This window comes from Sporosarcina sp. JAI121 (genome assembly GCF_013408665.1).
GTDB lineage: Bacteria > Bacillota > Bacilli > Bacillales_A > Planococcaceae > Sporosarcina.
On the sequence record NZ_JACCCL010000001.1, the window covers coordinates 2,081,248 to 2,138,918 of the forward strand.

The window sequence follows — 57,671 nt, forward strand, 5'->3', positions numbered from 1 at the left end:
CCGTAAATGCGGTTCTTCTTGCACAGTAATTTCAAGCGCTTCAATTTCTTCACGCTCTATGAATGTGAAAATCTTCATATACTTAATAACATCTGAATCCGCAGTATTAATCCAAAATTGGTAAAACTCGTATGGAGATGTTTTTTCTGCATCGAGCCATACTGAGCCGCCTGCACTTTTACCGAATTTCGTTCCATCCGCTTTCGTCACAAGCGGGATTGTGATACCGAACGCTTTCACTTCTTCTTCATGCGTCTTACGTATCACTTCAAGGCCCGTTGTAATATTTCCCCACTGATCCGATCCACCGACTTGGACACGGCAACCGTAATTATCGAATAGGTGGTTGAAGTCAATTCCCTGTATAAGCATATAAGAAAACTCCGTAAAGGAAATACCGCTTTCTAGACGAGAAGCGACATTATCTTTTGCCAGCATGTAGTTGACACCTAGCAATTTACCATAGTCACGGAAAAATTCGATTAGAGTCATTGAACCGATCCAGTCATTATTGTTCACCATTTGTGCACCGTTTTCAGAATTGAAATCGAAGATCTGTTCCATCTGTTTCTTAATTCCTGCAACGTTTTTCTCAATCTGTTCCGTCGTCTGAAGTTGCCTTTCTTCCGAGCGTCCTGAAGGATCTCCAATCATGCCCGTTGCTCCGCCGACAAGTAAAATCGGTCGATGCCCATGCATCTGGAAACGGCGTAATGTAAGTAATGGAACTATATGTCCTATATGCATGCTATCCGCGGTTGGATCTACGCCGCAATACAAAGAGATTTTTTCTTTGTTCAGCAATTCGTCAAGTCCCGCCTCATCCGTCTGCTGGTACAGTAATCCTCTCCATTTTAAGTCTTCCATTAGTTTCTCTTTCATCCTAATCCCTCCTGAAAATCTACTGTGAGTAAGCACCGAAAATAAGACAATAAAAAAGTCCCTGCACGATTTAAAAAAATCATGCAAGGACGCTAATTGTAGTATTAACGCGGTACCACCCGGCTTGAGAAAAATTCTCCACTCAAAACGCAATAACACTGCGCACGCGTCACATTCCAGAGCTGTAATTCATGGACGGTATTCCGGACAGCTTTCACCAGCCGCTGTCTCTCTAAACGGTTCCACCACCACTACTTCGACTCGTTCAACATGTGAAAGTATATATAGCATTCATTCTAAACGAAAATGAGAAGTTGTCAAACATTTTTAATTGGCAGTTATGTAAATGTGCTATAATAGGAAAGATTTCAGGAGGCGATTTACTTGAGTAAACATAAAAAAAACCGGATTAATCTAATAGAGGAAAAACTGGAAACGATGACTAAGACAAAATGGGCAAAAAGAATGCGTATTACTTCAGGGGTTACCTGGAACCTTCTACTGCTCCTTATCATCTCGGGTTTAACACTCTTTATCTTTGTCGGTTCAGTCGGAGCAGGCTATTTTGCATCACTGGTAGCCAAAGAACCCCTTCGCTCCAAACAGGAAATGCGGGATGCGATTTTCACCTATGAAGAAACATCAGAACTATATCTAGCAGGCGACGTATATATCGGTAAAGTGAATTCCGATATAGAACGAAGAGAAACAAAGCTTGATAGCGTATCACCTTTCGTCATTGACGCGGTATACGCTACAGAGGATGAATATTTTGAACAGCATAATGGCATTGTTCCCAAAGCGATATTCCGCGGACTTTTCCAGGATGTCACGAATTCCGATAGCCAGACTGGTGGTTCGACGTTGACCCAACAGCTTATCAAGAATCGGATTTTGACGAATGAAGTATCATATGAACGGAAAGCGAAAGAAATACTGCTCGCTATGAGAATTGAGCATTTCATGAAAAAAGATGAGATTCTCGAAGCCTATTTGAATATCATTCCATACGGACGTAATTCAAACGGACAAAATATCGCAGGCATCGAAACAGCAGCCGGTGGTATTTTTGCTACAAAGGCGGCGAAATTGAATTTACCGCAGGCTGCATTCATTGCGGGACTTCCTCAAGCTCCTTTCGCATATACCCCTTTTAAAAGTGGCGGCGGCGTAAAGGAAAAAGAATTTTTACAGCCGGGAATTGATCGGATGAAAACCGTTCTTTTTAGAATGAAAGAAACTGGTTATATCACCAAACAGCAGTATGACGAAGCGATCGCCTATGATATTACGAAAGACTTTCGTCAGCCTGTACTTCGTGCGAACGAAAGATATCCTTATTTAACACAAGAAATTCAAAATCGTACTGTAGATATTCTCTCAAAAATCATCGCTAAAAAAGACGGTGTCGATCCAGGTCGCCTGGACAAGGAAGTAAAATTAAAGGAAAAGTATGCAATACTTGCGACCCGTTCGATGAAAAATGATGGCTATCGAATTTATTCCACTGTTAATAAAGATATATATGACAAGATGAATGATATCGGTAATTCTTTTGAGCATTACGGCTTCACATATTCACGGGAGGTAAAAGATTCTGATTCCGGCGAGGTTCAATTGGTAGAAGATCCTGTTCAGGTCGGTGCAATCATGATTGAGAATAGCACTGGTAAAATCTTATCCTTCATCGGTGGACGCGGGCATGAACACGAAGCGCTCAATCACGCGACGCAAGCATACAGACAAAACGGGTCTGCCATGAAACCACTTCTTGTTTATGCACCAGCTATCGAATATGGCATTATCGGTGCGGGCAGTCCTGTCGTCGATGTTAAATTCAATGTGAGACAATCAAATGGCTCAACGTGGTCTCCGAGTAACTACACAAGTTCTATGGAAGCTGGAATCATTCCGGCTAGAGAGGCACTTTCCAAGTCGCTGAACTTAGCGACGGCAAGGTTATATCGGGATATCATCGATAGACGGCCTGCCGAGTTCCTTGCTAAAATGGGCATCTCGAAACTTGTGCCCGGTGACTACGTCAACTATTCTACGTCATACGGTGGAATGGATATCGGAATGAGCGTCGAAGAGAACACTAATGCATTTGCAACATTTGCGAATGGAGGAAAATTCCTTGATGCTTATATTATTGAGAAAATCGAGGACACGGACGGCAATATCGTCTTTCAACATGAAGCCAAGCCCGTCGATGTATTCAGTCCTGAAACGAGTTATATCATCACCGATATGTTACGCGATGTGGTGAAAACGGGCGGAACAGGCTCCCAAGTTTCACAGAACATGAACTTCTCTACAGAACTTGCGGCCAAAACTGGAACAACCCAAGGCTATGGCGATGCTTGGCTTGTCGGGTATAATCCGAATGTATCCCTAGGGGTTTGGCTTGGTTATAAGGATCGGACACGCAGTCTCTTTTACGGGCTCGAAAGACAAACATTGCATCCAACTGCACGGACAAGTATGCTTTTCGCCCGAATTATGAATGCCGCAAACGATGTGACTCCTGAAATTATCGGAGCCAATTCAAGATTCGAACGTCCCGCGGGTGTTGTGAGCAGATCCTTCTGCGGTATATCCGGTCTTGCCCCTTCAGCTGCATGTTCATCAGCTGGTCTGGTGAAAACTGATTTATTCAATTCAAAAGCGATGCTGCCTACAAGACCGGATGACAGTATTACCTCTTCATCTTATGTGTCTGTTAAAGGCAAAAGGTACCTTGCACTGCCATCGACCCCTGGTGAATTCATAACAACCGGTGGTACAGGTGTAAATCAGGCGTTCATCGATCGGATGCTTGGACCTTGGAAAGGCGACGCTTCAAAACTGTTTCCTGCAAATTCGGCTTTCGCATCGCATGTTGTCTCGGGAGCGGTATTTAATGCGGATGACAGTGCACCGGCATCGGTAAGCGTTTCATTGAATGGTTCTACACTGACTTGGAGTAACTCGCCTTCCAATGACGTAATCGGTTATTATGTTTATAATAACGGTGCAAAAATTGGAACAATAAAAGATTCTTCTTCGAATACTTTTTCAGTGGGATCCGGCTCTTACTCAGTAAGAGCTGTTGATATTACCGGAAAACTTTCAAATGCCTCCAATGTTGTTACCAAGGAGGCCGATAAACCAGTGGAGGAAAAAGCAGAAACCCCTCCCCCAACTGAAAACATACCGCCACCTGTCACAACTCCTCCTGGAGACAATGAAGGTGTAACTCCTCCAACCGATGAAAAAAATGACGAAGACGACAAAACTGGGGATGAATAAAAAAAGCTTGTCCGGCTAGCCTAGCCGGACAAGCTTTTTTAGTTATTAGTCTTCCATTGTCGACAAATCGCCTGTCGGCAAATTCAGTTCCCATGCTTTTAACACACGACGCATAATTTTTCCGCTTCGTGTCTTCGGTAATTTATCCTTAAATTCAATCTCTCGTGGAGCTGCGTGTGCTGCGAGCCCTTTTTTAACAAATTGGCGGATATCTTCTTTCAATTCATCAGTAGGTTCATAGCCTTCATGAAGTGCCACGAACGCTTTGATGATTTCTCCGCGAACCGGGTCTGGTTTACCGATTACGCCAGCTTCGACAATTGCAGGATGCTCCAGCAGTTTGCTTTCCACTTCAAATGGTCCCACTCGTTCCCCGCTTGTCATGATTACATCGTCGACGCGTCCTTGGAAAAAGAAATAACCATCTTCATCGATATATGCTGAATCACCGGAAACGTACCATTCTCCATTGACAAAATAAGAATCGTACTTTTCAGGGTTGTTCCATATTTGGCGCATCATTGCAGGCCATCCTTTTTTAATGGCCAAGTTCCCCATATGGTTCGGAGGAAGTATATTTCCTTGATCATCAATGATAGCCGCTTCAACACCTGGAACCGCTTTGCCCATAGATCCCGGTTTAATCGGCAGGCATCCGAAATTACAAATCGTTTGAGCTCCCGTTTCCGTCATCCACCACGTATCATGAATGCGTAATTTAAACGCTTCCGACCCCCAGCGGATCACTTCTGGGTTAAGCGGTTCTCCTACGGAAAGGATGTGGCGCAATGATGAAAGATCGAATCTGCCTAGAGGACCTTCCCCCACTCCCATGAGCATACGGAACGCTGTAGGAGCACTGTACCAAACCGTGACGCCATATTCCTCAATTGCCCCATACCAGCCTTCTGCAGAAAATCTGCCGCCAAGAATCAGACTTGTTGCCCCGGCAAGCATTGGTCCGAAAATACCATATGCGGTGCCTGTCACCCATCCTGGATCGGCCGTACACCAGAAAATATCCTCGTCTGTCAGATCAATGACCCAGCGTGTCGTCTGCAGCTGCTGAACCATCGCTTCCTGAACATGCAGGACGCCTTTCGGTTTTCCGGTCGAACCCGACGTGTAATGCAGTAGTGTCGGATCTTCTCTTTCCATCCATTCGACTTGGAAATACTGCGATGCATCTTTCATATGCTTGTTGAAATCGATAATAAGCCCTTCTTCTTCAACATTTTCCCCCACAATGAATATCGTTTTCAGATGAGGCAATTTAGCCACCGGCACCCGTTCCAACAATTCCGGAGTCGTGATGATTGCCGTTGCTTCACTGTCGAAGAGCCGATCATAAACGGCGCCTTCCATGAATGCTTCAAAAAGAGGTCCCACGATTGCACCCAGCTTCAACGCACCCAATAGCGAAAAATACAATTCAGGCGAACGCGGCATGAAAATGAAAATACGATCCCCTTTTTCAAGCGGTGATTGATTGCGCAATACGTTTGCCGCCTTATTGGACATTTTTTTCATTTCGTTATACGTATATGTTTCTTTTCGATTCGCATCTTTATAATAGAGAGCCACTTTATTTTTCCGATAAGAATCCGCGTGGCGGTCTACTGCTTCATGAGCAATATTCATGAGACCGCTTTCAAACCAACTGAATTCTTTTTCTACGTCCGTCCAATTGAATTGCTCGACGGTACGATCATAATCTTTTAACTGATAATCCCCTTGAACTACAGGCAACGTTTTCATTACCATCCATCTCACCCTTTCAAAAACATTTATAAAATCCATTCTACCCCACTTCAATCCTAGTTGTCTAATTAATTTAATTTTTATGATAGTTTTCATTTTGTAAGAATCAACGGTCTTCTCCAGATCCATTTTGTTGTATACTAGGAATATGTGTGTATCAAATGAGGAGGTGATCATATTGGAACATATCAAAACGTACAACGCGATGGAAATCAAACATAAAAACGGCAATATTGTCGTTGAAGGGCCTATCACTGCAGCTTATCTTGCATGTCTCGACTTTCACGAAGATCTTGTTGCATTCAGACCTCCTGCCCAGCAGCATAAAGCACTCGTTGAAATCGCCAGCCTACCCGAAGGTCGTATTTTAATCGTTCGGGATGCCAATCAAGTTGTCGGTTATGTCACGTATTTGTATCCCGATCCCCTGGAACGATGGTCTCAAGGGAAAATAGAAAACCTGATTGAGCTTGGAGCAATTGAAGTCATTCCAAAATTCCGAGGTGGCGGGGTTGGTAAATCACTATTGCTCGTTTCAATGATGGACGATGCAATGGAGGATTACATCATTCTGACGACCGAATATTACTGGCATTGGGATTTGAAAGGTACGAAGCTCAATGTATGGGAGTATCGGAAAGTGATGGAGAAAATGATGAATGCCGGGGGATTGGAGTACTATGCAACCGACGACCCTGAAATCAGTTCCCACCCGGCAAATTGCCTGATGGCACGTATAGGTAAAAGGATTGACCAGGAATCCGTCCAGAAGTTCGACAGTTTACGGTTCATGAACCGATTCATGTATTAGGAGCGGGGGTAATCGAATGCTAATTGAAGAATTAATGATAAAAGACGTCATTACACTATCGCCGGAAAACTCAGTGAAAGATGCTCTTACCGTCATGCGGGATAGGAAAATACGCCACCTGCCCATTCTGTCCGCAGATGGCACAGTAGTCGGTATTGTGACCGACCGTAATCTGAAAGATGTTGTTCCACCTTCAATTTCTGTACTAAAAGACAGCAGTCCTTACGAAACCCCGCTGGCAGAAGTGATGACGAGAAATCCTATTACAGGACATCCAATGGATTTTGTCGAAGAAGCGGCAGTTATTTTTTATGACAATAAAATCGGTTGCCTGCCCATCATTTCCAACAACAAACTGGTCGGTATCATCACGGAAACAGATTTGCTTTATAAATATATTGAGTTGACAGGCGCACATCAGCCCGGTTCGCAAATAGAAGTGAAAGTTCCAAATACACCCGGAATTCTTTTTGAAGTATCCAAAGTTTTCCACGAGCAAAAATCAAATGTTTTAAGTGTACTCGTCTATCCCGACAAAGAGAACGATGCGAATAAAATTCTGGTCATCCGGATCAATTCTATGAATCCGCTAAAGGTTATTCAAGGATTGAAGGACAGCGGATTCGATGTCCTATGGCCAAATGTGCCAGGCATCCATATATGAAGAAAGATGCCGTTTTCATCTTTTCCGAAGAACAACTTGGATACTCCTTTTCAGATTCGCATCCGTTCAACCAGAAAAGAATTTTGTTGACACTAGATCTTTTAAAGAAGTCAGGGGCCATTGTGGACGATGATATAATCGCTCCTCGTATGGCAACTGACGAAGAATTGTTACTTGCTCATGATAATAAATTTATTGATATTGTCAAAAAGGCGGGGAAAGGTGAACTTCAGGAGGATGCAGGAATCGTTTTTGGCATCGGTACAGAGGATACACCGATTTTTAAGAACATGCATGAAGCCAGTGCCATGCTGGTCGGCGGTACACTGACGGCTGTTGATGAAGTGATGCAAGGCCGCGCTACCTACGCATTGAATCTTGGCGGCGGGCTGCATCATGGCTTCCATGGACGAGCTTCCGGTTTTTGCGTCTATAATGACAGCTCAGTTGCCATTAAATACTTACAAAAGAAATATGGAGCGCGAGTACTTTATATTGACACGGACGCACATCACGGTGACGGTGTTCAATGGAGCTTCTATGACGATCCGACAGTTTGCACACTATCCATCCATGAAACGGGCCGTTATCTGTTTCCTGGGACAGGAGCTATCACCGAACGTGGGAATGGAACCGGCTACGGTACATCCTTCAACTTCCCAATAGACGCTTTTACAGAGGACGATTCATTTCTTAGCATTTATAAGACTGCCATCAAAGAGGTGACGGAATATTTCAAACCGGATGTCATTCTGACACAAAATGGGGCTGATGCGCATTACTTCGACCCCTTGACCCATTTGTACGGTACGATGGATATTTATAAAGAAATTCCTAGAATTGCACGTGAAATCGCGGAAGAATATTGTGAAGGGCGATGGATAGCCGTCGGCGGCGGCGGTTATGATATTTGGCGCGTCGTACCTCGAGCTTGGGCACATATTTGGTTGGCGATGAAAAAGATTCCAGCCCCTACTGGTCCCCTCCCACAGGACTGGCTGTCCAAGTGGCAGGAACAGTCTCCAGTCAAGCTTATTTCGACGTGGGAAGACCCTGTACCGCTTTATGAACCTATTCCGAGAAAAGAAGAAATAAATGACAAAAATGCACAGATGCTCAGTAAGGCTTTACATATAATTCGCCATCAACAACTGAATTAAGATAAGGGATCTGTGAATAAAAAGAGCAAGCTTCATCATCCGGATTCAACCGTTTGAGAAGTTTGCCCTTTTTTCATTTCATTGAATTTCGGTCTTCCAGTCTGAATGGCAGTATAACCTGTTGCTCCTCAACTTCTTCTCCGTTCATCAATTTAGTCAACAGACGCATTGAGACTGCACCTAAATCATAAAGAGGAACGACAATCGAGGTGAGTTGAGGTCTAACTATTCTGGCTAAGATAGAGTGTTCGAAACAAATCAGTTCATAATCATCAGGGACGGACAGACCTTCATCCCGGATACCATTTAACAGACCGACAGCCAGCGCATCAGTACCTGCAATGATCGCTGATGGTTTCCCAGGCAATTCACGGATCTGTTCCCATCCTTCATATGCTCCGTCGTAGGTATCGCCCAATTCTACAATCAGCTGTTCATCCACCGGAATATTCGCGTCTTGAAGAGCTCTTATATATCCTGCTTTTTTACTGATTCGATTGATATCTCTAGTGAATGGACCGGAAACAAATATAATTTTTTTATGACCGTTTGCCAGTAGCTTATTGACCGCCGTGTAAGCGGCTTCTTCATAGTCGATGTTCACTGTCGCCAACTGTTTTTCCACGTCCAGCGTTCCAGCCAACACAATCGGTACGTTTGCAGTTGACATTTCCGCACGTACCTCGTCCGAAATCGAATCACTCATGAAAATGAGCCCGTCCACCTGTTTGCCAAGATGGTCTTCGATCAATTCCACTTCCCTGTCTGTACTCTCATCCGAGTTTGAAAGGATAATATTGTATTCATACATTGTCGCTACATCCGCTATTCCACGTGAGAGTTCGGAATAGAAGCTTTTTGAAATATCGGGTACAATGACTCCGATCGTAGTTGTTTTCTTACTGGCAAGACCCCTCGCAACAGCATTCGGCCGATAGCCGAGTCTTTCAATGACATCGAGAACTTTCTTCCTCGTTGCGGGTTTTACATTTTGATTGCCGTTAACGACTCGGGAGACTGTCGCCATTGAAACGTTTGCCTCCCTGGCTACGTCGTAAATCGTTATAGCCATTAGCCTTTCCCCTTCCATTGATAATTCATTTTTATGTAATCAAAACGCCGGAACCATTATAGGTCCGGCGTCTACTCATGAGATCGTTGTGTGCGTGTTCATGAACTGTTGAATTGCTTCGTAGAATTCATCGAACTGTTGCAGATCCATCTGCTGAGCAGAATCGGATAAAGCTACAGCCGGATCTGGATGTACTTCAGCCATAACGCCATCCGCACCGACTGCAATTGCAGCTTTCGCTGTCGGCAGCAACAAATCTTTTCTGCCTGTTGAGTGAGTTACGTCAACGAAGACCGGCAGATGCGTTTCCTGTTTCAAAATCGGGACAGCAGAAATATCTAAAGTATTGCGAGTTGCCCGTTCGTATGTACGGATACCGCGCTCACAAAGAATGATCTGGCTATTACCTTTTGAAATTATATATTCAGCTGCATGGATGAATTCGTCAATCGTTGCTGCAAGCCCTCGTTTCAGGAGAACCGGTTTATCAATCATACCCGCTTCTTTCAACAATTCGAAGTTTTGCATATTACGTGCACCAATTTGAACAACATCGATATATTCAAGTGCCTCTTCGAGATGTGACGGTGTAATGATCTCCGTAACAACTGAAAGACCTGTTTCATCAGCAACACGTTTTAATATTTTAAGTCCTTCAAGGCCAAGTCCTTGGAAATCATACGGCGATGTACGGGGTTTATAAGCGCCGCCTCTAATCATCGTTAGTCCTTTAGCTTTGATGGATTTTGCAACTGCCAAAACTTGTTCATACGATTCAACCGCACAAGGACCGTAAATGAATGATGGGGATCCATCACCTATTTTATGGCCATTAATGTCAACAATCGTATCCTCCGCTTTTCGTTTACGGGATACAAGTAATGCATTGCGTTGATCATCTTCCTGAATTTCAAGGGCGGACATGAAAATGCCTTTGAATATCTGTTCGAGAACTCCGTTGGGTAACGGACCATTATTGGATTCTTTAAGGAAATTAAGCATTTCGCGTTCGCGAATAGGGTCATATCTATTGACACCTTGCTTTTCTTTTACTTTACCGATTTCTTGAACAACAGCTGTTCTTTCGTTAATCAAATCCAAAACTTTTACGTTCAGCTCATTTACACGGCCGCGTAATTCATCCAAATCATTTTGTCTCATTAGTCCATCTCCTCCCCGCACATATAATTCCCTTTCAGAAGAGAAGAATATATGTTACATTTTTTGATAATAGACCTAGTATAAAGAAGAATATTTGAAAAGTCACGTTATTTCTACTTATTCTTCTAAAAACTGCACATTTTGCAAATGGAAGGATGAAAAGTGCTAGCTACTACTTTATTTGCTCTCAATATCGGAACGCGTTCTGTTGTCAGAATCATCCTGACGGAAGAAATAGGTATTTTCAATGTTGCCGATTTAGTTCCAATAGAACATAAAGAACGTTCAATGATTGACGGACAAATACATAATATAATAAGTGTGGCTGCTGTCCGACCATCATACATACTTAATGATTGTGACGAAATTACTTTACAAATAGAATCATCATCTACTGTGGAAGAAGGTATTTACGATATAAAAACAAGGATATTTGATACAATCTCTGCTAAATGACAAAGTTGGTACAATTCATAAACCGAGACTTGGAATCACATTGAATGGACAGTCCACAAAAAGTTTCGAGATTATAAATTCCAGTGATAGACTTAACTAAGTTTCACTGAGTGAAGAACCCATTCGATTCGCCGATATCTTAGTATGTAACGGATACTCAATCAAGTAATTATCAGTTGCTTCGTAACGCGACACCAGTTGGATGCAATGATTACATTATCAAGGGAGATGTACTAAAAATCACTTTCACTTAAAAAAGTCCTTCTACCCGAAAACGGATAGAAGGACTTTTCCATATTATTTTTTTTGTTTTCCGAGCGAATCGGACACATAATTCTGGTTTGTTATTTTGTCTTTGCCAAAGTTTTCGCTGTTATCGTATTTCTCGTTTTTATTTCCAGCTACAGCCTTTTCAGCGGTTTCTACTTTTCCTGAAACTGCTTTTTGGATTGCCTCAGCAGTGGCTGTCATTTTTTCATCCCCTGCTTCATAAACATCTTCAACTTTTGATTTAGCTACATCGATAAAATCAATTGCTTCTTCCCCTTCGGAAGAGGTAGTTCCATCATCCATCGGCACGGACGTTTTCGATGTCATCGATTTAACTTTATCAACCAGTTGTCCGGATTGCTCTTGGATAGACTTGGACAATACGCCGGTCTTTTCTTTGGCGGCTGAAGACAACTCTGTCGCTTTGCCTTTCGCAACAGAACTGATTTCTATACTTTTATCCTTCAGTTGAGATGCTTGTGATGTAAAGTCTCCACGCATTTCACTTCCCGATTTCGGTGCCAGGAAAAGTGCCGCAGCCGCTCCGATAACTCCTCCTACAAGTGCACCTGCTAAAAAGCTGCCGGCTCCTGAACTTTCGTTTTCGTCGTAGAAAGAATCCGTATAAGTTTTATTATAATTTGCAGGAACGTAAGATGGTTGGCCGTATGAGTTTTCAAACTCATCATTTCTAGAATAGTATTCATGGTTATACTTCGGGTCATTGTAATTAGGCTTCACATTTCGGTCTTCATTCATAACTGATTCCTCCTATTTTATAAAACTAAATCTTATTTTCGAACATCCTTACAGATGCTGATTCGGACTAGGCAGTCTTTTTTGTCCGGGAACCGGTTTATAAGCCGTCCAGCCCGTACTATCTGTCCTTCGTTCTTTTAGTTTGTCCATGATTCCTATTACGACATTGCTCCACTGGACAATCTGTACAATCTTCTCGCTGTTCCGTTCCGCTTCAGTAGCAATGTTATCAGAAACCCTCCGGACGGATGAGTTAAGGCCTGTTACAGAATCCCCGACTCCCTTCACAGCATCAACGACTGTGTTCAATTTCTCTGCTTTCTGCTGGATGTCATCTGCAAGATTGTTTGTTTTATGAAGTAGTTCAGTCGTTTCCGTCGTCACTCCTTCCAGCTGCTTCGTTAGCCCTTCCATCGTTTCTGAAACCCCCTGCATCGTGTTCTTCAACGCGAACAGAGTCTTCGCTAAGCTGACGCATAAAATCAGAAAGGCGATTGCAGCGACAATTGCCGCTATGTACAGTAGATTCTCCATGGCACAGCCTCCTTCAAATACTCATATAACATTGTCTTCCCTCTTCAAGGGCAAAATAAACGTTCTGCCTCTTCAATAATCTTCGACAAAAATCTTCATGTTCCTGCACAAAACTAAAAATCATTTCATCGTTAACGGAATCTTTTTTGTATTGATTAAAAAAAAACAGCAAAATCCCGAAGGATTAAGCTGTTTCTCTTTTTTCAAGACGGGATTTGAACTCATTCATATACTTTTGAACATCGCCGGCACCCATGAATAGGTAAACTGCATTACCGTGTTCTTCAAGAGCCTTCATATCATCGAGTTCCAGGTGTTTGGCACCCGGAATTTTATCGATTAAATCACTAATGGTTAAGTTTCCGGCTTTTTCACGCGCCGAGCCGAAAATATCGCATAAGTAAATATGATTAGCAGATGCAAGACTTTCTGCAAATTCTTTCAAAAGCGCCGCGGTTCTCGTAAATGTATGTGGTTGGAATACCGCAACAATTTCGCGGTCTGGGTATTTTTGTTTAGCTGTTTGTAAAGTCGCTTGAATTTCAGTAGGATGATGGGCATAGTCGTCAACAATAATCCGATCATTTTTTTCGGTTACCGTGAAACGCCTTTTCACACCATGGAAAGTGGTCAGCCTATCTTGGATGACCGACGCTTTTACCCCCTCATAATGACAGAGTGCAATAACACCAAGTGAATTCAAGATTGCGTGATCTCCAGCCAACGGTATCGTGAATGTGTGATAGAATTCGTTGCGCACGAAAACATCGAACGTCGACCCTTCTACCGTCTTCGAAATATTTTTCGCGGCGAAATCATTCGAATCATCGAAACCGTAATAGACGACGGGTACGTTTGCTTGGATCTTTTGTAAGTGCTTATCATCACCGCAAGCAATCAGCCCTTTTTTCACCCGAAGAGCCATTTCTCCAAATGCATCCATTACATCCGCTAAATCCTTAAAGTAGTCGGGATGATCAAAATCTATATTCGTCATGATGGCATAATCGGGTTCATACGCTAGGAAATGGCGTTTATATTCGCAAGCTTCGAAAACGAAATACTCGCTATCCTCAGGGCCGCTGCCAGTACCATCCCCTATTAAGTAGGAAGTCGGCGAATGGCCGGATAATACATGCGCGAGCAAGCCTGTAGTAGACGTTTTACCATGTGAACCCGTCACGGCAACCGAAACGAATTGCTCCATATACTTTCCTAAGAAGTCATGGTAGCGGATAACTTCAAGTCCAAGCTCTTTTGCTCTTACAAGCTCCGGATGACTATCGGGAAATGCATTCCCAGCAATGATAGTCATACCCGGTTTAATATTATTTTCGTCAAATAGTAATATAGGTATTTTTCTATCGTGAAGCGGATCTTCTGTAAAGAACCATTTCTCCACATCTGAACCTTGTACTTCATTGACAGAATCATGAAGAATTTGGGCGAGGGAACTCATTCCAGCTCCCTTAATGCCGGTAAAATGGAACAACGTCATATTGAAACCTCCCGGGAGCATTTCTGCTCCCCTTAATTAAATCGATATATAGGTTGAAATAAAGAATTCCGTTGAACCGCTACGGCGCTAGGCCGGTAGCTTCGCTCAGTTTATACACAGGATTCAATATTTCAACTTAGTTATTTTCCTTATTTCCTCTTATGCTTACTGATCAATGATTAAGTATGTTGATCGGCTGCTATATTTCAAGTAGCTTCCTATTCCAAACGGTCCGCTAGCCGATCAAGATCGCTTTCCGTCAAATAGACATCGCGTGCTTTACTTCCGCGAGGACCTGAGATAAAACCGTTTTTTTCCATCCTGTCAATCAGTTTGGCTGCCCGGTTATATCCAATACTGAAATTACGTTGCAATAATGATGTAGATGCACTGCCTGTTTCATGGATGAAGAGACAAGCCTCTTCGAACAGTGAATCTGCACCTTCTTCCTCAATGCTACTTGCCAAAAGGTCATCCTGGCCAAATAAGTACTCAGGTGACGCCTCGTTTTGTACGTGTTCTATTATACGTTCTATTTCCTCATCCGTGACAAATGTCCCCTGTAAGCGCGCATTCGAAGATTGTCCATTGCCGATATAAAGCATATCGCCTTTCCCAAGCAACCTTTCAGCTCCTGGTGAATCAATGATTGTTCTGGAATCAATTTGGGATGAAACTGAAAACGCGATTCGTGTGGGGATATTCGCTTTAATCGTACCCGTAATGACATCGACAGAAGGACGCTGTGTTGCGATTATCAAATGGATTCCGCAAGCCCGTGCCTTCTGTGCGATTCTGCTGATCGACACTTCCACATCTGCCGGCGCCATCATCATCAAATCGGCCAATTCATCAATCACGATCAAAAGATAGGGCATTTTCATAGAGAAGCGGCGACTTTCAACAGCCGCTTTATTATACCGTTCTATATCCCTTACGCCTGCATGAGCAAGCAGCTCATAGCGCCGTTCCATTTCAGCCACCGCCCATTTCAGAGCGGCAGTTGCCGCTTTGACATCTGTTATCACCGGGCTGATCAGATGCGGAATCCCGTTAAATGGTGCAAGCTCCACCATTTTAGGATCAATCAGCATCATTTTCAAGTCGGTCGGAGATGCCTTGTAGAGCAAGCTGACCAAAATCGAATTTATGCAGACGGATTTACCCGAACCTGTAGCCCCTGCAATCATACCATGCGGCATTTTTCGTAAATCCAAGGTCACTGGTTTTCCTGTCAGACTGAGGCCCAGGACAGCCTCCAAAGGTGATGTGGAGGCTTTGAACTGCTCAGTCGCAATCACTTCGGATATCCGAACAGCTCGCGTTTTCCGATTCGGGATTTCAATTCCGATAGAACTTCTTCCCGGGATTGGCGCCTCGATCCGAATGTCTTTTGCCGCCAAGGCAAGTTTTAAGTCATCCGTTAAATTCCGTACCTTGCTCACCTTTGTACCGACCCCGACCGTCAGTTCAAATCGTGTGACTGTCGGACCTTGAACCGCCTCGATGACGGTCGCCTTGACCGCAAAGTGCGACAACGCTTCTTCAAGTTTGTCCGATTGCGACTCCAGCCAATCTGTATCCTCGATCTGCGATTCCGGCGGTATTAGATAGTCAAGCGACGGAAATGCATAATACATTTCCTCTTCTAGGGTTTCTTCAACTGCTGCTATTTTGTTTTCTGAACTATTTTGCTGAAAATTATCCATCTGTACTGGCTCAGCGGTTTTCAATGTTCTATTTCCAATTGCCAATTGAGGTATTGAAGATTTGTCAAATTTCATTTTTTCTTTATCGGACTTCAACATCAATACATTGAATGGCACAATTCGCTCCGATTTTTTTTGCGGAACCTGCTTCACCGCTGTCTCGCCGGTATCGGAATAAGTCATCGTTCCCAGTTCAGTAAACTCTTTTTCAGTATGTTCCTCAACGTCTGATATGATTCCCGGGAAGCGGTTTTCCGCCTCTACTACTTCCATTTCGGATAATTCATCCCTGGAATGGATTTCAACTTCAGGCGTCGATTCTTTTAAACACACTTCTTCGGTATAAACATCGGCATCAGGAGCTGCTTCCCGAATTCCTGTCTCCGCTTCCGATTCCAGTTCAGGAACTTTCCCGGCATGAACATTTACTTCAAGTGCTGTTTCTCGAATTTCAATCTCCGCCGCCGCTTCCATTATAGGAACTTCCTCGACATGAACATTTACTTCAGGCGCTGTTTCTCGAATTTCAACCTCCGCTGCCGATTCCAGTTCAGGAACTTCCTCGGCATGAACATTTACTTCAGGCGCTGTTTCTCGAATTTCAACCTCCGCTGCCGATTCCAGTTCAGGAACTTTTTCGGCATGAACATTAACTTCAGGCGCTGTTTCTCGAATTTCAACTTCCGCTGCCGATTCCAGTTCAGGAACTTCCTCGGCATGAGCATTAACTTCAGGCGCTGTTTTCCGAATTTCAATATCCTCTGTCGATTCCAGTTCAGGAACTTCTATTTCGGCATGATTAGCAAGTTCGGGAATTACTTCTCTGTCAGTATCCTTGACGAATGTCAATGTCGACGGTTGAACAATTGTCGATCTTTCGACTTTATGAAGAAGATCATCTCTCTGTTTCAACGATTGCAGCTTTGCTCCTATTGCGTCACTCGTTCCCGTCGTACCCCTCTTTGTGGTATAGCCATAAATAGGCGAAGGTACTGCGGTCGGTGTGAATGGTTTGCTCGAACGCTTTTGGACTGTCTTATCGGGTTTAGGTGGAATTTCTTCCTGCTGATTTTTTTTTACCGGGGAGAAGGAACTTTTTTTGTCCTTTGTCGCCGTCCCATACTTCAATGGGGTTTCTGCCCTATAGACATTAACCGGTCTTGTGTCACTCGGCCATTTATCGTTTTCATAAAGCGGTCTCGTTTCATAATGTTCTTCCTCGTCCTCAACACGCACAGAGGGCTTCGAAAAATCACGTTCTTTCGTCGGTTCATCATCCCAACCGTATATTTCCGCATCCGAGATAATCGGAAAACGGAAAGATGCACTATTCTTTCTGTCCGGTTTAGTTAATGGCACATCAATTTCAATTACAATATCAGTTTCGTTTTCAGGGTTTTCATACTTCACATATTCTTGGTCTTCATCATCCGGTCCAAATAACCGATTAGTAATCTTTTTTAACCAACTCAAGACTATCACTCTTTTCATGTCAATCACTCTATTTTAACAGTACAGACATGACTAAATCAAATCAATATATGAAATAAGAAAAACGTACCATAGCGGTACGCTTTTTACTCTCCTACTTATTGAATGTTTCACCAGCAACAGCGCTATTGTCCAATACTAATATCCCTTTTTCCTCAGGAGCATCTGCCAAACCAAGTTCTTTGGCCGAACAGATCATCCCGGCTGAAGGGACACCGCGCAATTCTGCATCGCGTATTACCATTCCCGATGGCATAACGGCTCCCACTTTTGCGACAACAATCTTTTGCCCTGCATCCACATTTGGTGCACCGCAGACAATTTGAACCGTTTCACTGCCGACATCAACCGTACATACACTTAATTTATCTGCATTCGGATGTTTTTCTTTATTCAAAACATGTCCTACGACAAATTTCGGTGTGAGGTCAACATCGAGTTTAGTTTCAACTTTATTCTTATGAAGCGCTTGTTGTAGCCGGTCAACCAACTTTTCTGTCAACTCGACTTCCCCATTTGCATCGATTTCCATATAAGTGGATGCATTGGATAGATTGAATGCGGTTAACTCATTTGTAGCCTCGTCGAAAATCAATGTAACATCCTCTAGCGATTTCGTTGTTACAGTTACTGAACGGGTATGGGTAAGCTGCACAAGCAGCACATCTCCGACGCCATTCAAATTATAGAATACATTCATTTTTTCTTTCCATCCCTTCTTGCCAAACGATTTTTAGCCATGATGAAAATCGGCTCAAGTTTCCCGTCTTCGTATATGAATGACAGGGATGTTACGGGCACGGCACCGGTCGTAAAGAAATGCATTGCCATCTGTGCCAACACATCGTACCCGGTGTCGTTTCGTATATCACCGATAATAAGAACGTCCTGATGTGGGACTGATAGGGTCATATGACCTTCGATTTTCGCTTCCATCTCTTTCAGGAATCCACTGTTCAAGATTCTGCTCGCATCATAACCGTCATTGTTGTTGACGAAGTAATAGATATTACCGGAAACCTCGTCCTGTTTCATCGCCGTCGGTAACGCCCGTACCCGAAACAATGCAGATTCCATGATTTCCAATTCAGACAAACCAATGGAATCCAACATGCTCTCATCTATTAACCGATACGTTGTGCCTAGGTCAAGTGCGTAATAAATAAGAGTTTCAGCTGTATGTTCCTTCACGACAAAACGGTGACCGGCTGAAGATTCCTTTGGAAAAGATGTGGATCTGATTACGGGATAAATAACAGTGTCAGCAGAGAATCCCACTGATTGCTCCTTTTCCATAGCCTTAAATGTTTCATTGATGGTATAGACGATTTCTTTAATGGCTGCATCTTTTTTCTGTTCATATTTCACAAGGATCTCTGGAAGGGAAATATCCATCCCTTTTTTCAGAACCGAATGTTCGAGTCGCACCTTATCCGTTTTCCGATCAAACCGCCACTGAAAATGTTCGGATGGAAGATGTTCTTTTAAAACGTCAACAAGCTGTGCAGAATTCATCTATCTGTCTCCTCCGATCATTAAATAGAAATGCCCTAATCCTGCTTGATGGAACGAATAATTTCCATCATTTTCGCCAGATTATCTTCTACTTGATTCTTTTTCGTCATTGTTGTCATTTTGGTTCCGCCAACGCTCGTAATCAGCTCGATATCATCCTCGCCGCTCTTCACTACTGCCGCAAAGCCGAATGTCCCTTCATCAGCGAACGTTGCTTGCTCGATGATTTCTTTCGTTTTATCTGCCAGGAGCAAATCATAAAACAATTTACTATCACTCTTTTCGTTTGGATTGATGAAAAGAATGAATGTTTCTTCGTTTTTTGTAAAAACGATATTTTGAGCGTCTGAATTCTCATTCATCGCAAAACCGGTGGGCTTGTATAATTTAACACCGTCTATTTCTTCATTACGATTTTTATCGTTCGAATGAAATGCTTCCCTCGCCGCCTCGACCCCCGCACTTGCGCTTTCATCTAGCGATTTTCCGCATGCTGCTAGCAACAACATGGATATCGTCAATAGGAATATGAATTTCCATTTCCGGAACATTCGATTTCCCCCAATCATTAAATTGAACTCCATAACCATTTTAAAGTCGTTGACACTTTGTTGCAACATAAAGACATTGTTACAACCTCTTGCAACATAATAGCGCTGTTGTTGTCGTTCATGACTGTGACTGCTGATAATATTTCAATTGTCCGATTAACAGTTGCATAATATGTGTAAAAAGATCATCGCGATTCACTGCATGCGCGGTGAACATACCAATGGCACCTTCTTTATTGCGGATTCCAATTGATTCAAAATAATTATCTACAACTGGACCAAGTTCATGACCGTCCGCTACCTTTGTTGCAATCTCATTCGGCAAGGGGATTTGTGCTCCGCCCGCTATGAACCTTTTTCCGTCGGGAAGTACCAGTGCACCCCAATTGCAAAGATACATCTGTTCCTCTAGAACTCGGACGCCGCCCTCCAGTCCGATTCCGATTGCCTCTTTCTTCATCCCAGACGAGCGCAATGCCCGATTGATAGCACCAAGCCTTGTTTCCTCATCCCCGAAGGGCTGTTTTGAAACTCCTGATTCCACTTCGTTCTCAATAAGAATTGCCTCTGGGAAATGAGCTTCCAGAACGTCCTTTGCGGCTTTCACTTTTGCGGGGTTTGTAGATCCAATTATATATTCCATATGTATTCCCTCTCTTCATTCATACGTTTACAAAAACGCAGGGCGCCAGAAAACCCGTCCTCTACACCATATAGGTGTCGAAGGACGGACTCCAACTTATACGTTGCGTTTGATTGTTTCCACTGTCGTTTTATCACACGCTTTAACGAGTTTCACAAGAAGCTCCTTCGCTGCCGCATAGTCATCCGTATGGATAATCGACCCTGATGTATGGATGTATCGTGAACAGATGCCGATGACGGCACTTGGAACACCTTCATTGGACGTATGAACCCGTCCGGCGTCCGTCCCGCCTTGTGAGAGGAAATATTGGTATGGAATATTATGTGTTTCCGCCATGTCAAGAATAAATTCGCGCATGCCTCGGTGAGTGACCATTGTTCGGTCAAAAATTCGTAGCAACGTTCCTTTTCCAAGTTGCCCGAACTCATTTTTATCGCCGGCAGCGTCATTCGCCGGACTTGCATCAAGAGCGAAAAACAGATCCGGATTAATCATCGTTGCAGCTGCTGCAGCTCCTCGAAGGCCGACTTCTTCAAGGACGTTTGCTCCCGAGTATAGATTATTCGGCAACTTTTCACCATGCACTTCTTTCAACAGTTCGATTGAAAGTCCGCAGCCATATCGGTTATCCCACGCTTTGGCAAGTATTTTCTTCTTATTCGCCAGCGGTGTGAACGGGCTTACTGGAACAATTTGCTGTCCCGGACGAATCCCGATATTCTTGACATCTTCTTTATCATCGGCACCGATATCGATGAGCATATTTTTTATATCCATCGGTTTGTTGCGCACTTCATTACTTAACAAATGCGGCGGAATTGAACCGATAACACCGATGACTGGTCCGTTATCGGTAATTATTTCAACACGCTGTGCAAGCAGCACCTGGCTCCACCATCCGCCAAGCGCTTGAAAACGGATCATTCCGTTATCCGTAATTTGACTCACCATAAAACCGACTTCATCCATGTGACCTGCAACCATAATGCGCGGACCATCCTCCTGCCCTTTTCTAACACCGAAAATACCGCCGAGGTTATCTTGAATCAATTCGTCGGAATACTTTCGAAGTTCTTCTCGCATATAATTCCTGACTGCGTGTTCATTGCCGGGAGCACCCGGAAGTTCGGTCAATGTCCTAAACATTTCTATTGTATCCTTGTGCATTGAATATAGCCTCCCGCTGTTTTATGTATGTACTGTAAACAGTGTAGTCGATTATTCTGAAACTTTCCATCGTTTAATTCGGAAAACGAACTACTATTTCTTCAGACTCGCTCTGCTATGATAAGTTAAATTGTGGTACACTAGTAAAAATACCGATATAGGGGGTAAATGAGTATGAAATTAAATGATTTCCTAGCAGGTGTATTGACGGGTGTTGCTGCCGGAATCGTTGTCAGCGAAACAATCGATCGTGTTAACCAGAATGTTTCAGCAGATTCCGTTTTAAACAATATTAAAGATGCTTTTAAAAATGAAGGTCCGATAGATGGTTCATGGATCGTCATGAAAACTGAGCCGTTCACGAATAATGTTATTACAATGGATGTTTACCGCGGTGGTATTTCACGTATTAAAGAAGGCGAACTGGAACAATTCGAATTTGCAGCTGATGCAAAAACAGGCACAGTCGTAGAATTAGTAAAAGCATAACTTAAAACCGTCACATTTCCGAGTTGTAAGTACGGAGATGTGACGTTTTTTTTTAACTATATAAGTTGAAATATTGAATTTCTTTAAATCCACTTCATCGCTTGAGGTCTCCTACGCTCTATTTATATATCATATTCGAAGCTACTGAAAAATTTACGTGTTAACTCCGTAAGTAATTTTGAATATAAATAGGCGACATTTCGGTGGAATCTGAACGAAATGTCGCCTCACTGTTTAATATTTTTCCCTGGTTCCTCATAAGCCTACGCTCAGTATACATACGGATTCATATGTTCAACTTATATGCTTACCATGACTGATTCGATGATTTCTTTTCCACTGGCATCCCATTTCACAAGTCTATAATAGGCATCATGATAAAAAATGAATTTATATCCGCCGGCAAGTGCTTCTTTCATCAACTTCTCCTTGGCAAATATCGACGTCATCGGATAATCGTCGAATGCCAGCACCCACAATGGATTACTATGTGCTTGGGTTGGCATAATATCCGCCATATGGAGAATCGTCTCGCCGTTTTGTGTCAACTTGATAATGCTATGCCCATCGCTATGACCGCCTGTATGGATCATTTCCATTCCCGGCATGATGGTGATGCTACCTTCGAATGTCTGGACCTGATTCTGAACGGGCTCCCAATTTTCTTTCAAATAGGTATTCCTGGAACGGATATTCGGGTCGCGCATTTCATCCCATTCTATTTTCGAAACGTGAATATCGGCATTCGGATAAACGGAGACAAGACTCCCCTCCCGCCATTCCGTTAAACCTGCTGCATGATCATTATGCAAATGGGTCATAAGGATTATATCGATATCTCTCGGCGACAAACCAAGCTCCGCAAGACTTTCTTCCACTTTTGCCTCATCATCGATCCCCAGGTTCTTTTTCATCTTCTCGGTAAGCTTCCCTTTTCCATGTCCCGTGTCTATCAATACGTTTTTCCCTTCAAATTGAATCAGGATTGGATCATTTCTCATTTTGATGCGATTTTGTTCATCCGCTTCATAACGCCTTGACCAAAGCGCTTTTGGAACAACTCCAAACATCGTTCCGCCGTCCAGATAATTCCCGCTGCCATCCAGCCACGTCAATGTCATATCATGAAATGTATATGTATCCATAGAAACATGCCCCCATTCCCTTATCTAGATCAATTACAACTTTTCAAATCGAGATTCAAGCCTGTAAATCGGATGCCCCTTTGCTGAAAACTTCTCTTCATATTCCGTCATAATATTATCCTCCGGCATTTCCGCGTGCAAATCAAGCGAGACGGAACCGAGCGTCATACCGTACTGGGACATTGAGACGAGCGAGTATTCGAAAAGAAGACGATTATCCGTTTTGAAGTGAATTTCTCCGCCTGGTGCAAGTACTTCTTCATAAAGCCTTAAAAATGTTTCATGTGTCAATCTTCTTTTGGCGTTTCTCGTTTTCGGCCAAGGATCAGAAAAGTTCAAGTATATCCTGTCAATTTCCCCTTTGTGAAAGATAGTGGAAAGATCCATTCCATTCGCTCGAAACAGCCGTAAATTGGAAGGCTTGTCCGCCTCAATGGCTTTTTCCAGCGCAGATACGATAACATTGTCAAAGTGTTCAATGCCAATATAATTCACGTCGGGATTGGCTAATGCCATGCCGATTATAAATTGCCCCATGCCCGTCCCAACTTCAATATGAATTGGATTTTCATTACCAAAAAGATTACTCCAGCCATTATTCATTTTCTCCGGTTCTGCTAACAGGATATCTGGATGTTCTGCCATGTAATCCCTTGCCCATGGTTTATTGCGAAGCCTCATTCTATACACTCTTTTCTTTTCTATTTATATGTTTTCATTCTTCCTCAGGTGGTACATCTTCTTCACTGAACAACCTGCTCATCGATGTCGTTTGCCCGACATTCAGTATTGACTTGGCCGCTTTAAATTGAATGGATTTCATTGGGACGGAGAGTTTCAGTAGCCCCGAAAACCATTCATCATAAAATCGTCTATCAATAATCTCCACATCAAACGCCGAACCCGGATGATCGATATAGCCGTTCCGTGATATCAAATACTTACGGATCGGGAAATCGATAGCTTCCGCCTTAAATATACTTGAAATGATTTTTTCCGTTCTATTAAGCGCGATGAGGGGACTAAGTATTTTGGATTCATTGTTCCCTGTTTTCTTTACCCAAAATCGGTCCCCGTTACCACTGTAAGCCGCTAGATTTTCTGACTCAAGCATAGTGATACACAAACATTCAACAGGCGTGACAATAATAATATCCAGCTCCACGGGCGCCTTTTTTAACAGCAATATCGGATAATAAAACAATAAGTAATTATCCGGAAGTTGCTGGGCGAAGCTGCGTAACAGGGAATCACGCAGAAAACGCGAATCCACCTTTGATTTCTCTCTTAACGTTGAACTTGCCCATTTAATTTGAAAATGAAAGAGCTGGTCCAAATAGAGCCTTCTTAATTGTTCAATACTTGAAGGGGTGTGAACCAAATTCGGTGTAAAACCGAAGTCGTCATTAATGTCATTTGTATCATCTTCACTTTTGCCGGGCTCCTGTTCGGCCAATGTAGTCCTTCGTTGGCCAAAGAGCCGTACCAATGGAGAAAACCATTTGCCCTCCTCCGGTTCTTCAACTGCTACTTCTTTCCCCTGTTGCCATTCCGATAGATCCGCTCCACTTTCCCATTGAATTCTCATGCGCTCCCACTGATATCTTTTTAAACGGATATACTGCGAAGGATAACGTGTAAGATCATGTTCGTAACGGGAGACATAGTCGAGCAATTTGACGAGTTGCGCCATGTCCATTCACTCCGATCACCTACTGTACACCATTATTCACCTGCTATGAAAGACGGAATCTGTAATGCGAACGCTTCTTGTAGTTTCTTGGTTATTATTCCGGGTACTCCCGAACCAATTGGACGGCCGTCGATAGAAATAACAGGCGTCACTTCTGAAGTTGTAGATGTCAAGATGAATTCATCCATTTCACAGGCTTCGTCGAGTGTAAATGATTGCTCAACGACTGGGATACAAAGATCCTTACACAGTCCAAGGACAACCTGGCGCGTAATCCCGTTTAAAATGAGGTTCGTCGCGGGATGCGTATAAACTGTCCCATTTTTTATGCCGAACATATTTGAAGCTGAACCTTCCGTAACGACTCCTTCACGATGAAGTAAAGCCTCAACACAACCTGCTTCATATGCCTCTTGCTTCGCCAAAACATTTCCCAGCAAGTTCAGACTCTTAATATCACAGCGCAGCCAGCGGACGTCCTCGACAGATTTAACCGGAACTCCGTTTTCCATGCCTTCCAAAGGTCTTGGATTGTTGACAGCGTATGCAGTAACTACCGGCTGTACCGATGGATCAGGGAATTGGTGAAGCCGCGGTGCGGATCCACGTGTTATTTGGAGATAAATATGACCTGTTAAAATGTTATTCGCTTTTACTAATTCACGTGCAATCTCCATTATCTGCACATCTGCATATGGGATTGTCATCTTTATTTTCGCAGCGCTTTGAAATAAACGATCGATATGTTCTTTCGCCGTGTACAATTCTCCGCCATACACTTTAATCACTTCATAGACACCATCACCGAAATAATAACCTCGGTCATCAATCGAAATAGTCAACTCTTCACGTTTTGTAAACTGCCCGTCGCTAAAATACACTGTCATTCTTATTCCCCTTCCGTTTCATCACATGCGAGACGGCTTATAGCGTCCGCGTAAATTGCGGTTGCCTTCATTAAGTCGTCTATATATACATATTCATCAGCCTGATGGGCCACATCTTCTCTACCTGGAAACAGCATGCCGAAAGCGACTCCTTTTTCAAGAACGCGTGCATATGTGCCACCGCCAATTGACAATAGCTCTGCATGTTCACCGGTATGATCAGTATACACTTCTTGTAACGTCCGTATGAGAGGATCGGCCGCATCGACATAGTGAGGTGCCGAGTTCGATAGTACATCAACTGAAAAAGGTGTTTCCGTTAATCGTTCCATGCATGTCGTCATTTTCTCTTCGAATTGATAAGAGACGGAATACCGCATGCTAATGGTAATTTCTCCGCTGTTTTCCTGGTCGTAAGTCACGATGCCTGCATTCAATGTCGTATCGCCTGACATTTCATCGTTGAATGCCAATCCGAGGAAAAGGCCGCGCGATTCGTTGGCAAATGCATTAAACATGAATTGAGTAAAATCTTTCGACGTCCCTTCCTGGAAAATACGATTCAAGAAGGAAGCTAATAGAACCGCTGCGTTCACGCCATTATCAGGTTCCATCGCGTGTGCAGATTTCCCGTTCAAATTAATAACGGTGTAATCCTTTTCCTTGGTAACTCCGCCTGTCACATTATGAATATTTAAAAACGTCGTGAATTGATCGTTGTCGATCCCGACTTCCTTGGCAATATGCGCTTCTGCATAATCAGGCACCATATTTGTCCTATTTCCTGATTTGAACCAAAGAAGTTGTCCATCTGCACCAATCGATTTTTGTTTAAAAAGGACGGATGCAATTCCTTTTTCAGCGTTAATTATCGGGAAATCTGCATCTGGAGCAAACCCGATTTGCGGCATCTCTTCTTTTTCAAAATAACGTTTTACACAGCGAAATCCACTTTCTTCATCTGTTCCGATGATGAGACGTACCCGTTTATTCAACGTGATTCCCGATTCCTTGACAAGCTTCATTGCGTGCCACGCCGCAATCGTCGGCCCTTTATCATCTATCGCTCCACGGCCGAACAACTTGCCGTCTACTATAGTTCCGTCATACGGTCCGTATGTCCAATTACTTCCCGCTGGTACGACATCAACATGACAAAGGATTCCGATAATATCATCACCGTTGCCCATTTCAATATGACCTGCCATGTTGTCTACGTTTTTAACGCTCATCTCCGCTTTGCGGCCTTCTTCCAATAGCCAGTCGAGTGCACGTTTGGGTTCTGGTCCGAATGGCAGATCTTTTGTAACTGCATTTTCATCCAAAACAGAAGGTATGGCGATTAATTGCTGTAAATCTTCTAGCAGGTTTTCTTGCCTCTTCAAGGCTTCCTTTTCCCAATCCGTCATTCAAGGCACCTTCTTTCCTAGTAACCCTATTTTCACACGTTAAACTAAGAAAATAAAGAAGAATCCTCTTTCACTAATTCTTCATATAAAATTCATGCAATCTTCATTGGAATACGTTATACTAGTATTGTCAGTATATTTAGTCTGACAATTTGAACTTTTCGAAAGGATGTGCGGTGTCAGGATAATTTCAACGTGCTCTAGGCAACATTCACAAGTCTCATGTCCAGTATTATTTGGAAAATGAAGATGGAGGGGTGATTCCACACTTGAAACCTGCAACTGATCGTATGCTTACACGGATTAAGGATGTGTATTTTTACATCCTTAATAACGGAACAGTAACTACAGAAAACCTGGTCGAAGAATTTGGCATCACTCACCGTACGGTCCAAAGGGACTTAAATGTCCTGGAATATAATGAACTCATTATGAGCCCTGTACGCGGTAAATGGACGACGACAGCAAAAAAGGTGAGATTATCTTCATGATCCGCACATAACCCTGAAAAGTGATAGGCGCCAGCTCCATACCTGCATTTGCAGGCAAGGAGCTGGCGCCTGCAGTCTGGTTAACTAAAAAAACATTTAGCGGGCTCCCGTCACATTTGGAGCCTAGATAACGATAAAGAGCTGAACCGTGTCAAACGGCTCAGCTCTTTTTATTTTTCGGAAAGCTGCATGAGAAGCTGCAATTCCTCTTCCGTCAACTCCCGGTACGACCCAAGCGATAAACTTTCATCCAGGGCTAACGGTCCCATCGATAAACGTTTCAAGTAAACCACTTTCTTATCAACAGCCTCGAACATCCGCTTCACTTGATGGAACTTCCCTTCCGTAATCGTCAATTCGATTTCGGAGACGTCAGCCGATTTCAAAATACGCAACTTGCCCGGCTTTGTTTCATAGCCATCATCCAGTATGACTCCCTCCAAAAATCGCTCCGTATCTTCTTCAGTAACAATACCTTCGATATGTGCATAATACGTTTTCGGCACTCCTTTTTTCGGGGACAACAAGTTATGAGCAAGCTTCCCGTCATTTGTCAGCAATAGGAAACCTTCTGTATCTTTATCCAACCTACCAACAGGAAACAGTTCAAAAATATCTTTTTCGGCATCCAGCAGATCGATGACTGTTTGATCCCTTTTATCTTCCGTTGCAGATAGCACACCTTGCGGCTTATTCATCATCAAATAAATGAATTCTTTATAGACAACACGTTCACCGAGAATAGTTACTTCATCCTTTACTGGGTCAACATGCTGTGCCGCATCTTTCACCGGTTCCGCATTAACCTGGACGCCCCCTTTTTTCATCAGCAACTTAATTTCTCTCCGGGTGCCGTATCCCATATTCGACAATAATTTATCCAACCGCATTTTCTTCCTCCTAAAAGCCTAATTTCTTCGTGATTCTAGTTAACCTATCTCCGAACAATTTTTGGGCGAGACCTGTTTTAAGTGACAAATAACCGTAAATGGCAGCGCCTACCACAGCGCATATTAAAATGTATAAGAAAGATTGTATTTTCCCATCAGCTGGACTGATTGCTGTCAGACCTTTCAGTGTAAATACGACAGCTATCAACATGACGACATTTAAAATAACGATGAGAATCAGTCTTCTGTATACCATTTCCGACCTATAATGAAGGGTTTTTGCAATGATGGCAATATTCATGACGACCGCTATTGCATAGCCGATCGAAGTCGCAAGAATGGCACCATTTGTTTCAAATAGTTTGATGAGCGGTATATTCAAGGCCAGTTTGAAGAACAGACCGAGTAATGACGTAAAGATTATCCACTTATGTCGGTCGATGCCTTGCAATATAGCAGCCGTCACTGTATATAATCCGAACAAAATTGCGACAGGAGCGTAGCTTGCCAATATTTCTGCACCCACAACGCTTTTACTATAGAGGAATTGATAAAACTCATTTGATAAGACAATCAATCCGATTACCATTGGAATCGTCAAATATAACATGATTTGAAATGTTTGATCGAGTGAACGCGTAATTCCTTTTTGATCATTTTTCGCATAATAACTTGTAATGACCGGAATCAAAGCCATCGAAAACCCTGTTGCAACCATGACTGGAATCATAACAAATTTATGTGTCAGCAAGTTCAACATACCTAAATACGTATCGGAGACTTTAGCCAATCCAATTGATTTCATGGCTTCATTGAATGTAATCATATCAACGAATTGATAAAGCGGATTGATGACTCCGACAAGAACGAACGGCAAAATGTAAGCAAATACTTCTGTATACATTTCTTTGAATGAAATATTACTCGCCGGAGGACTGTTCGCTAGGAGATGGTCCAGTTCAGGTTTGTAGGACTTCCAGTATTTATATAAGACTACAAGGCCAGCCAGCGCCCCGATAAATGCTGCAAAAACCGCAAAACTGATGGCTGTTCTTGGCGATTCATGTAAAACATTGACGACAACGAATGCGCCTACAAGTACGACGATAATCCTGACAATCTGTTCGACAAGTTGCGACACGGCTGTCGGCTCCATTTTCTGATTGCCCTGCAGGAAACCCCGCACAATGCTCATCAGTGGAACAGCAAGAAGCGCAAAGCTCACCCAACGGATCACGCCTGCAATTTCATCCACTGAGAAGATTTGTTCTTCATCCGCACGGACAAGATTTGCAATCGGTTCCGCCAGTAAGTACAGCGTGATAAATGAAACTAAGCCTGTAATTGCCATGACAAGCATTCCCGACTTCAGCAATTTCCGACCTGTTGCATAGTCACCAAGCGCATTGTATTTCGAAACATACTTTGATATCGCAAGCGGTGCTCCTGAAATAGCGATTGCTAACGCTATATTATAAGGTATATACGCATATTGATATAATCCGATATTTTCTTCCCCAACAATTGCATACAGAGGGATTAGATATAAAAGTCCAAGTGCTTTAGATAAAAATAGCCCAATCGTCAGTATAGCTGTACCTTTTACAAGATTCGATGACATGTTTGATCCTTCCATTCTTCCTAAATCTACTTTACAGTTTAACCCCAGACGACGCTTTTCACAATGTATATCCGTCATTTGTGTATAATGGAGAAAAACTGAAAGTGTGGTTTCCATTATGTATGACGTAATAGTCATCGGCGGGGGTCCATCAGGATTGATGGCTTCGATCGCCGCGGCTGAAAACGGAAGGAAAGTTCTCCTTCTCGAAAAAGGAAAGAAACTTGGTACTAAACTGGCCATTTCAGGCGGCGGACGATGTAATGTGACTAATCGTCTGCCTCAGGAAGAAATCGTTAAAAACATTCCCGGTAACGGACGTTTTTTATACGGTCCTTTTGCAGTATTCAATAATGAAGATATCATTAATTTTTTCGAAGGTCTCGGTGTTGCGCTTAAAGAAGAGGATCACGGCCGAATGTTCCCGGTCTCAAACAAAGCGAAGGACGTCGTGAATGCATTGCTTACTGAAATGGACCGTTTAAACGTTGAAGTGAAATTGGAGACACGCGTGAAAAAACTTTTGATGAATGAAGAACAGATCCTTGGTGTCAGATTGGACTCTGGCGAAGAAATCCGTTCACATGCCGTTGTCGTTGCTGTTGGTGGCAAAGCGGTCCCTCAAACCGGTTCGACCGGAGACGGTTATCCTTGGGCGGAGAAAGCCGGACACACAGTGACAGAACTTTATCCGACAGAAGTGCCCTTATTGTCAAATGAGCCTTTCATCGTCTCAAAGGATTTACAAGGACTTGCACTCCGTGACGTGGCAGTGTCCGTTTTGAATGCAAAAGGTAAAACGCTGATCACCCATCAGATGGACATGTTATTCACCCATTTCGGGCTGAGCGGTCCGGCAATATTACGATGCAGTCAGTTCGTTGTGAAAGAACGTATGAAAAATGGCAATCAACCCGTCGAAATGCGAATCGACTCACTTCCTTCCATGAATGAAGAAAAGGTGTTTCAACTGCTGAATACCACGTTAAAAGATGATTCGACAAAAGCGGTGAAGAATGTGTTAAAAGGAATTGCACCTGAAAGATGGCTGCTCTTTTTATTCGATCGGGCAGGAATTGCCCCCGCAGAAACCGGATCTCAGATGCAAGTAGAGAAAATCAGGACATTGGCTAAATTGTTGAAAGCTTTTTCTATGAGCGTCACTGGTACACAACCGATTGAAAAAGCTTTCGTCACGGGCGGCGGCGTTTCTGTGAAAGAAGTCATTCCGAAAACGATGGGATCCCGAAAGAAGGAAGGTCTCTATTTTTGCGGTGAAATTTTAGATATTCACGGCTATACAGGAGGTTATAATATAACGTCTGCGCTTGTTACCGGAAGGATTGCAGGGATGAATGCGGGAGAGTTCGCAACCGGTTCATAAACTTAGAAGATGAAACAAGCTGTACGACAGATGGAACATACTGTACGAGGGATTCCAGAATTTCTACGTCAACCAAAAAATCCGCGGAAAGAGTAATTACTCTTTCCGCGGATTTTTTTAACCTACTGCAACAATATTAATAAGTCTACCCGGAATCGCGATGACTTTCTTCACTTCTTTACCTTCAAGTAGTTCTTTTACATGTGTATCTTCCAGTGCAAGCTTCTCAAGTTCAACCTTCGTAACGTCTTTCGATACGACGATTTTCGCGCGCACTTTGCCGTTAATTTGAACAGCCATTTCAACTGTATCATCGACAAGTTTTGATTCGTCGTACGTTGGCCACGCCTCGTACGTCATCGTACCATCATGCCCCAATTTCTCCCATAGTTCTTCCGCAAGATGTGGGATAACCGGAGATATCATTTTAACGAAACCTTCAACATATTCTTTTGGAATCGATTCTGTTTTATACCCTTCGTTAATGAAAACCATTAGCTGGGAAATCGCCGTATTATTACGCATTCCTTCGAAGTCTTCCGTCACTTTTTTCACAGTTTGATGGTAAACTTTCTCAAGCGGCCCACCCGTTTTTCCGCTAATTTTCGTGCTAAGCGATCCATCTTCATTGACGAACAAGCGCCAAATACGGTCTAGGAAACGGCGGGCACCGTCAAGACCATTCGTCGTCCATGCTTTTGAACCTTCCAACGGTCCCATGAACATTTCATAAAGACGAAGTGAATCGGCTCCATGCGAATGGACGATATCATCAGGATTGACTACATTGCCTTTTGACTTCGACATTTTCTCATTGCCTTCACCGAGAATCATCCCTTGGTTGAACAGTTTCTGAAACGGTTCTTTCGTGTGAACAACGCCGATATCATAGAGCACTTTATGCCAGAAACGCGCGTATAGAAGATGAAGAACTGCGTGTTCTGCGCCGCCAACGTAAATGTCTACCGGCAACCAGCGTTTCGCAAGTTCGGGATCGATGATCATTTCATCATTGTCGGGATCTATATAGCGCAGATAATACCAGCAGCTGCCCGCCCATTGCGGCATAGTGTTCGTCTCGCGACGGCCCTTTAAGCCTGTTACCGGATGCGTCACATTCACCCACTCTTCGATGTTTGCAAGCGGGGATTCGCCTGTTCCACTCGGCTTGATATCGTCTGTTACAGGTAACTTCAATGGAAGTTCGGCTTCATCAACCGGCGTCATTGTGCCATCTTCCCAATGGATAATTGGAATCGGCTCGCCCCAGTAGCGTTGTCTTGAAAACAGCCAGTCGCGAAGTCGGAAAGTAATTTTCTTATCGCCTTTGCCTTTTTCAACAAACCAGGATATCGCTTTTTCAATCGCTTCATCCTTGCCTAGTCCGTCAAGAAAACCGGAATTGACATGTTTTCCATCTCCAATATACGCCTCTTTGGAAACGTCTCCGCCCGCCACTACTTCAATAATCGGCAAATCAAATTCTTTTGCGAACTCATAGTCGCGCTCGTCGTGTGCAGGAACCGCCATAATTGCACCCGTTCCGTATGTCGCAAGGACATAATCCGCAATCCAGATCGGCATCTTCTCGCCGCTTGCGGGGTTGATTGCATAAGCTCCCGTAAAGACACCAGTTTTTTCCTTCGCAAGATCCGTACGCTCAAGATCACTCTTCATTTTGACTTCATTCAAATATTTTTCAACTGCATCCTTCTGTTCTGGAGTCGTCACCTTTTCAACCAGTTTCAACTCAGGCGCAAGAACTGCATATGTCGCTCCGAAAATTGTATCTGGACGTGTCGTGAATGCTTCGAACGACAGATCAGTTCCGTCGATTTCGAACGTCAGCTGTGCCCCTTCCGACCGGCCGATCCAGTTGCGCTGCATATCTTTCAAACTTTCCGGCCAATCAAGTTCCTCAAGGTCTTCAAGAAGTCGATCTGCATAATTCGTAATACGAAGGACCCACTGGCGCATCGGGCGTCGCTCAACCGGATGACCGCCGCGTTCCGACTTGCCATCGATCACTTCTTCGTTGGCAAGGACCGTTCCAAGTGCCGGACACCAGTTGACAGCCACTTCGTCAACATAAGCCAATCCTTTATTGTAAAGTTGGATGAAAATCCATTGTGTCCACTTGTAATAAGACGGGTCCGTTGTATTGATTTCGCGATCCCAATCATAAGAAAAACCTAGATCTTTCATTTGACGTTTGAACGTGGCAATATTTTTCGCTGTGAATTCAGCCGGATCATTCCCCGTATCAAGTGCATATTGCTCCGCAGGAAGACCGAAAGCATCCCAGCCCATTGGATGAAGGACGTTATAGCCCTGCTTCCGTTTGAATGAACTTAAAATATCCGTTGCGATATAGCCAAGCGGATGCCCGACGTGAAGTCCGGCTCCAGATGGATATGGAAACATATCAAGCGCAAAAAACTTTGGTTTTGATGGATCATCCGTCATTTTGAATGTTTGATTCTCTTTCCAGTACTGTTGCCATTTCTTTTCAATTTGTCCGTGATTATAACTCATGTAAAATTCCTCCAATTCATTAAAAAAGCAATGGCTGCGTGACCCACATCCTGTCGGCCTCCGAGAGTCTGGCCGCCGGAGCTAGACATAAAAATAAAAAACTCCCGTCCCTTAAAAAAATAAGGGACGAGAGTACTATACATTCCCGCGGTGCCACCCAAATTGACGGCAAAGCCGCCCAACTTGACTCCTTAACGCGGAAAACGGCACGGGTTAGTAGTAAATAATTCACCAATGCAGGCTCCAAGGCGAGTTCATCTCCATCGTACAGGCTTTCACCATCCGCCTGCTCTCTATAAAACGATAGTAAAGATTACTACTCCTCTTCAACACCAAAGCTATTGCTACTAGTTTACCCGAATCTTGTCATTTTAACAACAATCATTTAACGCCTTCTATGACATTCTTCACAATTAACGCTGCCTCTGTCGAATCGATGACTTCTTGAATCGTGAAACCATCAAATACTTCCTTCAATTCCAACCCATCAGCTGTCACATCAATCAATGCGCGTTCTGTTATGATTTTGTGGACAACGGCTTTACCGGTTAATGGAAGCGAACATTCTTTCTTGATCTTCGCAGAGCCATCTTTTGCGACGTGATCCATAATGACAATAATTTTTCTTGCCCCATGAACAAGATCCATCGCACCGCCCATTCCTTTGATCATCTTGCCCGGAATCATCCAGTTGGCAAGGTCCCCTTTTTCGGACACTTCCATTGCACCTAAAATGGCAACGTCGACATGACCTCCACGGATCATGGCAAATGATTCAGCACTGTTAAAGTATGCGGAACCCGGAATAGATGTGACCGTTTCTTTTCCTGCGTTAATGAGGTCCGGGTCGACTTCATCTGCTGTTGGATAAGGTCCGATGCCTAATAGTCCATTTTCCGATTGAAGCACCACTGTTTTATCGGCCGATATATAATTGGCAACGAGCGTCGGCATGCCGATTCCAAGATTGACGTAGTTGCCGTCTTCGATTTCTTGTTCAGCCCGCCTTGCGATCCGTTCCCTTACATTCACTTGTCCCATATCACAATTCCCCTTTCCTTAGCGAGTCGTCAGACGCTCAATTCGTTTTTCCTGTTCCGCTTGCAAAAGTCCTTGCACATAGATGCTTGGCGTATGAATAGTTGCAGGATCAAGATTGCCAGTTTCAACAATCCCTTCTACTTCTGCAATTGTGAACTTTCCAGCTGCAGCCATCATCGGATTGAAGTTTTGTGCCGTCTTGTTGTAAATCAGGTTACCGAACTTATCCGCTTTCTCCGCACGGACAAGGGAGAAGTCAGCTCGTAGCGCCTCTTCCAGCACATATTCTTTGCCGTCAAATACACGGATTTCTTTTCCTTCCGCGACAAGCGTTCCAACACCCGCCGGAGTGAAAAATGCTGGAATACCTGCACCGCCTGCGCGGATTTTTTCGGCAAGTGTTCCTTGCGGTGTCAATTCAACTTCGATTTCACCCGACAGCACCTGACGTTCGAATTCTTTATTCTCGCCTACGTATGAGCCTATCATTTTTTTAATCTGTTTGTTTTTCAACAGAAGTCCAAGTCCCCACTCATCAACTCCACAGTTGTTTGAAATGACGGTCAGGTTTTTTACGCCTTTTTCAACAAGTGCTAAAATGAGCTGTTCGGGAATCCCTACTAACCCAAATCCTCCAACCATCAACGTTGCACCGTCTTCAATCTGTGCAACCGCTTCTTTTGCCGATGAATAAATCGGTTTCATTTTACATCCCCCTCTTGAATCGTATTGACTTTCACACAATTCTCATTCTCTTCAATTAAATCATTCTAGAGAGGATGTTGCAACGAAAGAAGACAATTACTTGGTTAATTAAAAATCCGGAAAGCCTATGAATGGCTTTCCGGTTGATTTTCGGCTTTTTTTATCGGTCGATCGTAAACTAAACTTGTGAAGATTGGTATAATCATAAATGCTGTCAATATAAATAGCATTACTTGCATACCGTATTGGTCTGCGAGAACCCCTCCCAAAAAGGGTCCAAACATTCGGCCCATTGTCGCAAATGAATTGACGAGCCCCTGATAAAATCCCTCTCTACCTTTGGGCGCAAGCTGACTTGCAATTGTAGGAACAGCTGGCCAGACAAACATTTCTCCAAAGGTCACAATAACCATGGCGACGATGAACATTGTGAATGAACCCGCGAAACCGACCACGATGTAAGATACACAGAAAATAACAATCCCGATAAGCATTTGCGTTTTAATCTTATGTTCCAAACGGGAAATAATCGGTTTAATGATTGGTTGACCTATTACAATCAACAGACCATTTATCGTCCAAAGAAGGCTATACTGTTTTAATGAAATACCTAGCGACAAGGAATGTGTGGATATTGTAGTCATCCACTGGGAATAAACGAGCCACATGACTAGATATCCGCTCGAAATAATAAGCAACGCATAAAAAGGTGCTTTATGACGAATTTTCTTTTTCTCCTTAATGACATTTGTGTGGCGATCAGGCGCAATCTCAAGTTTCCGATAACCGAAAACAGCGATGAAGAAAAAGACTACATAAAAAACTAAGTTCGCCGGAAAAATATAATCGATACTTACAGAGGCGATAACTCCTGCCACTGCCGGTCCAATCGCAACACCGACGTTTTGAGCAAGGTAAATCGAGTTAAAAGCTCTCCTGCCGCCTTCTGGCCAAAGCGTCGCAACCATGGCATACATACTCGGAAAAATGAGACCCCCGCTAAAGCCAAGAAGCGTCAAAAACCAAACATAAGGTTCCCAATCATGCCAAAAAACAAGGCCGACAAGACCAATAATTGAAATGATGATTCCCGCCATAATCGACTTGAAACCACCTATCCGGTCAAATAAATAGCCGCCAAGTATGTTGCCCATGACACCCGCTCCTGCATTCGCCATTAGGACAAGCCCTGCGATTGAAAGTGATTTCCCTAAATAATCATGCATATAAATCGTATTCAATGGCCATAAGAATGAGTTTCCCATGACGTTAATGAACATCCCAATAACGAGAAGCCATACTTTTTTAGGCATACCATCCGCCTCCGTTCATACATACAGTTAGTAAGAGTGTATGACTTTTACCACATTCAGACAAGAAGAACAAAATAAGTTCCATAATTCAGATGTTACTACGGTGCTAAAACATGATACAATCAACTGTTAGAGGAGTGAATGAAGTGGATAAATTAAACTTACCATTCCCTACTGAAGGGAAACGTTATCATACATGGTCACGTCATTTAAAAGATGAATTCGGATTCAAGGTGATGAAAGTCGCGCTAGACGCCGGATTTGATTGTCCGAATCGGGACGGCACGGTCGCTTTCGGCGGCTGTACATTTTGCAGCGTTGCAGGATCTGGTGATTTCGCCGGCGACCGCGTTGATCCGATTGACGTCCAATTTGCAGAAATCAGTGAAAGAATGCATAAGAAATGGAAAGACGGTAAATACATGGCGTATTTCCAAGCGTACACAAATACGCATGCCCCGCTTGCCAAGCTGAAAGAGAAATTCGAAGCAGCTTTGGCACAAGAGGGAGTCATCGCATTATCAATTGCGACCCGTCCGGATTGCTTGCCCGATGATGTCGTTGAATATTTGGCGGAGCTAAATGAACGGACATATTTATGGGTTGAACTTGGCTTGCAAACCGTTCATGAAAAAACGGCAAATCTTGTTAACCGAGCCCATGATTTCAAAACCTATGTCGAAGGAGTCGAGAAACTCCGCAAAAATGGAATTCGCGTTTGTACACATATCATCAACGGCTTACCGCTTGAAGATTATGACATGATGATGGAAACGGCACGTGAAGTATCTAAACTCGACGTCCAAGGCATCAAAATCCATCTACTCCATTTACTGAAAGGAACACCAATGGTGAAGCAATATGAAAAAGGACAACTTGAATTTCTTGAAAAACAGGAATACATTAACCTAGTTGCGGACCAACTCGAAATCCTTCCACCGGAAATGATAGTCCACCGCATTACAGGCGACGGCCCGATTGAATTGATGATCGGCCCGATGTGGAGTGTCACAAAATGGGAAGTGCTGAACGGGATCGACAAAGAACTTGAACGCCGTGATAGTTGGCAAGGGAAACATTATGCAGGGGCGGTCGAATTGATTTGAAGCTACATCGCATTCTTCCTTTCGCAAGACAATTATTCAGTGAAACAGTCATTGCCGGTGAAACCGTCGTCGATGCGACAATGGGCAACGGCAATGATACATTCTTTCTAGCTGAACTCGTCGGTGAAAAAGGACATGTCTTTGCTTTCGATATCCAACAGGAAGCACTCGATTCGACAGCTGAGCGATTAGGAGAATTGAATGAGCGCGTTTCACTTATATTGGATAGCCATGCTAATGTTGAAAAATACGTTGACGGGCGGATTGGCTGTGCCGTTTTCAACCTCGGCTACTTGCCGCATAGTGAGGATTTTTCCATTGTTACGAAAGCTGACTCAACAATCAAAGCCATTCATACTTTGCTTGGGCTGCTGAAAAAAGGCGGCATCATTGCGATATCCGTCTATGATGGACATGAAGGCGGCGTAGAAGAACGAGATGCACTTCTGCAATATGTGAAAAGTTTGCACCAAGCCGATGTACATGTTGTTCGCTATGAAATGATCAATCAACGGAATAATCCCCCCTTTTTGATCGCTTTGGAGAAAATGAAAGATTTTACATCGGTTAAACAAGTGGATTGACAAGAAAAAGGTTGCTTCCGATTTGAATTTAAATCGAAGGCAACCTTTTTCTTGTTTTCGTATATGATCGGTTATCAGTAGAATCTGGTCGGTCAGCCAATTTATAAGATTGGTCTTCCACCTTTTATAATCGGTTGTTCATGGAATATAGTCGGTCTCCTGACATATATCATCGCTCATCTGCAAGATATGGTCGATCATACCTTCATCGTTAATAATTCCGCAAATCAGCTATCGGATCTACCGTTTTAAAATCTACATTCTCCATAAAAGTGATTAGTTTGCCAGCCGTTTGTTCCGCACTGCTTAACAACCCTTTTTCCTTATAATCAATGAATTTTTCAAGTAGTGGAAAAGCCTCTTCCTTACTTCCCCGAATAGTTTCCTGCATATCAGTGTCTATAATACCAGGTGCGATTGAAACAATGTCTACTGGATACTTTGCATTTTGCTGCTCAAGTACGACGACCCGCGAAAAATGATCGAGGCCCGCTTTCGTCGTGCAATATGTTCCCCAACCTTCATATGCCTTCCGACCTGCCCCCGATGAGATATTGACAATCCGTTTCGCTCCGTCGAACTCTTTTAATTTCATCACGAAGGCATTTGCTAGAATCATCGGCGCCGTTACATTAAGTGCAATCGCTGTGCTCATGTCTTCCGCACTAACCGTGCCAATCAACCCTATAGGATTCACTGTACCGGCGTTATTAACAAGCGTGAATGAAGTGGCTTCTTGCGGGGCGGCGGCAATTACTTCATTTATTAAAGATTCCAATTTACTAGTTTCGGAAAGATCCGCTTCAATGAATTTCACCCCGTCCAGTTTGCTTGCCGTGCGTGCAATCCCGATCACGGAGTGTCCATCGCCGCTCAGTTGTTTTGCGAGTTCAAAACCGATTCCTTTTGACGCACCTGTAATAATATAAAGATCCATCTATTCCACCCCTTCTGTATATGCTCCCAACCATTCTATCAAATCGTTCTTTTTCAGAGAATCCTGTACGTTATTTTTGAATTGAACAGGATCCTTCAATTCGGTTAAATCAGTGGCAAACCATTTTTCTACATTGCTACGAAGGACGATAAACGACTCATTCGGAAAACGCATATCGATTTTCTGCAAATTATTAATAAGGACGAATGCAGCAGTCGTATTATAAATGACTGACTGCTTCACCTTACGTTCCGACTTGTTTTCCGGGGAACTGTAATTCACAACGAGCACAAACTTTTCGGAATCCATTTCAAGTGTCCCTATTTCATCATTCAGCGGCAGTGACTGGAAAAGCGCACTTATATTCGATGCATTGCCCATGTATTTATTTTCATATTCAAGAACCTTTTCAAAATCGTGTGTTTCGGGGTTTTCCTGCATGTTATACTCGCTGATTTCCACCTTGTTTGGACTACCTAAAAACAGAAACCATAAAATAATAGAAATGGCCAAAATGACGATGATTGCTATGAACATCCTTCGTTTCCTCATCCATCCCCCTACTCTCTTACTCGGATTTTTTCGCTTCCACAAGTATACCATGCCGAAATTGACTGGGTGACAGTCACCCAGTCAATTCTGACACAATTTAAACGACGAAAAAGCCAACTTCCCGAAGGGGAGTTGGCTGTTATTCGTATGTTAGATTGCAATAACACCGATTGCTACGGCGATTGCCAACAATACAATACTGAAACCCCACATCATCATAAACGAATAACGGATATGGCGTCCCATTTCAAGACCCGCCAATCCTAGCGCTAGCCAAAGAGCCGGCGATAAAGGACTGACAAACGTTCCAATAATATTTCCGATGATCATCGCATAAGCGGCAGATAAGGAAGATACGCCAAAACCGGTTACAACCTGATCGACAATAGGAAGCAGTGCAAAGTAATAAGCATCCGTGCTAAGAAGTAAATCGAATGGAACACCGAACACGCCTATTATAATATGTAAATATGGAACGATGAATGCCGGAAGAATTGTCACAAGATCTTTTGCGATCGAATTCAACATATCCGTGCCATTCAGAATACCTAAAAATGAACCTGCAGCCAGAATGATCGTCGCCATCAGAAGCGCACCGGGTGCGTGATCTTTTATACGCGACATCTGGTCCTGAATATTAGGGTAGTTAATAGGTAAGGCGATACTGACCCCAATCATAAATGCAAAACCAGCTGGAATTACCCCCCACACTAAAACACCAATCACACTAATTGCCAATACGGTGTTTACCCAATAGAGTTTCGGGCGACTTACTATTTTTTGTGTCACTGAATCTTGGTTTTGATTGACATCTACTGGTGAATCTACTATGTCATCGGCAGATATAGGTCCTTCTCCTGCTATGGTGAGTTTAGCAATGCGGCGTTTTTCGCGAATACCTAAGAGCACTGCTAGTACAACTAATAACACTAGACCGATAATTTGTATTTTAATGAGCGGCCTCCATAATTCCGTAACATCCATATCGAGTACTGCCGCGGTTCTGCCTAGCGGACCTGCCCACGGAACCATATTCATGATACTGGCACTTGTCCCGACTAACATCAGCAACAAATACGGGTTCATCTTCAATTTTTTATATAACGGGAGCAAAGCGGGGATCGTAATGAGAAACGTAGAAGCTCCAGAACCATCCAAGTGGGCGATTGCGGCGATGATGACGGTTCCGACAGCTACTGCAATAACATTTCCGCGACTAATTGAGATCATTTTATTGATTAAAGGATCGAATACTCCGACATCTTGCATGATACCGAAGAAGAGTATCGCAAAAATAAACATGACAGCGACACTGAAGACCGACTGTGTTCCGCTTGTGAAAAATTCACCAATTTGTTCAAAGGTGAATCCTGCAATGAAAGCCCCTGCAATCGGAACGAGTACAAGACCCACAATCGGTGAAACTTTTCCGCTGATGAGCAGCAGAACAATAATTAAAATCGTAACTAGACCAATAATACTTATCATAATGTCTCCCTTCTAGTAAACGGCCGTTTACTAACGAAAAGGAAGGTCCTTCAATGTAAGCGGATACAACGATCTCTGAATGATAGAAAGATTGTTTCCGCACAGAAAGTAAACCCTCTCATTTTCAAATTTTTCTATACTCAGAAATTTAGCACAAAGGAGATGATTGTATAAGTTTATGTAGATTAAAACACTAGTAATCGTTCTGTTCTTTTTGTTCATTTTGTCCACGGAGTGTATTTACGCTCGGGCCGACCAATGTCCCCGTAGTTAAGTTGTGCTTCCGCTTTTTTAACCGCCACTAGATATTCCAAATAGCGTCGGGCTGTGGAGCGGCTTACCCCTACTTTATTGCCGGCCTCCATTGCGGTCATCCCTGATTTTTCGCCTGTCTGTAAAGCGGCATCTATTTTATCCAATGTAATTTGATCGATGCCTTTTGGCAATACCCTTTCCGTAACAGCCCGAGAACCCGATACTGTTTGCAAACCTATCAGCCGGTCGATTTCATCTTGTTCAAGCTCCTCCTTTGACATCAAAAAGTCGCGCTGATCCTTGAAGCGTCTCAACGTCTGCTCAAATCGAGCGAAATCTGCAGGTTTCACGATGTAATCGAAGATCCCGCCACGTAACGTTTCTGCAATTGTCCTCACTTCCCTGGCCGCCGTCACCATGATGATGTCAATTTCATTAAACTCTTTCCGTAATTGCCAAAAGAGGCTCAATCCTTCCGTATCCGGTATATAAACATCCAACAATATGACTTGTGGTCCCTCCGTCTTGTTATTTCGCAGATAGGCTAATGCATCTGCTCCCGTTTTAACCACTTCCAGTGCCATAAATCCAGCCACCTGGTCAACAAACTGACGATTGATATCAGCAATCCTAAAATCGTCCTCTATAATTAATACCCGTATCATTTCACTCATTTTCCTGTCCTCCTTCTTGCGCGTGTTTCGGGATTGAAATAACAAAACAAGCCCCGCCAAGTTCACTTTCCTCCAAATAGAGAGCACCGCCCACTTCGGCAATTTGTCGCTTCGTCAAAGCAAGTCCAAAGCCGCGATTCATGCCCGATTTGGAAGAATACCCTTGTTCAAATATTTTTCGGAACAGGTCTATATGAATTCCATCGCCTGAATCCTCGATTTCAAAAATGATTTCATCTCCTATATCAGTAAAAAATATCGATATTTTCCGATGTGAAACGGGTTTCATTTTCACCGCATCCATCGCGTTATCAATCAAGTTACCAATACCGGTTAGTAGTGCCTCACCCATCTTTTCAGAAATGTGAGTTTTCAATACACTATCCGGATGAATCGTTAACTCAATTCCTGATTCATTCGCTTGATTCAATTTCCCCAATAAAATTCCGCTAATTAACGAATCCGACACTTTCCCTATTAATACGCGAATCCAGTTTTTCTGCAGGTTACTCTCTTTTTGAATATAATCAATGACTTCCTCTTTCTTTCCTAGTTGTAGGGAGCCTAAAATCATGTATAACTTATTTGAAAATTCATGGGTTTGGGCTCTTAATACATCTGCATATAATTTAACCCGTGTCAGTTCTTTCGTTAACAACTCAATTTCAGTCTTATTCCGAAAAGTGGAAACCGTCCCCATAAACGTCTGTTCAAAATAGATGGGAACCGTGTTTACATAAACAATATTCTTGCCAATCAAAATCTCCTTATCCGACAGACCATTTACATCGGTCAACAATTCGGATAAATGGAAGATTGGGGATACTTCTTGTATCATTTTTCCCACGTAATAATCGGACGCAAGTTGTCTTTCGAATAATAAGCGTTGAGCGGCAGAATTCATCATCGTAATCATTCCGTTTGGATTTAATGCAACGATCCCTTCATGGGTCGACTGAAGAATTGTTTCTTTCTGGAATAATAAATGCGAAATTTCTTCAGGCTCCATTCCAAATAACACTTTTTTAATATACGATGCTATAATTACCGCTCCAAAGATTGCAACTCCGGTAATAAGGGTAAGGACAAGCCATAAGTGGTGATTGTATTTTCGACTTATACTATGTATATTGTCGGCTAAAAAACCGACGGAAACCACACCGACGATGTTACCTTCCAAGTATACGGGCACTTTCGCCCTTAATGAACTGCCTAAAGACCCGACCGCTTTCGAAACGTACGATTCGCCATATATTAACGCTCTCTTGTTATCCTCACCAATCATCTTTCTACCGATATGATCCGCTTTCGGATGGGCATATCTGATTTCCTCCATGTTTCCGATGACAATGAACTGAGCGCCAGTCGCCTCTTGAATCGGCGCAATGATCGGGTCGATTATAGAAGCGGGGTCGTCATCCTCAAATGCATTTGCCAACTCTGGAATACGCGCTACACTTTCGGCAACGCTAAGTGCTCGCTCCCCCATTTGAGTTTCTAACGTATCAGACATGAAATATCCGATGAAGAGACCCATTACTAAAACGACTGCAATGATTAAAATACCTATTAAAAGAATCATTTTCATTTTCAAATTAATAACTATAGTTGGCTTATTATGAGGATTCTTAATGTCACTTTTCTGAAAATTAATCATAGCGTGCCGCTCCTTACTATCCGAATAATAGCTGAAAACGAAATATAGCAGACAGAACCTTGAATAGCAATATGCCGAAGTATTGCGCGCGCCTACAATTCATCAAGCTATAACTACAAATCAAAAAAACTTGCCCAATAGAATGGACAACCTTTTATAGCCATTATTCAAGTATCGTTAACTTCACTTTTTGCGGCCCCATTTAAAGGCTTCAATTTTTGTCGGGATGAATACATCGATTTTATTTCCTTTAATCGCACTACCGTTATCACCTGCGATTGCATACCTATGTTTGGGATGATGCTGAAATTCCCTGTGCTTCGCCGATCAATAATGCAATCATTAAAGTTTGTGTCAAGAGTATATTTTTCATTTACCCGTCTCCTTGTTTTGTATTCTATGGGACAGCATGTTCAGTATTTATTACAAGGAGATTACAAGGTATTATCTTTTCATTACGAATTACAAAAAATGATATGCCGGTATTTGAATTTTTCGCATAAAAAAAGCCCAACTCTCCTATCGGAAAGTTGGCATCTTATGATTTAATCAAGTATTTTTATTTTCACTTTTTTGCGGCCCCATTTATAAGCTTCGCTTTTAGTAGGGAAAAACACATCAATCTTGTTTCCTTTGATTGCGCTTCCCGTATCACCGGCGATAGCATAGCCGTATCCTTCTACGTAGACCTTCGTTCCAAGTTTAATGACTTTCGGGTCGACGGCGATGACTTTCAAATCCGGGTTACTTTTTAGGTTGATGCCCGTTTTCGTTATGCCTGTACACCCATTGCAGCTCGCTGTAAACGCACTCGCCGAAACAGTGAATTCTTTGACAACGTTATCGGAATCGGAGCGTGATGGTGTTTTAGCCATTGACTTGACTGCTTTTTTCGTTGTAGTCGACTTATTAACCGTTTTCCCTTTTGACGTGACTTTCAGATTCGTGTTTGGATGTATTATGTCTGATTTCAAGTTGTTCCATGATTTTATATTTGAAACGGAGACTTTATGCATCTTGGCGATTTTAAACAAAGTATCGCCTTTCTTGACTGTGTAATTTGAAGATGCTGCCCAGCTCTCTTGTGCCCCGCTGACCAATAATGCAATCGTAAGAACGAATGTAAACAGAAGTTTTCTCAATCCCTCTACTCCCTGCTATTTAGTCTATACTTATAATAGCAATCAACTATTACAGGAACATTACATTAACCTACCGTTACCGTTACAAAAGTGTCGTATTTTATCACATGCTAAGAGGTGTACCTAAATGGAAAATATTATTATCCGCAGAGCGAGAAGGAATGACGCGATAGCCGTTACTGATGTTCTCGTAAAGAGCCAACGGTTTACGTATGAAAAGCTTTATTCCAAGGATTATATCAATAAACTGATTGACCACTATTACAATGTGGAACGCATTGAACAAGAAATCGTCTCTATTAGTGAAAAGTGGCACGGATATTTCATCGCGGAGTGTCAAGGAAAGATTTTGGGGGCGATCGGTGGCGGGATGAAGGATGATACATCTGGAGAAGTATATGTCTTCTATTTACAGCCGGAATTGCGTGGAAAGGGGATTGGTACACGGCTCCTTGATTTTTATACTAAAATACAGAAATATACATACGGCGCAAAAGAACAATGGGTTTCCGTCGCAAAAGGAAACGAGTATGGTATCCCTTTCTATGAGGCACGCGGCTTCATCTTCCAGCATGAAGAACCAGCATACGGTACATCTATAGAAGAATTGGATGTCTCAATGAAATATAGACGTAATTTAAAGTAAAGCAAGGTGATTTTAATGTCGACAATTTTAGGGTATATCTCGGAGATGATTCCTTATTTATTCGTTGCTTTGCCAATCATCCTCCTCTATCGAACCATTTACAATAGAATGCGCGGATACGGGAAAACTAATGTGCATCGTGAAATAGGCGTTACCTTCTTTCTAGTATTCATGACAGCGTTATTTTCACAGACCATCCTGACGTTCCTTTACACAGGGCCGGCCGTTACGCGTTCGTTTTCAAATGTGAATCTCATACCGTTCAGAGTTTTTCTGGATAATTATTATGCCATTACAGAATTGAATTATTGGCAGCCGTTCATTATCAACTTTTTAGGCAACATATGCATTTTTATGCCGATTGGCTTTATGATCCCATTATTGTGGAGCAGATTTGATCGTTTCTGGAAAGTCGCATTTATCGGATTGGGCATTTCTCTTTTTATCGAAACTATACAATTAACACAGGCAAGAAGTAGCGATATCGATGATTTATGGCTGAATACAACGGGCAGTATGCTTGGGTATTGCACTTTTCTCGCCATAAAGAAACTCTTTCCTGCTGTCCCTGGGTTCTTCAAAAAAAGTAATTTCCACATGTAATATATTGCATATCTTCCAACTGGCGTCATTTTATTGTATACTAGAGAAATAATGACATATACAGGATGGTGATTCGCAATGCCTATACCGACAAATCATGCAATGCCTTTACGTGTTTCAGCTAAGGAAAATGCATTTAACCAACTTCAGCAGTGGATTATTGATGGTACTTTGCGTCCAGGTGAAAAACTGAACGATACAGAACTCGCTCAAGCTTTGGGCGTTAGCAGGACGCCTATCCGGGAATCCCTACAACTGCTTGAAGTACAGGGATTTGTGAAAATGTACCCTGGAAAAGCGACACAGGTGACGGAAGTGGAAAAAGACTCCATCAAAGACCTTCTGCCACCGCTTGCCGCATTACAAGCATTATCCGCTGAACTGGCAATTCCTCAACTTACTGAAGAGACGATTGCCTTACTTGAAAGCACGAATAGAAGATTCGCCCATGCCGTCTATACGGAAGATTATTTTGCTGCATTGAAAATCGATGAAGAGTTTCACCAGATTATTGTTGATGTAGCAAACAATCCATACATCATAACAATGGCTGCATCACTTCAAGCACATGTCAGAAGATTATTTTTCCATAACTCGATTATTTTGACTGAAAAGTCGATTGATGAACATGATAAAATCATTAGCTTAATGAAAGAACGGGATGCAGTAGCGGTTTCCTCCATTATGCGCGGAAATTGGCTACGTGCGATTGAGGAATTCCGTTCTCTGAAATCCAATTAACCACAAAAAGCCGGTCCTCTTAAATGAGGAACCGGCTTTTTTCATTGATTGTTCAAGATTCAAGTAATACTTTTTTCGTCGCAGCTTGTTTGTGACGGACAATCAGCCGTATATAGAACGCTGTAACACCGGTGGTCAAGATTGCTCCAATGATAATTGATAAATTGTAGTCCATATTGAACCCTTCGGGCGCGTAGAAAATATACGTGCAAACTACGCCGGTCATAAAGAGGGCTGGCACTCCCGCAATATAATGCGATTTACCTGTTTTAAGCAAAAACGAAACCGCAGTCCATAGCATAATTGTTGCTGATAGCTGGTTCGTCCATCCAACATAACGCCATAAAAACGTATAGTCGATAGTTGATAATAAAAACATTGGTATCCCAAGGACAATTGTTATTCCGAAAACGATAACTTTTTTGTCGGGATTGACCCATTTCGAAATTGATTCAGTCGCAATCATGCGTGAAGAACGTAGAGCTGTATCCCCCGTTGTAATCGGTAAGATTATTACGGCTAGAATCGCCAATATACCCCCTACCGTCCCTAAAAGCGAAGTCGAGATTTCATTGACAACACCTGCTGGCCCTCCGGCCGCCAGTGCTGCTTGTAAACCGCCTGTCCCACCAAAGAAAGTCATTCCCGCGGCAGCCCAGATCAGAGCGATAACCCCTTCCGCAATCATTGCGCCATAGAAGATTTTACGTCCTTCCGTCTCTTTTTTCATCGTTCTGGAAACGATCGGGCTTTGAGTCGAGTGGAATCCTGAAATTGCACCGCACGAAATCGTCACCATAAGGAGCGGCCAAATAGGTAAGTCACCTGGATGTAAGTTCTCCATTGTCAGGTTCGGTATCGGTTTACCGCCAAAAATGAGCGCAACAGCGATTGCTACCGCCATGAAAATTAGGATTGCTCCGAATATAGGATAGATTCTCCCGATGATTTTATTAATCGGCAAAATTGCTGCGAGAATAAAATAACCGAATACGAGAATGAGTGCCGCCATGAAATTGAGCGGTGTAATCTGTGCAATTAATTGTGCCGGACCCGCGGTGAATGCAGCTGCAACTAGAATCATCAGCACGATTGAAATAATCGTAATCGACTTTTTAGCAAAATTACCAAGATACTTTCCGACAATTGTCGGGAATTGGGCACCGCCATGTTTCAAAGAGAGCATTCCAGAAAAGTAATCATGCACGCCACCCGCGAAAATAGTTCCAAAAACAATCCATATGAACGCTACCGGACCGTACAACGCACCCGCAACAGCACCGAAAACCGGACCTAGTCCTGCAATGTTCAATAATTGGATGAGCCATCCTCTCCACCAGCTCATCGGTACATAATCCATTCCATCATTCACCGTATATGCCGGTGTTTGCCTGGCATCATTCACACCGAACGATTTTTCAACAACTTTCGAATAAACTGCGTAGCCGGCGAAAAGTAAAATCAGTGATGCAAAAAACGTTACCATTTACGCTTCCCCCTTTTAATATGTATAAAACAATACACTGATTATTATATATTATCAATTATATAAAACAAGAGGGAATATTATTGCAATAGCATAAAAAAGCCTTCACCACTTGTGAAAAGTGATGAAGACCCAGTTACCATATTATTGAGCTTGTACTGTTGATGGCCTTAGCAAACGAACCGCTACACCCGTAATCAGCATAACCGCGAGGACTGGCAACAACCATCCTAAGCCTTCATTATAAAATGGTAAAACATTTTCATAGAAGGAAACAATCGGCGCCATCCATCCGAAATAGTCGATTTCAAGTAACTTGCAAAGTGTCTTCAATCCGTCTATCGAGCTGATCATGAATGTTACAGCTGTTGCAGAAATATAGACCACTCTTGAATGATTGAACAATGGCGACGTGAAAGTCAATAGTATTAGAACAACAGCTAGCGGGTAAAGGAACATCAATACTGGAATCGAATACGTAATGATGTTTGACAAACCAAAGTTCGCGACAACGAAACAAAATACAGTAAAGAACATAACAAACGCCTTATAACTGATCTTCGGCATAAGTGTATGGAAATACTCTCCACAAGCCATTATCAACCCGATGCTAGTCGTCAAGCATGCAAGGATGATAACAACCGCGAGCATGATAGAACCAAATGTGCCGAAATAATACGATGATGCACTGCTTAACACAGGTCCACCCGTGTCAAAAAGTCCGAAAACCTGCGTGCTCGTTGCTCCCAAGTACGCAATTCCGACGTAAAGGATTGCAAGGAAGGCTGTTGCAACGGCGCCTGATTTTGCTGTTGCTACTAAAATACCTTTTTTAGTCGTTACACCCATCGAGCGGATGACGTTGATAACGATAATTCCAAATACAAGTGATGCAAGTGCATCCATCGTGTTATATCCTTCCGTAAATCCTTTCATGAATGCTCCGCTTGCATAGGCATCTTGCGGGGATTCAATCCCACCCATCGGTTTCACTACAACCATGACCAGTAAAACAAGAAGTAGGATAATGATTGCTGGTGAAAGAATCTTGCCGACGCGGTCGACTAATTTTGCCGGATTCAACGACAGCCACAAAGTAATGCCGAAGAACAGCAAAGTGAAAATGATTAAAGCAATCCGTGTATATTCCTCACCGATAAATGGAGATATACCGACATCAAATGCAACTGCACCTGTACGGGGAGCCGCAAAAAACGGGCCGATTGTCAGATATAGAAGTGACGTGAAAATCACTGCATATGCCGGATGAATTCTGCTCGCCAAGTCTTGTAAGTTACGGCTGCCTGAGAAGCCTATCGCCAAAATTCCAAGAAACGGCAGCCCCACTCCCGTAATCAAAAACCCGAAAACAGCGGACCAAATATTTGTTCCGGCATACTGTCCAAGCTGTGCGGGGAAAATCAGATTGCCTGCCCCAAAAAATAGTGCGAATAACATGACCCCAATTATTAGATATGATGAAAATGGTAGTTTCTTTTCCATAATTCCAGTTCCCCCTTGATGTAAAAGACCTTTTCGTATATGCAATATATCGCTGAAATTAATAATACTCTTATCTATCGTGAAATGCAATATATTACTGAATTCTTTTTTTATTTTCCATTATGAGGTAGGTGTTGTTTAGTTGGGGTAAGCGTAGCCTAGTTCGAGTGAAACATTATGAACTTACGGCTATGTTGTGAACTATCTTAATAATGTTGCCTACTAAATAATGCATTGCATACTTCCGCGAAAGTATTGTCTAGTTAGTAAACGGTTCCCCATTTCAATCAAACGTGATGGATTGCCGTCTCAAATACCCCTCAAAACAAAAAGATGGCCCGTTTACATGATATTCATGCAAACAGGCCTATTAATCACTTATTTTATACTGAATTCCGCATGGCTATGCCCTTCCTTTGATTTTCTCACTTCGAGAGTTGCAGGGAATGCCGCTTTCAGTTCTTCAACGTGAGAAATGACACCAATCATGCGCCCTGATTTTTGCAAGTCAATTAGCGTATCAATCGCTTTGTTCAACGACTCTTCATCAAGTGAACCGAATCCTTCATCAATGAACATCGTATCGATTGAAACCGCCCCTTGAAAGCTTTGAATGACATCCGCCATACCCAAAGCCAAGCAGAGAGAAGCATTGAACTTTTCACCACCCGACAATGTCTTCACATCCCGCGTTTGTCCTGTATAAGCATCGTATACATCAAGACCCAATCCACTTTGTCTCCCCCGCACTTCCTGCCTGTCACTTCTGTTTAAGACAAATTGTCCATTTGACATTTCTTTCAGCCGTTCATTCGCAGATTGAATAATGCGTTCCAAGTATTCAATTTGGATATAGCGTTCGAATGATAATTTCAACCCGTTCTGTCCTCTAACAACATCGTAAAGTTCAGTAATTTTCCCATATATCCGCTCAAGTTCAATCACTTTTGCAGACGATTCCACAAGTTTCTCCTTCAGACCAAATGCAGTCTTTTCATATTCCGATGATGCATTATAGTCGGTAAGGGCGTCTTCATAGTCATTCTTTAATTCAATTACTTTCCTTTCCAATTTGCCTAGATCCACCATTTCCTTCCCTTCAAGCAACAATCGTAACTCTGCGACGGCTTCACGCAACGTATGAAGCCGTAATTTAAATTCCGCAACTTGTTCTTTTAATGAACTACGGTCTGCTTCAGTCATTTTTGACTCACGATATGCCACTTCAGTTGGAAACGCCGATTGTTGCAAAGCTTCTTTGAATCTGTTTTCGGCAAGGTCCCTCTTCACTTCGACTTCCTCTAAAGATTTCCTAGCATGAGCTTCCGCAGATTTTGCCGTCGTCAGTTGCTGTACCACTTGTTCACGTACTTTCTGCACTGTTTCCCAAGCATGATCCAACTCCGTTTTACTTTTTTCTGTTTCGGCAATCCGCTGCCGTAAGATGGAAAGTATTCGGACATCCTCTGGGATTGTTTGTAATGTCGATTGTAAAACGGCTAGTTGGGTATCGTATGAAGATTGTTGTTGAAACAATGTGCGTTCTATCTCTGATTTATTTGTCAAGAATCGCGCGGCAACCATTTCCTGCTCTTTTACTTTCTCTTTTAGTTCAACAAGCACTTTCCGTTCATTGCGAAGGACAGCCACTTCTGTTTCTAAATATATTTTGCGCTCATGCAGATTATTCTTATCCACTTCCATAGTTAGCCGGTTCATTTCTTTTTCTATACTCTTTACCTGCTCAACTGTATTTTGATAGGTGATTGTCGCATTTCGGAATTGACCTTCGACTTCTTTCAGCCGTTCTTTTTCCGCCTCAAGCTGTTCCCTTGAAACGGCCACTTCAATTGTTTTATGCGATTTGACGGGATGATGTTCGCTTCCACACACTGGACATGATTCCCCATCTATTAGCGACTCCGCCAACATCGCTGCCTGGTTGTCCAACCAAAGTTGTTCCACTGCTTCGTATTCCGATTTACATATCTTATAATTCTTTTCATGAACGCCCTTTTCTTTTTCCAATACAATCATCCGATTTTGTATGGCAAAGAACTCATCCAGCACTTTACATTTTTCATTCACTTCATTTAATTGATCAATACGTTCATCGTATGATATAAGTCGACCTTCAAACGTATCGATTTCTGATTTCAAGCTTTCTAGTCTACCATTCTCTTCCTCTGTTTTCACAATTGTTATAGCGAGTTCTTTTTCAAGACGAACATTTTCTTTTTCCAGTAAATCAAGAGCATTTTCTTTTGCCGATAAACTTGAAACGGCAGGGAGATAATCTTTTAATCGAATCAAACTTTCCGTCAGTTTTTCACGCTCAACTTTCCGTCCTCCTTCAATATGAAAATGGTGTTCAGCATCTTCCATATTTTCTGTTGCAATTTGCACTGCATGCTTGGCTTTTTGCAAGTCCTTTGATTTGGCCACAACTTCCTCTTTCAATGCGAGAAACTGCATCTCAATTTCACTAATGGAAACGGCCCGCTCCGCATCAGCTAACTGCTGCTCTTTACGTTCCATAACCGGCAAATTTTCTACTAACCCATTTAATGCCAACTCTTTTTGCTGCAGTTCAACGAAGCGGTCATTCATGCCTTTTGCATCGTGGTACATTTCCAGCATTTTTGTATGCTTCGTATAGGCTTCTTCATAGCTCTTTTTAACAACAACTGTATTTTCTTGATAATATGCGAGTTCTTCTTCCAACCCTTGAACGACTTGGTTCACGTTGTAATGTTCATTCGCCAAGACAGTAAAGACCGATGATTCCCGCTCCGGAAGTAAGGATGGTATTTGGCCGATATGTCCTTCACTCAGTTGCATCTCTTTCGTAAGTGCCGATTGTGCGTCGTCCTTCTTCACTTTCAACTGCTCCACAATTTCACGGTACTGATCCGTCTTGAATATTTTGCGCATAATTGTTTCTTTGTTTTCTGTATCAGATGTCAGAAACTTCCGGAACTCCCCTTGCGGTAACATGACAATCTGACTGAATTGCGCCTGTGTGAAACCAATCAGTTCTTCCGCCTTTTTGTTGATTTCAGAAACGATTTGCCTGTCAACAAGCGGTACTTCACCGTTTTCCGTAAGTTCATAAAACTCGCTTCGTGCAGTCGTTTCAGACTTGTTTCCTTGTTTCATATAGGGGATTTGCCGCATGATGCGGTACGTCCTGTTATGTATCTCAAATATCAACTCGACAGCTGTCTGGACTGCATCGTCAGCAAAGTCGCTTCGCATCGCCCGGATATCCGTCCGGTCTTCCCCGCTCGCCTGGCCGTATAATGCAAAACATATCCCATCGAATATCGTCGTTTTCCCCGCACCAGTTGCACCCGAAATGACAAAAAGTCGATTGTCTTTCAATTCCCTAAAATCGACTATCTCCGTCCCTTTATATGGGCCGAATGCTGTCATCTTCAATTGAATAGGCCTCAAAGTCCTGTCCCCTCCTTATCCATAACTTCATGGAGCACTTGCGCAAACAATTTTTCCGTTTCCGCGTCTGCTACTTCACCTTTCATTTCTTCGTAAAATGCTTTAAATAGTGCCAGATCATCGTGTTTACCATGTTCCATCCGCTGTTCGTCCGCCCCATTTGCAGTCGACTTGAACATTTTACGTTCAACATGCATCGCATTCGGATAGACCGTACGAATTTTTTCCATCGGGAATAAAACCGGTGTCTCATCCAGTAATTTCACGAAAACATAATCCTCGCTTATAGGATGTAATAGGATGTCTTCCATCGTTCCTTCGACTGTCCGCATATTGTGCTTCGGTTTCAATTCACGTTTTTCAATAGACGTTTGTCCGTCAGCGTCCATTTCGACGATGAAAAAACCTTTTTTATGATGTTCTTCTGAAATTGAATATTTCATTGGCGAACCCGCAAACCGAACTGACTCATTTAACACATAATGTGCCTGGTGCAAATGACCAAGTGCCGTGTAATCAAACGGTTCGAAAAGATGTGCTGATACATATTCCGCACCACCGATCGCGAGCGGCCGTTCCGAATCACTTGTGTTATCTTCGCTTTCTCCATGAGGTGTCACAAACGCATGTCCAACAAATACATGTCGCGCGCTATTTGACATCTGGCTGCGAATAACCCCTATCACTTTTTTCATCGCGTCATTATGATTCGCAATCGTATCATCGCCATGCAGGTGTTTCACTACGGAAGGGTCCGCAAATGGTACCAAATGAAAATGGACTTCGCCAAATTCATCCGTTAAAACGACCGGATCGATATTTTGCGTCATTTGACCGGCGATATGATAACCGTTTGCCCGCATCAATCCGCTGCCAAAATGAAGACGACCGGGGCTATCATGGTTACCGCTTATAGCAAGAACAGGCGTGCCTAGGTCTATGGTGATTCTTTTGATTACATCATCGAGCATTGCAACGGCTTCTGTCGGCGGTACCGCCCGGTCATACAAATCCCCTGCGATGACGACTGCATCGGGTTTCTCTTCTCTGATCGCCTCTATGAATTGGTCGAGGACATACCGTTGTCCGTCTGTCATATAGATGCCTTGAACGAGCTTGCCTAAATGCCAATCGGCTGTATGAAAAAACTTCAAATCTCTTTCCCCTTTCAATGATACTTTCTACTATTTTACAGGACATTGTTGCAAAAATGAATTAAGCGGGTTGATGTAAGGATTCCCTTTGATTATCCATATCTGTATAACGGACAAAAGCAACCCACAGAGGGGTTGCTTTTGTTTATGAATTACATTGCCGTTACAGTCAATGTGTTACATTAAGCATTGTCATTTATTCACGCTACACGAATAACTTTAATGGAATCAGTCGGACACCCCTCTATTGTATCCACAAAATCATCGTTCAGCTCTTTGGAACTTCCCCCATTTTCACTTATACAGTTATGGAGGTTTTCTTCTCATTTTTTTCCATGATACTTGTACTATGAAGCGGCTGGACTTTCGATGTCGGATCAATATATACTTTGGCATTGCTTACAGCTATGGGCGCTTCTCCGAACCCTGTCGCGATCAGCTTCACTTTTCCTTCATACGTATTGATATCGCCGACTGCATACACACCTTCAATAGTAGTTTCCATTTTTGAATTGACAACAATAGAGTTTTTTTCTATCTTCAGGCCCCAGTCCTTTATAGGTCCGAGTGATGATACAAATCCATAGTTCACAAGGACAGCATCTACATCGATGACGATTTGTTGTTTACTTTTCACGTCTTGTAACACGACTTGTTCAATGCGTTCTTCACCGATGAAATCGACAGGTTCATACGGGGTTAACACATTGACAGTGGACGCCTTTAATGTGGAAACGCTCGATTCGTGGGCGCGAAATTTATCCCGGCGATGTGCAATATTCACTTCCTTTGCAATCGGTTCAAGCATGAGTGACCAATCGACTGCCGAATCCCCTCCGCCAAATACTTGAACTTTCTTATCGGCAAACTGAGTAAGATCTTCAACGAAATAATGCAAATTGCTATTTTCATAAGTAACGGCTTTTTCAAGCGCAAGCTTTTTCGGCTGGAAGGCCCCATTTCCAGCGGTAATGAGAACCGTTTTAGAATAATGTACATCTTTATTCGTCGTTAATAGGATTGTACCATCCTCAAGTTTTTCCAACTTTTCTACTGATTGATCTAGACATACAGCGGCAGGAGGGAATAATTCCATCTGCTCTTTTAGGTTTTCAACAAGGTCCTGCGCACGGATCTTCGGAAATCCAGCGACATCATAAATATATTTCTCGGGGTATAAGGCAGATAGCTGGCCCCCTAATTTAGGCAAGCTTTCAATAATTTTCACTGACATCTGCCTCATCCCGGCATAAAATGCGGCAAATAAACCTGTTGGCCCGCCCCCAATAATAGTTAAATCAAAAACTTCATTTCCTCTTGTCATATTCTCATCTCCTAATACGAACCTGTTTCTAGAATGGGCAGGGCAAGTAGTTGATGATGGAAGAAAATCCTTCCGTCAAGTGTATTGTATTTCCACATTCTTTTCTGCTTGTGCCGCCGACAGTACATCCGGATTTGTTAGCACTTCAATAACGACAGGCTTGTCGCTTTTCAATGCCCGTTCTAGTGCTGGAAGAAATTCTTCACTTTCCTTCACTTGTTCGCCGTGACAACCAAATAATCTCGCAAGTTCTGCGAAATTCGGGTTTGTCAAACCGGTCGCCATCACCCTTTTCGGAAATTGCTTTTCCTGGTGCATGCGAATGGTCCCGTACATATTGTTATTGATAACTACTGCTATGACCGGAACGTTGCAGCGTACAGCCGTCTCAAGTTCTTGCAAAGTCATCATAAAACCACCATCACCGGAAAATGAAATGACTTTTTTATCGGGACATGCTATTTTAGCGCCGATAGCAGCAGGAAGACCATAACCCATCGCACCGGATGTTGGACCGATATATGTGCCTTCTTCTGTAAATCGATAATATTTGGATATCCAACCGAAAAAGTTACCAGCATCGCTTGTAATGATTGTATCGGACGACACTACCGACATGAGATCAGACACTACTGCATTCATTTCAGCATAATTCGTTTCATTTGAACGCTCTGGGAGCGTAGAAAAGGTTAAATATGCGTCATGACACTCTTTAAGTATTTTTTCCCTATTATCGTCTTTTACTTTTTTCACTTGTTGCACGCATTTCTGTAAAAACTTTTTCGCATCTGTAACGATACCAATTGTTGCCGGATATGATTTCCCAATCGAATTCGGATCAATATCGACTTGGATGATTTCCGTATGTTCACCAATCAGCGTATAATCCTGGGTTGTGACCTGCGAGAATCGGTTGCCGATTGATAAAATGACATCTGCATGTTTAATGTAGTTCAGCAATTTCTTATCCGATCCAAATCCAAGTGATCCAGCGTAGTTCACATGATCATTTGGAAATGCATCGAAACGTCGGAAAGAAGTCACTACTGGAATCTTAATCGCATCTGCAAACTGTATTAGTTCATTTGCCGATTTCGTCTGTGTTACGCCCCCGCCTGCAATAATAACCGGTTGTTTGGCTGCGTAGAGTTTTCCGAGAATTTTTTCGATTGCATCTTCCCCTACTTCGGGTACAATATTTTCAACTACCGTTCCCTCCACGTATTCAATCGTATCTTCCAGCATGTCATGCGGTAGTGATACTACTACAGGCCCCGGGCGTCCAGATCGGGCTGTATAAAAAGCCCGATGAAGCATTTCAGGAATCCTTTCCACCGAATCAATTTCAATTGCCCATTTGCA

At 42.8% G+C, this 57,671-nt stretch carries 50 protein-coding genes and 1 other annotated feature (2 of these 51 only partly in view); of the genes, 13 read left to right on the forward strand and 37 right to left on the reverse strand.

The annotated features are described in order from the left end of the window. Window positions 1-882, reverse strand: the 5' portion of a protein-coding gene (tyrS, locus tag HDC33_RS09765) for a tyrosine--tRNA ligase (protein WP_179392252.1). Its footprint begins 384 nt before the window's first position; 882 of the gene's 1,266 nt are visible here — the first part of the coding sequence; the start codon lies at window positions 880-882; its stop codon lies off the left edge, out of view. 438 nt (window positions 883-1,320) lie between these two features. Here tyrS and HDC33_RS09770 point away from each other — a divergent pair, with 438 nt between their 5' ends. Then, complete coding sequence (locus HDC33_RS09770) at window positions 1,321-4,173, forward strand: transglycosylase domain-containing protein (protein ID WP_179392710.1); 2,853 nt, start codon at window positions 1,321-1,323, stop codon at window positions 4,171-4,173. 45 nt (window positions 4,174-4,218) lie between these two features. Here the strand turns inward: HDC33_RS09770 and acsA are convergent, their stop codons facing one another. Continuing rightward, on the reverse strand, window positions 4,219-5,937 hold the full coding sequence (gene acsA, locus HDC33_RS09775; protein WP_179392253.1) for an acetate--CoA ligase: 1,719 nt from the start codon (window positions 5,935-5,937) through the stop codon (window positions 4,219-4,221). A gap of 175 nt (window positions 5,938-6,112) precedes the next feature. Between acsA and HDC33_RS09780 the strand changes: the two genes are divergently transcribed. The 3 genes from HDC33_RS09780 to HDC33_RS09790 are packed head-to-tail and all read left to right on the forward strand — an operon-like array spanning window position 6,113 to window position 8,569. Next, entirely contained in the window at window positions 6,113-6,745 is a 633-nt protein-coding gene (locus HDC33_RS09780) for a GNAT family N-acetyltransferase (protein WP_179392254.1), read from the forward strand. 16 nt (window positions 6,746-6,761) lie between these two features. Further along, window positions 6,762-7,409, forward strand: coding sequence for an acetoin utilization AcuB family protein (locus HDC33_RS09785; RefSeq protein ID WP_179392255.1), 648 nt, complete (start codon window positions 6,762-6,764; stop codon window positions 7,407-7,409). After that, complete coding sequence (locus HDC33_RS09790) at window positions 7,379-8,569, forward strand: acetoin utilization protein AcuC (RefSeq protein ID WP_370457431.1); 1,191 nt, start codon at window positions 7,379-7,381, stop codon at window positions 8,567-8,569. The genes HDC33_RS09785 and HDC33_RS09790 overlap by 31 nt, the downstream gene beginning before the upstream one ends. Window positions 8,570-8,642: 73 nt before the next feature. Here HDC33_RS09790 and ccpA read toward each other — a convergent pair whose 3' ends face one another. Beyond that, window positions 8,643-9,641, reverse strand: coding sequence for a catabolite control protein A (gene ccpA / locus HDC33_RS09795; protein WP_179392257.1), 999 nt, complete (start codon window positions 9,639-9,641; stop codon window positions 8,643-8,645). A gap of 75 nt (window positions 9,642-9,716) precedes the next feature. Beyond that, window positions 9,717-10,802, reverse strand: coding sequence for a bifunctional 3-deoxy-7-phosphoheptulonate synthase/chorismate mutase (locus HDC33_RS09800; RefSeq protein ID WP_179392258.1), 1,086 nt, complete (start codon window positions 10,800-10,802; stop codon window positions 9,717-9,719). Window positions 10,803-10,964: 162 nt separating this feature from the next. Between HDC33_RS09800 and HDC33_RS09805 the strand changes: the two genes are divergently transcribed. Next, the gene (locus HDC33_RS09805) at window positions 10,965-11,258 is read left to right on the forward strand and encodes a hypothetical protein (RefSeq protein ID WP_179392259.1); all 294 of its coding nucleotides are present in this window, start codon (window positions 10,965-10,967) and stop codon (window positions 11,256-11,258) included. Between the two features lie 297 nt (window positions 11,259-11,555). Here HDC33_RS09805 and HDC33_RS09810 read toward each other — a convergent pair whose 3' ends face one another. From HDC33_RS09810 to HDC33_RS09850, 9 genes are all read right to left on the reverse strand, one after another. Further along, window positions 11,556-12,287, reverse strand: coding sequence for a YtxH domain-containing protein (locus HDC33_RS09810; RefSeq protein WP_179392260.1), 732 nt, complete (start codon window positions 12,285-12,287; stop codon window positions 11,556-11,558). 48 nt (window positions 12,288-12,335) lie between these two features. Beyond that, window positions 12,336-12,821, reverse strand: a complete 486-nt coding sequence (locus HDC33_RS09815) for a DUF948 domain-containing protein (protein ID WP_179392261.1) — start codon at window positions 12,819-12,821, stop codon at window positions 12,336-12,338. 184 nt (window positions 12,822-13,005) lie between these two features. Next, window positions 13,006-14,319, reverse strand: a complete 1,314-nt coding sequence (gene murC, locus HDC33_RS09820; RefSeq protein WP_179392262.1) for a UDP-N-acetylmuramate--L-alanine ligase — start codon at window positions 14,317-14,319, stop codon at window positions 13,006-13,008. 218 nt (window positions 14,320-14,537) lie between these two features. Further along, window positions 14,538-17,501: a DNA translocase FtsK gene (locus HDC33_RS09825; RefSeq protein WP_255457329.1), complete on the reverse strand. Its 2,964-nt coding sequence runs from the start codon at window positions 17,499-17,501 to the stop codon at window positions 14,538-14,540. 112 nt (window positions 17,502-17,613) lie between these two features. After that, on the reverse strand, window positions 17,614-18,219 hold the full coding sequence (ytpR, locus tag HDC33_RS09830; protein ID WP_179392263.1) for a YtpR family tRNA-binding protein: 606 nt from the start codon (window positions 18,217-18,219) through the stop codon (window positions 17,614-17,616). Then, entirely contained in the window at window positions 18,216-19,034 is an 819-nt protein-coding gene (locus HDC33_RS09835; protein ID WP_179392264.1) for a DUF1444 domain-containing protein, read from the reverse strand. The genes ytpR and HDC33_RS09835 overlap by 4 nt, the downstream gene beginning before the upstream one ends. A gap of 35 nt (window positions 19,035-19,069) precedes the next feature. After that, complete coding sequence (locus HDC33_RS09840) at window positions 19,070-19,585, reverse strand: hypothetical protein (protein ID WP_179392265.1); 516 nt, start codon at window positions 19,583-19,585, stop codon at window positions 19,070-19,072. A gap of 118 nt (window positions 19,586-19,703) precedes the next feature. Then, a complete protein-coding gene (locus HDC33_RS09845; protein ID WP_179392266.1) occupies window positions 19,704-20,228 on the reverse strand; it encodes a DUF84 family protein in 525 nt (174 codons plus the stop codon). Window positions 20,229-20,324: 96 nt separating this feature from the next. Next, entirely contained in the window at window positions 20,325-21,398 is a 1,074-nt protein-coding gene (locus tag HDC33_RS09850) for a M42 family metallopeptidase (protein ID WP_179392267.1), read from the reverse strand. A 174-nt stretch (window positions 21,399-21,572) separates the two neighbouring features. Here HDC33_RS09850 and HDC33_RS09855 point away from each other — a divergent pair, with 174 nt between their 5' ends. Next, complete coding sequence (locus HDC33_RS09855; RefSeq protein WP_179392268.1) at window positions 21,573-21,887, forward strand: hypothetical protein; 315 nt, start codon at window positions 21,573-21,575, stop codon at window positions 21,885-21,887. 299 nt (window positions 21,888-22,186) lie between these two features. Here the strand turns inward: HDC33_RS09855 and HDC33_RS09860 are convergent, their stop codons facing one another. The 5 genes from HDC33_RS09860 to pepV are packed head-to-tail and all read right to left on the reverse strand — an operon-like array spanning window position 22,187 to window position 27,021. Beyond that, the gene (locus tag HDC33_RS09860) at window positions 22,187-23,032 is read right to left on the reverse strand and encodes a YtnP family quorum-quenching lactonase (protein ID WP_179392269.1); all 846 of its coding nucleotides are present in this window, start codon (window positions 23,030-23,032) and stop codon (window positions 22,187-22,189) included. A gap of 33 nt (window positions 23,033-23,065) precedes the next feature. After that, entirely contained in the window at window positions 23,066-23,713 is a 648-nt protein-coding gene (trmB, locus tag HDC33_RS09865) for a tRNA (guanosine(46)-N7)-methyltransferase TrmB (RefSeq protein ID WP_179392270.1), read from the reverse strand. 34 nt (window positions 23,714-23,747) lie between these two features. Continuing rightward, window positions 23,748-24,725, reverse strand: a complete 978-nt coding sequence (locus HDC33_RS09870; RefSeq protein ID WP_179392271.1) for a nuclease-related domain-containing protein — start codon at window positions 24,723-24,725, stop codon at window positions 23,748-23,750. Between the two features lie 32 nt (window positions 24,726-24,757). Continuing rightward, window positions 24,758-25,612, reverse strand: a complete 855-nt coding sequence (dat, locus tag HDC33_RS09875) for a D-amino-acid transaminase (protein ID WP_179392272.1) — start codon at window positions 25,610-25,612, stop codon at window positions 24,758-24,760. Window positions 25,613-25,614: 2 nt separating this feature from the next. Then, window positions 25,615-27,021 carry a dipeptidase PepV gene (gene pepV, locus HDC33_RS09880; RefSeq protein ID WP_179392273.1) on the reverse strand — a complete coding sequence of 469 codons (1,407 nt, stop codon included), beginning with the start codon at window positions 27,019-27,021 and terminating at the stop codon, window positions 25,615-25,617. 269 nt (window positions 27,022-27,290) lie between these two features. Between pepV and HDC33_RS09885 the strand changes: the two genes are divergently transcribed. Continuing rightward, window positions 27,291-27,512, forward strand: a complete 222-nt coding sequence (locus tag HDC33_RS09885) for a DeoR family transcriptional regulator (RefSeq protein ID WP_179392274.1) — start codon at window positions 27,291-27,293, stop codon at window positions 27,510-27,512. 170 nt (window positions 27,513-27,682) lie between these two features. On the opposite strand, the gene HDC33_RS09890 is transcribed toward HDC33_RS09885, so the two are convergent. Next, entirely contained in the window at window positions 27,683-28,402 is a 720-nt protein-coding gene (locus tag HDC33_RS09890; protein WP_179392275.1) for a pseudouridine synthase, read from the reverse strand. A gap of 10 nt (window positions 28,403-28,412) precedes the next feature. Next, window positions 28,413-30,023 (reverse strand): putative polysaccharide biosynthesis protein, encoded by a 1,611-nt coding sequence (locus tag HDC33_RS09895; RefSeq protein WP_179392276.1) that lies wholly within the window; start codon window positions 30,021-30,023, stop codon window positions 28,413-28,415. A 118-nt stretch (window positions 30,024-30,141) separates the two neighbouring features. Between HDC33_RS09895 and HDC33_RS09900 the strand changes: the two genes are divergently transcribed. Further along, complete coding sequence (locus tag HDC33_RS09900) at window positions 30,142-31,407, forward strand: BaiN/RdsA family NAD(P)/FAD-dependent oxidoreductase (RefSeq protein ID WP_179392277.1); 1,266 nt, start codon at window positions 30,142-30,144, stop codon at window positions 31,405-31,407. Window positions 31,408-31,524: 117 nt separating this feature from the next. Here the strand turns inward: HDC33_RS09900 and leuS are convergent, their stop codons facing one another. From leuS to HDC33_RS09920, 4 genes are all read right to left on the reverse strand, one after another. Further along, complete coding sequence (gene leuS / locus HDC33_RS09905; RefSeq protein WP_179392278.1) at window positions 31,525-33,942, reverse strand: leucine--tRNA ligase; 2,418 nt, start codon at window positions 33,940-33,942, stop codon at window positions 31,525-31,527. Between the two features lie 119 nt (window positions 33,943-34,061). After that, window positions 34,062-34,281 (reverse strand) — a binding site (T-box leader). Between the two features lie 42 nt (window positions 34,282-34,323). Beyond that, window positions 34,324-34,983, reverse strand: coding sequence for a 3-oxoacid CoA-transferase subunit B (locus tag HDC33_RS09910; RefSeq protein WP_179392279.1), 660 nt, complete (start codon window positions 34,981-34,983; stop codon window positions 34,324-34,326). Window positions 34,984-35,001: 18 nt separating this feature from the next. Next, window positions 35,002-35,688: a CoA transferase subunit A gene (locus HDC33_RS09915; protein ID WP_179392280.1), complete on the reverse strand. Its 687-nt coding sequence runs from the start codon at window positions 35,686-35,688 to the stop codon at window positions 35,002-35,004. Window positions 35,689-35,813: 125 nt separating this feature from the next. Further along, a complete protein-coding gene (locus HDC33_RS09920) occupies window positions 35,814-37,001 on the reverse strand; it encodes an MDR family MFS transporter (protein ID WP_179392281.1) in 1,188 nt (395 codons plus the stop codon). A gap of 146 nt (window positions 37,002-37,147) precedes the next feature. Here HDC33_RS09920 and mnmL point away from each other — a divergent pair, with 146 nt between their 5' ends. Together mnmL and mnmM are read left to right on the forward strand one after the other, a co-directional pair. Then, window positions 37,148-38,107, forward strand: coding sequence for a tRNA modification radical SAM protein MnmL/YtqA (gene mnmL, locus HDC33_RS09925; protein WP_370457432.1), 960 nt, complete (start codon window positions 37,148-37,150; stop codon window positions 38,105-38,107). Beyond that, complete coding sequence (gene mnmM / locus HDC33_RS09930; RefSeq protein WP_179392283.1) at window positions 38,104-38,691, forward strand: tRNA 5-(aminomethyl)-2-thiouridylate-methyltransferase MnmM; 588 nt, start codon at window positions 38,104-38,106, stop codon at window positions 38,689-38,691. Before mnmL ends, mnmM begins: the two co-directional genes overlap by 4 nt. Before the next feature lie 211 nt (window positions 38,692-38,902). Here mnmM and HDC33_RS09935 read toward each other — a convergent pair whose 3' ends face one another. The 7 genes from HDC33_RS09935 to HDC33_RS09965 all read right to left on the reverse strand — a co-directional run bounded on the left by HDC33_RS09935 (window position 38,903) and on the right by HDC33_RS09965 (window position 45,396). After that, entirely contained in the window at window positions 38,903-39,628 is a 726-nt protein-coding gene (locus HDC33_RS09935) for an SDR family NAD(P)-dependent oxidoreductase (protein WP_179392284.1), read from the reverse strand. Further along, the gene (locus HDC33_RS09940; RefSeq protein WP_179392285.1) at window positions 39,629-40,180 is read right to left on the reverse strand and encodes a DUF4825 domain-containing protein; all 552 of its coding nucleotides are present in this window, start codon (window positions 40,178-40,180) and stop codon (window positions 39,629-39,631) included. Between the two features lie 150 nt (window positions 40,181-40,330). Further along, a complete protein-coding gene (locus tag HDC33_RS09945) occupies window positions 40,331-41,668 on the reverse strand; it encodes a CitMHS family transporter (protein ID WP_179392286.1) in 1,338 nt (445 codons plus the stop codon). Window positions 41,669-41,886: 218 nt separating this feature from the next. After that, window positions 41,887-42,597 (reverse strand): response regulator, encoded by a 711-nt coding sequence (locus HDC33_RS09950; protein ID WP_179392287.1) that lies wholly within the window; start codon window positions 42,595-42,597, stop codon window positions 41,887-41,889. After that, a complete protein-coding gene (locus HDC33_RS09955) occupies window positions 42,590-44,254 on the reverse strand; it encodes an ATP-binding protein (protein ID WP_179392288.1) in 1,665 nt (554 codons plus the stop codon). The genes HDC33_RS09950 and HDC33_RS09955 overlap by 8 nt, the downstream gene beginning before the upstream one ends. 183 nt (window positions 44,255-44,437) lie before the next feature. Further along, a complete protein-coding gene (locus tag HDC33_RS09960) occupies window positions 44,438-44,533 on the reverse strand; it encodes a 3D domain-containing protein (RefSeq protein WP_179392712.1) in 96 nt (31 codons plus the stop codon). Window positions 44,534-44,799: 266 nt separating this feature from the next. Beyond that, window positions 44,800-45,396: a 3D domain-containing protein gene (locus HDC33_RS09965; RefSeq protein WP_179392289.1), complete on the reverse strand. Its 597-nt coding sequence runs from the start codon at window positions 45,394-45,396 to the stop codon at window positions 44,800-44,802. Between the two features lie 127 nt (window positions 45,397-45,523). Here HDC33_RS09965 and HDC33_RS09970 point away from each other — a divergent pair, with 127 nt between their 5' ends. From HDC33_RS09970 to HDC33_RS09980, 3 genes are all read left to right on the forward strand, one after another. Next, window positions 45,524-46,042, forward strand: coding sequence for a GNAT family N-acetyltransferase (locus HDC33_RS09970; protein ID WP_179392290.1), 519 nt, complete (start codon window positions 45,524-45,526; stop codon window positions 46,040-46,042). Between the two features lie 15 nt (window positions 46,043-46,057). Continuing rightward, complete coding sequence (locus HDC33_RS09975; protein WP_179392291.1) at window positions 46,058-46,645, forward strand: VanZ family protein; 588 nt, start codon at window positions 46,058-46,060, stop codon at window positions 46,643-46,645. A 78-nt stretch (window positions 46,646-46,723) separates the two neighbouring features. Beyond that, window positions 46,724-47,386 (forward strand): GntR family transcriptional regulator, encoded by a 663-nt coding sequence (locus HDC33_RS09980; RefSeq protein ID WP_179392292.1) that lies wholly within the window; start codon window positions 46,724-46,726, stop codon window positions 47,384-47,386. Window positions 47,387-47,438: 52 nt separating this feature from the next. Here HDC33_RS09980 and HDC33_RS09985 read toward each other — a convergent pair whose 3' ends face one another. The 6 genes from HDC33_RS09985 to HDC33_RS10010 all read right to left on the reverse strand — a co-directional run. Continuing rightward, entirely contained in the window at window positions 47,439-48,872 is a 1,434-nt protein-coding gene (locus HDC33_RS09985; protein WP_179392293.1) for a carbon starvation CstA family protein, read from the reverse strand. 144 nt (window positions 48,873-49,016) lie between these two features. Beyond that, window positions 49,017-50,375, reverse strand: a complete 1,359-nt coding sequence (brnQ, locus tag HDC33_RS09990; protein WP_179392294.1) for a branched-chain amino acid transport system II carrier protein — start codon at window positions 50,373-50,375, stop codon at window positions 49,017-49,019. Window positions 50,376-50,753: 378 nt separating this feature from the next. Further along, window positions 50,754-53,831, reverse strand: coding sequence for an AAA family ATPase (locus HDC33_RS09995; protein WP_179392295.1), 3,078 nt, complete (start codon window positions 53,829-53,831; stop codon window positions 50,754-50,756). Beyond that, on the reverse strand, window positions 53,828-54,985 hold the full coding sequence (locus tag HDC33_RS10000) for an exonuclease SbcCD subunit D (RefSeq protein WP_179392296.1): 1,158 nt from the start codon (window positions 54,983-54,985) through the stop codon (window positions 53,828-53,830). The genes HDC33_RS09995 and HDC33_RS10000 overlap by 4 nt, the downstream gene beginning before the upstream one ends. A gap of 298 nt (window positions 54,986-55,283) precedes the next feature. Next, a complete protein-coding gene (locus tag HDC33_RS10005) occupies window positions 55,284-56,309 on the reverse strand; it encodes an NAD(P)/FAD-dependent oxidoreductase (RefSeq protein ID WP_179392297.1) in 1,026 nt (341 codons plus the stop codon). Window positions 56,310-56,384: 75 nt separating this feature from the next. Next, a protein-coding gene (locus tag HDC33_RS10010) for a thiamine pyrophosphate-dependent enzyme (protein ID WP_179392298.1) crosses the window boundary here: on the reverse strand, window positions 56,385-57,671 show its 3' portion. It continues 375 nt past the right edge of the window; 1,287 of the gene's 1,662 nt are visible here — the last part of the coding sequence; its start codon lies beyond the right edge, outside the window — the gene reads right to left on this strand; the stop codon is at window positions 56,385-56,387.

Excerpts from the sequence above, each read along its gene's own strand:
- ytpR (WP_179392263.1), bottom strand. The coding sequence starts at position 18,219 with ATGAATGTATTCTATAATTTGAATGGCGTCGGAGATGTGCTGCTTGTG.
- HDC33_RS09770 (WP_179392710.1), top strand. The coding sequence starts at position 1,321 with ATGACTAAGACAAAATGGGCAAAAAGAATGCGTATTACTTCAGGGGTT.
- HDC33_RS09815 (WP_179392261.1), bottom strand. The coding sequence starts at position 12,821 with ATGGAGAATCTACTGTACATAGCGGCAATTGTCGCTGCAATCGCCTTT.
- HDC33_RS09845 (WP_179392266.1), bottom strand. The coding sequence starts at position 20,228 with ATGGAATATATAATTGGATCTACAAACCCCGCAAAAGTGAAAGCCGCA.
- HDC33_RS09935 (WP_179392284.1), bottom strand. The coding sequence starts at position 39,628 with ATGGATCTTTATATTATTACAGGTGCGTCAAAAGGAATCGGTTTTGAA.
- dat (WP_179392272.1), bottom strand. The coding sequence starts at position 25,612 with ATGACAGTGTATTTTAGCGACGGGCAGTTTACAAAACGTGAAGAGTTG.
- HDC33_RS09910 (WP_179392279.1), bottom strand. The coding sequence starts at position 34,983 with ATGGGACAAGTGAATGTAAGGGAACGGATCGCAAGGCGGGCTGAACAA.
- HDC33_RS09985 (WP_179392293.1), bottom strand. The coding sequence starts at position 48,872 with ATGGTAACGTTTTTTGCATCACTGATTTTACTTTTCGCCGGCTACGCA.
- HDC33_RS09950 (WP_179392287.1), bottom strand. The coding sequence starts at position 42,597 with ATGAGTGAAATGATACGGGTATTAATTATAGAGGACGATTTTAGGATT.
- HDC33_RS09785 (WP_179392255.1), top strand. The coding sequence starts at position 6,762 with ATGCTAATTGAAGAATTAATGATAAAAGACGTCATTACACTATCGCCG.
- trmB (WP_179392270.1), bottom strand. The coding sequence starts at position 23,713 with ATGAGGCTTCGCAATAAACCATGGGCAAGGGATTACATGGCAGAACAT.
- HDC33_RS09855 (WP_179392268.1), top strand. The coding sequence starts at position 21,573 with ATGAAATTAAATGATTTCCTAGCAGGTGTATTGACGGGTGTTGCTGCC.
- HDC33_RS09900 (WP_179392277.1), top strand. The coding sequence starts at position 30,142 with ATGTATGACGTAATAGTCATCGGCGGGGGTCCATCAGGATTGATGGCT.
- HDC33_RS09870 (WP_179392271.1), bottom strand. The coding sequence starts at position 24,725 with ATGGCGCAACTCGTCAAATTGCTCGACTATGTCTCCCGTTACGAACAT.
- HDC33_RS09915 (WP_179392280.1), bottom strand. The coding sequence starts at position 35,688 with ATGAAACCGATTTATTCATCGGCAAAAGAAGCGGTTGCACAGATTGAA.
- HDC33_RS09945 (WP_179392286.1), bottom strand. The coding sequence starts at position 41,668 with ATGATAAGTATTATTGGTCTAGTTACGATTTTAATTATTGTTCTGCTG.
- murC (WP_179392262.1), bottom strand. The coding sequence starts at position 14,319 with ATGACGTTGTTCCATTTTACCGGCATTAAGGGAGCTGGAATGAGTTCC.
- HDC33_RS09840 (WP_179392265.1), bottom strand. The coding sequence starts at position 19,585 with ATGTTCCGGAAATGGAAATTCATATTCCTATTGACGATATCCATGTTG.
- HDC33_RS09800 (WP_179392258.1), bottom strand. The coding sequence starts at position 10,802 with ATGAGACAAAATGATTTGGATGAATTACGCGGCCGTGTAAATGAGCTG.
- brnQ (WP_179392294.1), bottom strand. The coding sequence starts at position 50,375 with ATGGAAAAGAAACTACCATTTTCATCATATCTAATAATTGGGGTCATG.
- ccpA (WP_179392257.1), bottom strand. The coding sequence starts at position 9,641 with ATGGCTATAACGATTTACGACGTAGCCAGGGAGGCAAACGTTTCAATG.
- HDC33_RS09975 (WP_179392291.1), top strand. The coding sequence starts at position 46,058 with ATGTCGACAATTTTAGGGTATATCTCGGAGATGATTCCTTATTTATTC.
- HDC33_RS09835 (WP_179392264.1), bottom strand. The coding sequence starts at position 19,034 with ATGAATTCTGCACAGCTTGTTGACGTTTTAAAAGAACATCTTCCATCC.
- HDC33_RS10005 (WP_179392297.1), bottom strand. The coding sequence starts at position 56,309 with ATGACAAGAGGAAATGAAGTTTTTGATTTAACTATTATTGGGGGCGGG.
- pepV (WP_179392273.1), bottom strand. The coding sequence starts at position 27,021 with ATGACGGATTGGGAAAAGGAAGCCTTGAAGAGGCAAGAAAACCTGCTA.
- HDC33_RS09790 (WP_370457431.1), top strand. The coding sequence starts at position 7,379 with ATGGCCAAATGTGCCAGGCATCCATATATGAAGAAAGATGCCGTTTTC.
- HDC33_RS09970 (WP_179392290.1), top strand. The coding sequence starts at position 45,524 with ATGGAAAATATTATTATCCGCAGAGCGAGAAGGAATGACGCGATAGCC.
- HDC33_RS09860 (WP_179392269.1), bottom strand. The coding sequence starts at position 23,032 with ATGGATACATATACATTTCATGATATGACATTGACGTGGCTGGATGGC.
- HDC33_RS09980 (WP_179392292.1), top strand. The coding sequence starts at position 46,724 with ATGCCTATACCGACAAATCATGCAATGCCTTTACGTGTTTCAGCTAAG.
- HDC33_RS09850 (WP_179392267.1), bottom strand. The coding sequence starts at position 21,398 with ATGCACAAGGATACAATAGAAATGTTTAGGACATTGACCGAACTTCCG.
- HDC33_RS09895 (WP_179392276.1), bottom strand. The coding sequence starts at position 30,023 with ATGTCATCGAATCTTGTAAAAGGTACAGCTATACTGACGATTGGGCTA.
- HDC33_RS09920 (WP_179392281.1), bottom strand. The coding sequence starts at position 37,001 with ATGCCTAAAAAAGTATGGCTTCTCGTTATTGGGATGTTCATTAACGTC.
- acsA (WP_179392253.1), bottom strand. The coding sequence starts at position 5,937 with ATGGTAATGAAAACGTTGCCTGTAGTTCAAGGGGATTATCAGTTAAAA.
- HDC33_RS09955 (WP_179392288.1), bottom strand. The coding sequence starts at position 44,254 with ATGATTAATTTTCAGAAAAGTGACATTAAGAATCCTCATAATAAGCCA.
- HDC33_RS09890 (WP_179392275.1), bottom strand. The coding sequence starts at position 28,402 with ATGCGGTTGGATAAATTATTGTCGAATATGGGATACGGCACCCGGAGA.
- leuS (WP_179392278.1), bottom strand. The coding sequence starts at position 33,942 with ATGAGTTATAATCACGGACAAATTGAAAAGAAATGGCAACAGTACTGG.
- HDC33_RS09940 (WP_179392285.1), bottom strand. The coding sequence starts at position 40,180 with ATGAGGAAACGAAGGATGTTCATAGCAATCATCGTCATTTTGGCCATT.
- HDC33_RS09810 (WP_179392260.1), bottom strand. The coding sequence starts at position 12,287 with ATGAATGAAGACCGAAATGTGAAGCCTAATTACAATGACCCGAAGTAT.